Below are 57671 nucleotides of genomic sequence, written 5' to 3'. Positions count from 1 at the left end.
GCAAATGACTTAAAAGCACATTACGCTTCTATCCAAGCTGGTGACCCCAGTGGCGGAGCTTTAATCGTGAACAACAACATCATGCAGGGTAAACTTGCAATGAATGGTTATGTAAGCGCAGGAAACAAAATCACCAATAACACAATCACTTCGGGTGGTACAGCAGATGCAGCCGGAATACCTGGTGCAGATCGTCAGCCTGCTTTGATTGAAGTGATTTCTACAACTGTGCCTGCAGCAACTGTAGAAGTTTCAGGAAATACGCTGAACGATTTCAAAATGTTAGGTATCGCAGTGTTTTATTCTAGCAATGTTAGCGTAATCAACAATACATTAAATCCGCTTTCGGGAAGCTTAAATACTGTTGGTCTTTATTTTGATACAAAAACAACCAATTCAGGAACGCCAGGAGCTAAATCATTTTCAAACCTAATAGTAAAGCAGAATAAATTTAATGCGCCAGATAATCTAGATTTAATTAATAACAATAACGTAGGGATAAAATTTGCAAATTCTTATGCTGATGTTTCATTAGCTCCTTTAACGGGGGCTGTTATTGGTGGTCTTGGTGGAGATGCAAATACTTTTGACGATGAATTGAAATATTACATCTATTTGGACAACAGGCCTGCAGGTACCAAGACGATCACAAACAATGATCCGCTTTGGAGATCTGGCTATTATTACAGTGCAAGTATGGCAGATAGTGATATTTTACCATTTTCATCTAATATCGTAGCTGAATTTAATGTTTTTGGTTCGATAAATACAACAACGGATAGGACGCAGGTGTCTTTCGATAACGTGAAAACCAAAATTAACGATAAGGATGATGCGGTAGCTTTAGGTGAAGTATTTTTGAATTTGCCAGTAAGAAACGTTACTACAGGTCTTGGTTATGCTACCATTCAATCTGCTGTTGATGCTGCTACTGCGGGAGACGAAATTAAAGTTGACGCTGGTACTTATGCAGAAAAAATTATTGTAAACAAGAGATTAACCATTAAAGGCCCGAATGTTGGCGTAGCTGGAAGTGCAACAAGACAGGCGGAAGCCAAAATAGTTCCGCATATTACAGATTTGGGCAATACTTCAGCTAGTTTGGTTCAATTTATAGCAGGTTCTGATGGTAGTGTGTTCGATGGTTTTGAAGTAAACGGTAACAATAGTGCATTAACATCTGGCCAAGTAAGTAGAGGCGAAGACATAGACGCGCCACTTGGTGTTAGGATTATCAACACTGGTAAAATTACGATACAAAATAACGTTGTTAGAAATTTTATGTCTACAGCGCCAACTCCATTTGCTTACGGTATTTACTCATCTGCGCCTACAGTTAGCACGAATGCCTATTCTGAAATTGTGATCAAGGACAATTACGTAGGCAATGTTCAAACAACAGCAACAGCTGCCTATACTGGTATTTTGCTAGTAAATAGTTACTATGCACAAATTAGTGGTAATAAAGTGGAGGATGTTAGAACGGCTGTTCAATTGAACAACTTTGGTTTAGCAAACCCTACGCCTGCATTTGAGCCATTTATTGCTAATAACGAAATGATTGCCTCTCGAGGTGTATATTATAACGTATTCTACGGCGCTGCATCGCCTTGGAAAATTACCGGCAACAATATCAGTTCAGCGTCAATTGCCAATGGATCTGGCGCATGGTTTGCTGGTATTAGACTAGAGACGTTGCAGAGTAGTTTTACTGGAGGAGCTGAAATATCAAATAATATTATTGATGGAAAAAGTGCAGCTCGTTTAGTGGAAAATGCAGGTTTTGACGGTACTGGTTTATGGTTTAATAATGAGATTACTACTACAGGTGAGATCTTAGTAAAAGACAATAACATTGGTTTCGTTAATAACGCTATTTTGTACAATGCTGACAACTATAGCCTTACAAACAATGTAAAATATATTGGAGGTAATATCCACGATGTGGTTAATAACTACGTAAAGTATGCCACTGCTGGAACACCTGTCTTCTCAAATATCGATTTGGCGACTACCCAATTAGACGGTAAAACTGGAGGTCAATATACATCTGCTGAGTTGGCTACCATCTACACAACCAAAATTATAGATAAGGATGATAATGCAGCTTTTGGTAAAGTTACCTTGTTTTTTAATGTTAAAAATGTGACAAGAGGTACTGCATTTGCTGATATACAATCGGCTATTGATGATGCTGCAACTCAAAACGGTGATGTTGTAGACGTAAGTAACGGTACGTTAAATTTAACTACGGCGGTAGATATCAATAAAAGTATCACGCTGCAAGGAAATTTCAACACCTTAAATGCTAAGCCTATTATTACAGGAACTGGTAATGCTACAAATAGAGCATTATTTGAAATAAATGCGCCAAATGTGACCATAAGTAATTTTGAGTTCCGCATTGCGCAAACTGGTAATGCAATGATTGGGGTTGCTTCAATAGGTAACAACAATTACGACAACGTAACCATAGCTGATAATATATTTAGAGGAACAGGAACGCAAACCTCTTTAAAATATACTTGGACCAGTTTTGGTATTAGATTAGGTGCCGGAATGGGAACTGTGAACAATAAAGTAACAGTTGTTCGTAATGAAATTACTTATGCAAGCAGCTCGGCTCCGGAGCTTTTTGGTAGAGGTATTTATGCTTTTAACACTTATGGTAAAATTGGTGGCGATGCTTCCGATAAAAATACAATTACCGCAGTTTATGCATTACAAGGAGGTGAGCTTGGTGGTGGAGCCGGGAAGGATTTTGAGTTTTCGCATAACGATGTATTGTTAGGATTTGTCTCTGTTGTTGGTGCCGAAGTAGGTAACCATAAGTTAAGTCATAACAAAATTGGTAATGGAGTTGTTGATTTGGTACAGGCGGGCGGCATTGTTCGTATGTTAGAAGTAAAGGGTAGTAGAACTGCGGGGGCTAATATTGAAGTCGCAGAAAATACCATCAGCAAATTTGCTAACATTGGTGTTTTTGTTCAAAGGTCAAATAATGTAACGATTAAGAAGAATGTTTTTACGCCTTTTGCTGGAGCTAATGCTTTTAGTGCTATAGTGTTCTCGAGTAAAGAAGGAACTAGTGGTCCGCAAAGTGCTGCTATGTCAGAGAATTTAACTATTGTAGGTAACACTTTTAATGGTGTTGGCGGTGCAGGTGTTACGTTCGTTAATCATAACGGTTCGGCGTCAATAAAACCATTAACTAACGCTAAAATTGGCGGTTCTGATGCCGACAAAAATACCTTTGCTGCAACCCTAGGGACTTACATTGTTCTAGATGCAACGCCTTCAGGAGTTGGAGTTAATACAGCAACTTTAGAGATGGGAACGTTGTACGATATTCCACAAATTAGTTTTTCTGATAGGATTACAAATATTTTCCCTTTTAATGGCGATGTAGATGCGTCTTATAATGTTTTTGGTGCTGTTAATACAGGTACAGAAACTGATTTCGATAATTTACTTGCAGTTAAAACTAAAATAGCTGATGGTGTTGATGATCCTTTGACTGGCTATGTGAGTATTCAGCCACAGAAAGCTTTTATCGGTGCTACTGCTGTTTTCGGTAATGCTTTAACGGTAGTGCCAGAAGGTTTCACACTAGTGTTGAAAAATGACGATGCGGTATACCATAATCTTGGTGATCGCACCATTAGTAAGGCTTTTACTTTTGATATCGATAACAATACAACCGCAGAGATTATTTTTGGAAACTTAATTGTTGATGCGGTGGGCAAAGAGATAACTTTTACTGATAAAGGAAAAGCAAATGAAAATTTTACTTTAACAGAAGGTAAAATTAATGCGCCGCAAGGATTTACACTGGATGCTTCGAAAGCAATTAGTTTTAATCCTAGCAAGCCGAATAACTATGTTAACGGTATGGTTACGCTTAGAGGTGTAAGTGCTGGAGCATCAGAAACTATTTTATTGGGTAATGCCACTAGTTCTACAGCTGTTGCTTTAACTGACCCTGCTGGTAGTACGGCTTCTGATTTTCAGATTACTTACACAGGTTCTGCTCACCTTAACAATACTAACTTTAATTCTGCCAATATTGGATTGGTTTCTAGTAAAGAATTCTGGACAATAACCAAAGTAGGTGGTGATATAGCAGCTAAAGTTGGCTTAACTACTTTCGATTTTGCTACCTCTGGTTTCACTAGTTTTGCTCCTGCTGATGCAATGGTGGCAAGATATGATGGAGCCAATTGGGTAAGTGTTGGTATTACTGCCAACAACGTAAACGGTGCTGTTGGCACAATGACTTCTGCGAGTACTTCAGACTTCGGTTCTTTCACATTTGCAAAAGCACCTCTTCCGGTTCTTCCAATTACATTAATTTCATTCTCTGCACAAGCTACAAATGGTGGTGCTTTGGTAAAATGGAGTACGGCTAACGAAGAAAACAATGCAAAATTTGAGGTTGAGAAAAGTTTAGATGGCAAGAATTTCTTCGTAATCGATACTAAAGCTGGTAAAGGAAATTCTATTACTGTTTCAAACTACGAATTCTTAGATGCTACTTTCAAGCAATCTGCTTACTATCGTTTGGTAGATGTAAGTGCTAGCGGTAAAAGAAACCCGCATGCAAATCTTACAAAATTTGTAAAAGGATTAGATAACAACCTTTCTGTGGTTGCTTATCCAAACCCGGTAAATACTAAGCTTTTTGTTTCTGTAGGTTCTGCGAATAAGGAAAACGTTAAGGTTTCACTTGTTGATTTAACTGGTAAGACCCTTAAAACTAAAACTGCAGATAGCTCGCAACCAATTGAGCTAGATGTGGCTGGAGTTGCAACAGGTTCTTATATTCTTCAAGTAATTAAGGATAGCGGAAACGTATCTAAAAAGATTGTAAAACTTTAAATGCTATAAACTAAGTTGAGTTTGGTGGGGACACCAAACTCTAGCTTTTGGCTATAGGCGGGTGTCCCCACCCGCCTAATTATTATCTAAATGATTACTTAATTCATTTATAGAAGGGAGCTCAGTTTTGAGCTCCCTTTTTTATTTTTTTAAAAAATATTTTTTAAATTAACACTGTTAATTATATTTGTATCGTTAAAGCGCCATGGGAAGAAAAGAAAAAGACAAACAACAGGTAGAAGATATAAGGTTAAGGATTTTGGAAGCGGCTAAAAATCTCTTCTTAAAAGAAGGTTATGAAGCAACTTCCATTAGGAAAATTGCTGCCGAAATAAAGCTTAGCCCAACTACTATTTACCTTTACTATAAGGATAAGAATGATATTGCCTACACTTTGCATAAAGAAGGTTTTAAAATCTTAGGCCAGCAATTTATGGTTTTGCAACATGTAGAAAGTGGTTTTGAGCGGTTGAAAGCTATGGGTAAGATTTATATCAACTTCGCTATCCAGAATACTGATTTCTATCAGCTTATGTTTATCATGAAAGAACCGATGGAGTTTATAGCTGATAAAGATTTTTGCGAATGGGAAGAGGGTGAGTTTGCTTTTGGTGCATTGCAAAAAACCGTGTCAGATTGTAAAGCGGAAGGTCTTTTTAAAGATTTGAATGAAAATAGCGTAGCATTAAATGTTTGGGCTTTGGTTCACGGCTTATGTAGTTTGAAACTGCAAGGGCATTTAGACCATGTGGCAAGTGCGCATCTGTACGTTCCCGAAGACAGAAATATTTTAGATGAAGCTTTTGAAACATTTGTATTGATGCTCGAAAAAATGAAATGATATGTTAACACTGTTAATTAATAGACGATTTTTAGCTGTTTTTGTTGGAGTGATTTTACTCAGCTTATCGGTAGGTGCGCAGAATGTGTTGCAGTCTTATGTCGATACCGCATTTAAAAATAATATCGTTCTACAGCAAAAGAATGTGTCTTTGGAAAAGGCGCAATATGCCTTAAAAACTGCGAAAGGTTTGTTCTTGCCTACGGTAGCTTTGCAGGCTGCTTACCAAACAGCAGATGGTGGTCGTAATATTCCTTTGCCATTGGGCGATTTGATGAACCCCGTTTATAATACACTCAACCAAATCACTGGAACTAGCAACTTCCCGATGTTGGAAAACCAGACGATTAATTTCCTGCCCAAGAATTTCCACGATGCGAAGGTGCGAACTACCGTACCAATTATCAATACTGATATTATTTACAACAAGCGCATTGCAAACCAGCAATTGGTTTTAAAAGAGTTCGAAGTACAGATTTACAAACGTGATTTGGTAAAGGATATCAAAACTGCTTATTATAATTATTTGAGTGCGCTGGCTGCGGTTGACGTTTACCAGTCTGGTTTAGCTTTGGCAAAAGAAGGGCTTCGGGTTAACGAGAAACTATTAGAGAATGGTAAAGGTTTGCCTGCTTATGTGTTGCGTTCACAAAGTGAAGTTGAAAGTGTAAAAGCTACTTTGATAGATGCGGAGCAAAAGGTAAACAATGCCCGATTGTATTTCAATTTTCTTTTAAACAGAGATGCGAATGAGGCAATTGTGGTGGAAGCTAATGACAATAGCGCTCTAGCAAAAGTAGAAGGTTTGTTGGCAGGTTTGAACATCGCAAGCCAACGGGAAGAGTTGAAAGCTTTGAACGAGGTAGAGGGTATTAACAAAACTGTACAGAAAATGAACAGCCAATTTGCTGTGCCAAAATTAGGTGCGTTTTTAGATGTTGGTACGCAATCTGAGGGTTTTCATTTCAATTCGAACACCAGATATTACATGGTGGGTTTGCAGTTAGAAATCCCGATTTTTTCTGGAAATAGAAATAGTAACAAACAAAAGGAAAGTGGTTTAGAGCTGAAAAATGCACAGCTCAATTCGAACCTGGTAGCGCAGCAATTAACGTTATCTGCTAAGGTTTCGCAAAATAATTTACGTTCTACGTATCAAACCTATCAGTCGTCGCAAAAGCAATTAGAGGCAGCTTCTACTTATTTAAGGTTGATTGAAAGAGGTTATTTGGCTGGTGTCAATTCTTTTGTAGAAACTATCGATGCTCGAAATCAATATACATCGACCAAAATTTTAGTAAATATCAACTTTTACAAGGTGCTAACTGCTATGGCCAATATGGAGCGAGAAACGGCATCTTATAATATTAATTAACGAATACCAATAAGCATGAAAACGAAAATCTTACCTATTGCATTTGGCTCGGTTTTAACCTTGTTTTTTGCCTGTAAAGGTGGAACGCAAAGAGAGAAAGCCATCATTCAACAAGATACAATTCCGGTTAAAGTGGTTTCGCTTTTACAAGAAGACACCGATGCTGAAATTATCACTTCTGGTTATTTTACGACCAACGATGAAACATTACTGTCTTTCAAAAACGGAGGGGTAATTAATCGTATCTACGTTAAAGAAGGCGATAAAATAACCAAGGGACAGTTGTTGGCGTCGGTAAATCCTACGGAAATTGGTTCGCAGGTGGAGCAAGTGCAATTGTCTTTGCAAAAGGCGCAACGCGATTATGAACGTGCCAATAAACTTTTTAAGGATAGTGTGGCCACTTTGGAGCAACTGCAAAATGCAAAAACAGCTTTAGATGTAGCTAAACAGCAATTACAGTCGGCAAAGTTTAACGAAGGTTACACCGCAATTAGAGCAACGAGAAATGGTTTTGTGCTTAAAAAACTAGCTAACGATGGACAAATTGTTGGTCCAGGAATGCCTGTATTACAAATTAATGGCGCAAGCGAAGGCAACTGGATTGTGAAGGTTGGTTTAAGCGATAGGCAATGGTCGTCATTAAAAGTTGGCGACAGAGCAAGTATTACTTCGGAAGCTTTACCTAACCAGGTTTTGGAAGCGAAAGTAAGCCGTAAATCGGAAAGTGTTGACCCACAAAGTGGAACTTTTGGCGTAGAGTTGGCGCTTAGCAATCATAATGTTAAAGGTTTAGCTGCGGGTTTGTTTGGCAAGGCAAGTATTTTTCCTTCTAAAAAACAAAGTTCGTACAGTATTCCGTATGATGCTTTGTTGGATGGCGGAGAAAATGAAGGTTATGTTTTTGTAACGAATGATAATAAAACAGTGAAGAAAGTTAAAGTGCAGTTGGGGGTTGTACAAAAAGATAAGATTACTGTAACTGGCGGTTTGGAAAATGCCAGTTCCGTTATTGTTTCGGGCAGTGCGTATTTAACGGATGGTTCTAAGATTAGGGTGGTGAAATAAGACCTCTTATAGGATGCAAAGCCACTCGTTTAACATCATTCCGGTGAAAACGGTAAACCTAAAGCGTTAAATAAGACCTACTATCGCATTACGATACCCGCCTACGCGGGTATGACGAACAGCCGAAGGATAGTGCGAAAGACGTGTCGGTCTTGTAGAACCTGCTCCGATACTTCGGAGGGGTAGGGGGAGGATGTTTGAGCAGGAAAAGAAGGAAGTACTTTGTACAGGTTTTGGTTAATTAAACCTGATGGTAGCGGAAAGCCTTTTTGTTGCTATGCTTCGACGGGCTCAGCATGACAATGACAAAAAGATTGTAGCGAACAGCAGGACTGAGCAAACCGACAACGCAAGAAACCTGCTTTTCAAAAAAATAGAAAATGAATTGAGATAAGCTAATCCAGATTGGAAGCTTATCACCAACTAAAAACACTAGATGAAAATATCAGATTACGCAGTAAAAAATTATCAGTTTACCTTAATTATGGTGCTGATGGTGATGGCTTTGGGTATCACTACTGTTTTGAATATGCCGAGGGCAGAAGACCCGGAAATGAACCCGCCGAATTTTCCGGTGATTGTGGTTTATCCTGGGGCTAGTCCGAAGGATATGGAAGAGCTGGTGGTGAAGCCTTTGGAGAAGCGGATTTACGGTTTGGATAACATTAAAACCATTAAAACCAGCATTAGAGATGGCTTAATGGTGGCTGTTGTGGAGTACAAATACGGCGTAAATGTTGATGATAAATACCAGGAACTGGTGCGGGAAATTAACAGCGAGCGACCAAATTTACCGCAAGAAATTTATGCAATGGAGGTGCAAAAAATATCGCCTTCGGACGTGAATATTCTGCAGGTAGCGCTGGTTTCTGAGAATGCATCGAGAGATAAATTGAAGGCTACTGCCGAGGTGCTTCAAGACCAGTTGGAGAAAATTTCTTCGCTGAAAAACGTAAAGGTTGTGGGTTTGCCCGACCAATTGGTGAAGGTAGATTTGGATTTGGAAAAACTGGCGCAACTGCGGATACCTGTGACGCAAATTGCTAATGCGATACAGAGTGAAGTTGCTAATATTCCGGGTGGAAGTATTGATGCGGGAACGAAATCATTTAACATCAAAACCAGTGGCAATTACCAAAGTATAGATGAAATTAAGCAAACCATTGTAGCCAGTGCTGCGGGTAAAAATACCACTTTGGCAGATGTAGCGAAGGTTTATTTCGATTATTCGCAAGATAAGCACATTACTCGTTTAAATGGTTTTAGAACTGTTTTTGTGGTGGCTGCGCAAAAATCGGGAGGTAATATTACGCAAACACAAGAGGCTTATTTACCGGTGTTGGATAGTTTTAAAAAGACTTTGCCAAGTAATATAGACCAGCAGGTGATGTTTGACCAAGCCGATAACGTGAACAATCGGTTGGGTGGTTTGGGTATTGATTTTGGTATCGCAATTTGCTTGGTTCTGATTACGCTGTTGCCGTTAGGAACTCGGGCGTCGTTGGTGGTAATGGTTTCTATTCCGCTTTCGTTGGCTATTGGTATTATCCTGATAAATCTGTTGGGTTTTAGTTTAAACCAATTGAGTATTGTGGGTTTGGTGGTATCCTTGGGTTTATTGGTTGATGACAGCATTGTGGTAGTTGAAAATATAGAGCGCTGGATGCGTGACGGCCATAACCGATTAACCGCAACTTTGATGGCTACCAAGCAAATTGGACTGGCGGTAATGGGTTGTACGGCAACCTTGGTAATTGCTTTTATGCCATTAATGTTTATGCCGGAAGCTTCGGGCGAGTTCATTAGAAGTTTACCCGTGGCGGTAATTTGTTCGGTAATTGCATCTATGTTGGTGGCGTTAACGGTGGTTCCATTCTTATCTAGTAAGTTGTTAAAGCCACATAGTGATGTAAATGGTAACTTTTTCTTAAGAACGCTGCAAAAAATCATCCACGGTTCTTATGCTAAATTATTGGATAAAGCTTTACGCAAACCGTACCTAACTATCTTGATTGGTGTGGCAGTTTTTGCGGGTTCTTTGGCACTAATTCCTGTGATTGGTTTTAGTTTATTTCCATCATCAGAGAAACCGCAGTTTATTATTACGGTGTCTACGCCATTGCAATCTAACCTAAAATATACCGATGCGATTACGAAGCAGATAGAAAAGGAAATCAAGGAAATTCCGGAAGTAAAGTACTTTGCATCGAATGTGGGCAAGGGAAATCCGCGTATCTATTATAATTTATTGCAGACCAACGAACGTAGCGATTTTGCCGAGATTTTTGTGTTGTTGCATCCAGATGTAAGGGCAGATAAAAAAGTAGAACTGATTGAGAAATTGCGTGCTAAATGGTCGCCGTATTTAGGTGCCAAGGTAGAAGTGAAGGATTTTGAACAGGGCCAGCCGATAATTTCTCCAGTAGAAGTCCGTGTTTTTGGCGAGAATTTGGATACGTTGAGAGCTATTGCTGGTAAGGTAGAAAATCTGCTATTAAAAACTGAAGGAACAATTTACACTAATAATCCGCTCAAAAATTTAAAATCGGATGTCAGGGTTGTGATTAATAAAGAAAAAGCACTGTCTTTGGGTGTACCGATGGTAAATATAGACCGTACGGTAAGGATGGCGGTTGCTGGTTTTGAAGTGGGTAAGTATCTTAATCCGAAATCTAGTGGTGATGATTACAGTATTTTATTAACCACTAAACATTCATCTAACCCAGATTTAAGTGTTTTTGATAACCTGTACGTAAACAATGTGCAGGGAACTGCTATTCCTTTATCGCAAGTGGCAAGTTTGAAATTGGAAACTTCGGCAATTAGCATCAACCACTTTAATAAGGTGCGTACCATTTCGGTTAACTCCTTTGTACAAAAAGGTTATTTAAACGATAACGTGATTAAGGATGTTGAGGCGCAAATGAAAAAGACGGATTTGCCAGATGGCTATCATTTTGAAATGGGTGGGGAAGTAGAAAGCAGAAACCAATCTTTTGGTGGTTTTGGTAGCATTATTTTGGTGACAGTTTTTATGTTTATTGCTGTGCTGGTGCTAGAGTTTAAAACTTTCAAAAGTACGTTGATTGTGCTATCGGTAATTCCGTTGGGTATTGTTGGTGCGGTAATAGCTTTGTTGGTTACTGGGAATTCGCTGTCTTTTGTGGCTACTATTGGTATCGTGGCATTGGCGGGTATCGAGGTTAAAAACACCATCCTTTTAGTTGATTTTACGAACCAATTACGAGCAGAAGGAAAGGAACTAAACGCTGCAATTGAAGAAGCTGGCGAGGTGCGTTTCTTGCCAATTATCCTGACTACATTAACTGCTATTGGAGGTTTGTTGCCAATAGCATTGTCGAGCAATCCACTGATATCGCCTTTGGCAATTGTAATGATAGGTGGTTTAATCAGTTCTACTTTACTGTCTAGAATTGTAACACCAGTGGTTTATAAGTTGATGCCGCCGAAGGTAGATGTGGTAAATAAAGAGGAAGTTTAACAAGTTTATAGAATTTGCAAAGGCGTTCCGATAAAAATCGGGATGCTTTTTTATGGACAAGTTTTTGAAACCACTAAGCCGCCGCCATTTATAGGTAAACCTCCAATGACGATGTTTCTTAAAGACACGTTAACTAGCGTAATTCTATCGTTTTTTAATTTTCCTTCTGTCGATGAGTTGTCTGCAACAGGTTTGGTACTGCCAAAAGCCACAGCAATTAATCGCTTGCAATCTACACCTAGCGCTATTAGTTTCTGATAAACAGCTAACGAACGGCTCTCCGTTAATTTTTGCGCATTGCTTGTAGCATTGTTGGTGTGCGCTTCTATCCTGAACAAAGTAATGTAAGGCTTGTCTTCTAAATATTGCTTCACAATAAGTAAAGCCTCGTCACTTTCTTTGGTCAGCTCTGTAGATGTTACACCTTTGAAAGTAATGGTTTTGTTAACGATTAGCTCGCTACCACTAAGTTGATATGGCTTTTGTGCAAACGCTTGCGTAAAAAGTCCTAAAAGTAGTAAGGTAAATATTTGCTTCATAGTCGTTTTGGTTATCTGTCGCTGCGTTCTTCCATATTCAAATCCGTATCAAACGGACTTTTAGTAAACGGATAAATAGACTGTTTAATAAATCCCTTTGGATACGAAGCTTCGTGTACACCTGTACCAGCAGGCCATTTTTTATCTGGCAAATAGTAAGTGCCAAACATCATATCAATAAAAGGAAAAATTGATGCAAAGTTATGTCCGTAATATTTTGGGTCTTCGCAATGGTGCCAATGGTGGTATTGCGGCGTAGTAAAAATGTACTTGATAAAGCCGAAGTTGATACGCGTATTTGCATGTATAAGTACGGCATGCACCGCAATGAATACAATGTAAACATTAAACACAGTTGATGAAAATCCCAGGATATAAAGCGGAATAAAAGTCATCGCTCTGGTGAAAAAGATATCGATAAAGTGGGTTCTGCTGCCAGCTAACCAATCCATGTTTTGTGTGGAGTGATGGATAGAGTGAAAACGCCACAGGTAAACCCTGCTGTGGAAAGTGCGATGTGCCCAATACTGGAACAAATCTGTAGTGAAAAATGCCAAAAACAGCGCCAAAATAAAAGGCAGTCCTTGCACCCAAGCATGAAGGTTTTCTAAACCAATCCAGCCGAAAAATAATACAGCAGGTTTTTGGGTAACGATACCAAAAAACTGAATAAACAAATGGCTGATAACGAAATAGGTTAAATCGGTTCGCCATTCTTCGTGAAACTTAGTCTGCGATTTATTTCTTGGGAAGAAAAGCTCCAACGGAACAAAAATCGCCACCATCAAAAGCAAGTCTAAAATCATCCAATCTAAACCAAAATGCCAATCAGTTTTAACTACGTCCCTGCCGTTTAAGGTCAGTGCACCTAAAATAATGGCTAAACCGGTAATCGAGGTTCCAATCAAAGCCAGTTTTATTTTTTTGCTTAATAATAAACTCACGGCAGCGAAAAAGAAGGAAGCAATTACACCGAAAATCATTAAAGCTTCAGCAATACTTTTGGTGTAAACTTCTCTAAATTCTGGTGTAGTTAATTGTTCTGGATATCTGAAGCAGAAAACTGCAAGTAATACTAAAACTGCTAAGAAAATAGAAAGATAGCCGCTAATTTGTCCTTGCCCAACTTTGAGGCGCTTGTTTGTAGTCATTGAATTGCTGTTTCGAATATCAATGATAAGGAAAAAGCTGTGAAAGTTTCAAATATCTCTTCTTATAGTTTACGCTTAAAAGATGTATGGAGAGATAGAAGGCCATTTAATTCGGAAAGATTGCATATACTTCAATCGGCAAATATTCTTAGTTTTGTACTACTTGTATGCTAAAATACCTGCGCCTTTTATTGTTACCATTTAATGCGATTTACGCTTTGGTGGTATTTGTGCGCAATAAATTTTACGACTGGGATATTTTCAAATCCACTAGTTTCGATTTGCCGATTATCTGTGTGGGTAATTTGGCCGTTGGTGGCTCTGGTAAAACGCCAACTACAGAATATCTGGTAAGGCTGTTAGATGAATATAAAGTTGCTATTTTAAGCAGAGGTTACGGCAGAAAAACTAAAGGTTTTGTTTTGGCAGATGATACAGCAACTGCCGAAACCATTGGCGATGAACCTTTGCAATACTATCACAAATTCAAAAATATAACCGTTGCCGTTTGTGAAGATAGAGTTACGGGTATCAACCATTTGAAGGATAACCATGATGTGATTTTATTGGACGATGCTTACCAACACCGTAAAGTTAAATCCGGATTTAATGTGCTGCTTTTCGAGTTTGCAAAAATCCAAAGATTTCAGATGCTGATGCCAGCAGGTAATTTAAGAGAACCTTTTTCTGGTGTGAAAAGAGCGCAAGAGATTTTAATCACGAAATCTCCGCAAGAAATTTCTAACAATGTAAAACAGAAGATTTCGAGTAAACTCAATTTGAACGCCCAACAAGGTTTGGCTTTTGCATACATCAATTACCAAAAACTAAAGCATCTCTATACGGGAGAAGAAATTGATTTCACTGCAAATCAAGAAGTATTTCTGTTAACGGGTATTGCCAATCCAACTCCCTTAAAACAATATATAGAGCGTGAAAAAGTTAACATTCATTCCTTCGAATATCCAGACCATCATCGTTTTACGGAGAAAGAAATTGAAGCTCTGGTAAAGGCATTTGAGGCGCATCCTGCAAAAGAAAAAATCATCGTAACAACAGAAAAAGACGGACAACGTTTATTAGATAATAATTTAAGAGATTTACTGTTAAATTTGCCAATATATTACCTGCCAATCGCTAATGAAATTAATGCAGCGGATAAAAGTAGGTTTGACCAAAAAATATTAGACTATGTTGCACACACTCAACGAAGCAATTAAATATATTAAAAATAAAATTGGCGATTTTGCGCCAGAAGTAGGTATTGTTTTAGGAACTGGCTTGGGCGGTTTGGTAAACGAAATAGAGGTTGAACACAGCATCATGTATTCGAGTATTCCAAATTTCCCAATTTCTACCTTAGAGTTTCACTCTGGTAAACTAATTTTCGGAACTTTGCAAGGCAAAAAAGTGGTGGCTATGCAAGGTCGTCTGCACTTTTACGAAGGCTACAGCATGCAACAAATTACTTTCCCAATTAGGGCAATGAAGTTGTTGGGCATCAAATATCTTTTTGTTTCTAACGCTGCGGGTTCGCTTAATCCAGCTTTCAAAAAGGGCGATTTAATGGTAATTAACGATCACATCAATTTACAGCCTGAAAGTCCGCTAAGAGGATTGAATAACGAAGATTTCGGTCCTCGTTTTCCAGATATGAGCCAGCCTTATAACAGAGAATTAATCGCTAAAGGTTTAAAAATTGCACAAGACGAAAATATAACCTGCCATCAGGGCGTTTATGTATCGGTAACTGGACCGAACCTAGAAACCAAAGCCGAATACAAGTATTTGCGTATCATTGGTGGCGATGCAGTTGGGATGAGTACCGTACCCGAAGTTATTGTAGCTAACCACATGAGCATACCCGTTTTCGCAATTTCTGTACTAACAGATGAAGGTTTTCCGGAAGAACTGCAGCCTGTAAGTTTAGAAGAAATTATAGAAACTGCGGCTAAAGCAGAACCAAAAATGACTAAGATTTTAAGTCAGCTTATTTCAACTTTATAATGCAAAAAATATTTGTAGCTGTTCTTTTCTTTCTATTTTTAGGTTTTGCCAATGCTTTTAATGCAATTGCGCAAGATTTAAAAACAACTATTGCAGACAATAAAGAACTCGATTCGTTGCGTAAAAAGGAAGAGCAGTCTCGCGACTCGGTAGTTTTTACTGCTAAATATATCCGTTACACTACCCGGAAGCTTACTAAAGACAGCATACAAACATTACCTATTGACACTACTTTGGGCGGCATACAGAACTTTAGTCCAATAGCACAACCACGCAGACCAACAGTTGGAACTGGTCTGGTAGGTCTGGTAGCAGAATCGATGCTTTTCGAACCGATAAAGACAATTGGTTTCGAAACAGGTTTCCGCTCGTTAGACATGTACAAATTTACTCACGACGATATCAAGTTCTATAGAGCCAGATCGCCTTTTACCAGTCTGTCTTACATTAGTGCGGGCGATAATGTGCAATTACTGAAAATCATCCACTCTCAAAATATTAAACCTAACTGGAATTTTGGAGCTAATTTTAACCGTATTGGAGCCAACGGTTTTTACGGACACCAACGTGGTGATGTATTAAACGGAACTTTGTTTACATGGTATCAAACAAAAAACAAGCGTTACAATGTTTGGGTTGATGCTGTTTTTAATACCATGAAAGCGCAAGAAAATGGTTCTATTTTAAAAGATACCATCATTTTTGATCCAGGAGCCAACAACTTGGTGACTAAGAAATCCGAGCGAACGCGTTTAAAAACTGCTCGTCAACTTTATCGTGATAACTCGCTCATGATTAGACAAAGTTATTTTGTGGGGCGAATTGACAGTACAGCAAATAGCACTACTCAAAACATTTTGCCGACTAACAAGGTCACACACACATTTGCTTACACGAATAGTTCTTACAGCTTTAAAAAAGACGAGGAGGATACTTTTGGTGTATTCCCATCGGTAGCCGTTTCAGATTTGGTTTTTACCAACGATACGACCAACGTAAAGCATCTAAAAAATGAGTTTATTTACAGTTTTTTCTTGCGTGCAAAAGGCAGTTCTTTCATCAAAAATGAGTTGAAAATAGATGCAGGTATTAGAAACGACATCTATAGCTTTAAGCAGCAGGTTTTACAGGCAGACAAAAGCATTTTCTTCAATCGAAATTTTAGTGCGCAAAACACAACCTTGCTGGGTGCTTTAGGCTATCGTTTTAGCAATAAGGTAGATGTAAATCTTAATGTAGAACAAATTTTTCAGGGCTTAAACGCTGGCGATTATCTTTACGAAGCCACCAGTAATTTTGCACTCACCGAAAAAACGGGCAAGATTGTAATGACTGCCTACACGCAGAACAAATCTCCAGAAGAAATTTTTAATAGATATTTTGGTAATCATTACCAGTGGGACAGAAGACGTGATTTTTCTAGAACAAAAACTACCAATTTCACCTTTGCTTACCTCAACAATTTCCTGAAATTAGATGCTAGTGCATCTTATTATCTAGTTAGCAACTATCTTTATTTCGCGGCATCGCCAACCATAGATAGGGCAATTTTGCCACAACAGCACAGCGGCGAAATCAGTTTATTGCAATTAAAAGTTGGTAAGCAGTTAGATGCTGGAAGCTTTCACGCAACGCTTTTTGGAGTGTATCAAAAAACTAATGAGCAAGATTTGCTGCGTACGCCCGAGGTGTACGTGTTCGCTAGTTTGTATAAAGACCAAACGTTTTTTAGGTTCTTGAAAACACAGCTGGGCTTCGATATTTTCTATAATGATACTTATTTGGCTAAGTCTTATTCGCCCGCGGCCAGTCAGTTTTATAACGGTGATCCAATCAGGTTCAGTTCAAAACCAATTGTAGATGCTTGGATTAAAGTAGGCATGCGAAGAGCCAACCTATTTGCAAAATACCAATACGTAAATCAAGGGCTGTTCAGCGGTGGTTACTACACGGTTAATCGCTATCCAATGCCCGATCGCTTGTTAACGCTTGGTTTAACTTGGAATTTCTACGATTAATTTTTTTTTTGAAAAGCAAGTTTGTGGAACTTCGGTAAATGTAGTCGGGCTTTCCGTTTTAATCTTTTTGTTTTTAGCTAACCTGTCATCCCGAGTTTCGAGGGATCTAATTTATGCTGTTCTAGTTTAATAGATCCTTCTCCGCCAACTGGCGGATCAGGATGCCAGTAGTAAATAAACAAAAAGTATTACCACTGCAATCCCGTTTAAAATGCAAGTTGGGTAAACCTATTAACGAATATAGAAGCTACACGCCAAATTTCAGGAAGTTAAATAACAATTGTTCAGTTAAACAATTCTTACAATTTATCCAATTAACCTTTTTTAGACTGCATTGCCTTCACTACTTTAATGCCTTCTTGTTCCAAATAATCAAGATATTCTGGACTTTCACACGCATACAAAGCTAATTTGCCGTCTGCATTATGGTGTATGCCCCAGCCGTAGCGTTTTCCTAAAGCCGAGGCCCTCAAACAAGCCTGTCCTTTAGAAAAGAATGTTGTTCTTGCAGCTATCAGTTCTTCTTCTGTTAAATCATTGCGTTCTGCAAAAACGGAAAACAACACATCGTCTGAAGTATATTTGTACGGATTTTTGTTAATCATTTCAAATTGTAAACCAGCTACGGTTTTACAGCCTCCTTTTTCTGCAGGTATTTCTCCTTTGGTAGCAGGGCAATCATCCGCCACTGCGATAAAGGTGTCTTTGTAATTTGTAGTATGAACTTTCATTGAGGTTTAAACTAAACTACATCGCTTCTTTCAGCGCCTCTTGCAATTCTTCCAGCAAAATACGCTACAGGCAAATAAGCGCCTACCAAATCAACAATTGTAAACCAAACTGGCGACGGCACAATCATCACCATCCAAACACCACCAATTAAGAAAAACACACCAATAATAATTGCAGCAATCATTTTATGTGCGCCAAAGCGGGCAGCAATATAGGCGCCAACAAATGTACCTACGGCATGTGCCAAAAATGGAAGAATAAAATGTTTTGGCTGCATCAAGTGCATGCTGGCTTTTAAGCCTTCTTCGGTGGTAATATCTAATCCGGCTGGTGGCGGAATAATACTGCCACTTACCATAATAATAGCACCATTAACTAGGCTGCCAATAACAACACCTACAATAACAGCTATAACATCTTTCAAAATTGGATGCATGATGATATAATTTAATTTTTATTTTGACAAAGCCTTAATGGCTTCTGGTTTTGAAGTTACAAAATTGATGTGACCTAATTTATTGCTTTCGAAAACAAAATCTTTAAAGCTTTTGCTTTGGTAGTTTGCAAAATCGCCTACTATGGCTAAACACATTTTGTAATTGGAGAATTTTTGTAAAATCTCGCCAGCCATTTTTGTGCTTAAGTCGAAAAATGCTGGAGTAATATTCTTTTCATGTAAAATAACATTGTCAAAACCTTGGTAGTAAACATTTCCAATTAAATCTACACCATCTTCTATCTTGCTAATTACTAAGCTGTCGGCTATAATTTCTGCAGTGTTGTCGTTTACTTTTACAATCTCCATCCTCAAATTTAATAAATTGAGCTTTTCTTGTAAGACTTTAACAAATAAAAAAGCCAGTCGCTTTTTTAACGACTGGCATACAATGATTGTTGTAGGTTAATTAGAATGAATAACCGATGCTAAAACCCAATACTCTATTTCTCTGCTTAGAGTCTTGGCTATTAGCTCTAGCATCTTTAGGGATAAGATTTGCTAAACCTAAGCCGTAGTTGGCGCTAAGGGTAATCCCATTGTTCGCCCTAAATCCAAGACCGAAGTTAGCTCCGTAATCCATGCCGGCACTGCCAGTTAAAGGTTGCGCATCGTCCCCAAATTCGAATTTTGATTGTTCTTCATTGGGTGTAATGTTTTTAAATTTATTCTTTCCAGAAATACCAAATCCTAAATACGGACCGGCACTAACTTGCACTGCACCGGCGTTACCAGTCGGAATACTATATACTGCGTTAATTGGAACATCAATCCACATTGTGCTTTGCTGAGCTTCAACGCCACTTGTGCCGTCTACATCGGTAAATTTTGTTCCTTTATTCTGTAAACTTACACCTGGCTGTAGGGCAAAGTTTTTTGCTACTCCAAAATCACCGAATACAGTTACATTAAATCCAACGTTGTTCTCTTGATTTTTATTTAGTTCATCTATTAACTCTTTGTTTTCACTTCTGCCCGAGAAACGATACTTAGATAAATTTACTCCAGCTTTTACACCAATTCTTGCATCGCTACCGCCTATCGTTGTAGTTTGAGCAAATAAAGCAGAGCTAGAAAGTAGGAGAGCGGTTCCAAATAATAATATCTTTTTCATAACAATTCATTTTTGAGTTGAAGTTATTTTCAACACTTCCCGTGTTCCAAAAGCTGTGCCATTAGGCGTGCCAATACTGGAGGAAAATACTTAAAAACAAGGCTTAAATGAGTGTTATCACATATTTGTCTAGCTACACTAACTCACCTGTCTTAATGTAACAGGGTGTTTACAAAAGCATACAATGTTGTGTTCGATACTGGAAATTTACGCCTAACTTAACATGATTTTTCTTCCAATGTTTAGCTGTGCCAAAAAGTGTTCATCGTGAGAAACGATAATTAATGTTCCTTGATATTCATTAATTGCAGCGGTTAAAATTTCGATGTTCTGTATATCTAAATTGTTGGTAGGTTCGTCTAAAATAATCATGTCAGGAGCAATGCTTTTGATGGTTAGGCAGCACAACGCTAAACGCATTCTTTCACCACCGCTTAAACTGCTGCATGATTTATCCCAAGTATCTTTACTAAATAGGAAACGATTAAGTCTAATTTTAACTTCATGTTCTTGCAGCGCATGGTTGTTGTAGTATTGTGCTTGCTCGTACACAGACAAATTGTTATCTATTAAAGAGTAATCTTGATCAATATAAACAGCATTCGGTATGGCTCGATAAACATTGTCCGGAGAAAATTCCAAATCGCCGAGGATGATTTTAATTAAGGTGGTTTTACCTGAGCCGTTGGCTCCTTTTAACGCAATACGATCGCCGCTATTCACCTGAAAATTTAAATCTGTTGTCCAAAGGATCTTATTCCCGTAACTAAAATTCAGATTTATTGCCTTAAATAAAACTTTTCCTTGGTACAGTTTAGTGTTATCGAAACCAAATTTCATCTTGTCGATGTCCGCAACATTTGCTCGTAGCGATCGTAACTCGCTATTAATTCCTCCAATTTTTTCAGTATGAATGTCCTTTGTTTTTGCGGTGCTATTTTCGGCATTATTGCGTAATGTATTCATCATGATACGAGCTACGCCAGCTTTTTCCTGTTTCTTTTTACCACGGGCATCCTGCTTTTGTTGTCGTTCTAGCGTTTTGCGTTCCTTTTCTTTCGCTTTGCGTAGAGCTTTTTCCTTACTTTGAATATTGTTTGCTAATGCATTGTTTGCTATTTGCTTTTGTGATGCATAAAAATCGTAATTCCCTCCGTAAACATGAATTCCAGTTTTGGTTAACTCGCAGACTGTCTGTGTAAGATTAAGCAATTTCCTATCGTGACTAATGATCAGTAAAGTACTTTTGGTATGCTGTATAAACTGATATAATAATTCTCTTCCGGCAACATCTAGGTGGTTACTGGGTTCATCCATCAGTATAAATTCTGCTTGGTGAATTTGGATACCAGCCAAGAACACCTTGTTTTTTTGTCCGCCGCTTAAAGATGCCATTGGTTCTGAAAGCTCAAGATCTTCCAATTGCCAATATTTCAGTGCCTCTTTACAACGTTCCTCTAGTGTCCAATCGTCGTTGAGTATGGCAAAGTTATCTTCCGTAGCATTGCCTGCTAAGATTTGTTTTAATGCATTAAGTTTACTTTCAATTCCTAAAGCTTGTGCAATGCTCAAGTGGTTAAACTGACCAAAAACCTGCGGAATGTAGTATGGTGCACTTTCGATCTCTACTCTTCCAGCTGTGGGCTGCAATTCGTTGGCGACTATTTTTAGGAGTGTTGATTTTCCCGCACCATTGTTTCCAATTAGAGCAGTTTTATCGTGATTATTAATGGTTAAATTAATACCATCAAAAAGTAAATCCTTATTAGGATGTATGTAGCTAATATTTTGTAGGGTAAGCATAATTTCTTTCTTTAAAGATGAATGGATAGGCAAGGCAATTCGCTTTGCGGTCTTTAATGAATTGGAAAGAAATTTAATCTTACATGTGGTGGGGTTTTTGATTTTATTGCTGCAAATATAATGATTTTACTGCTTTTTGGCTAGTTTCAAATCAAAACCTAATCTGCCATGTTCGCTTTTTGATGTATTGACAGTACTAGCTGAGGCTATTGTTAAGAATAACACAGGGACTAGGATGATGGCTGCAAACCGTTTGGTAAAGAATTCTATTAAACCCGTTCGCCATAAAAAGTACATAATGATAAAGGAAAGCGCAATCCCAATAGTGCCGAAAAGTGCTAGGAATAGAACTGGAGATTGTAAATTCGCAATTGATTTTGATTCTACTGCAAGCAGAACTATACTTAAAACTAAAAGTATGTAAAAAATGATTAAAACTCTGGGCGGTGTTATTTTGCTCGGTTCTGTTTCTTTAGAACCTAGGGACAACAAATTGGTGGTAACATCGAAAATATCCAATAAGCTCATTGCTACGTTTTTTGAGGCCTCTTTTTAGCAGCAGGAAACAAAACATTGTTCAAAATCAATCGGTAACCCGGCGAAGTTGGGTGCAAACTCAAATCGGTTGGTGGATCGTTTACTTGGTGTTGGTAATCTTCTGGATCGTGACCACTGTAAAAACTAAACTGACCTTTGCCAATTTCCCCGTGCAGGTAACGTACCTCGGCACCAGCTTTGTTCTCGCCAAGCACTGTTATACTAGGTTTTATCAGGCTCTTACGAAATGCTGTCGTTTGCCCCATAAAGCCTTTTACCACTTTTTCGTGATTTTGGGTAAGCATAGTAGGTACTAAATCCCATTTGGCAGAGAAATCAAATAAGGTAAAGAAATCGTTGGATTTGTCGAAGCCTACACGGGTTTCAGTAACGTCTATGTCCGAAAATTCGTATCGGTAGGGGTTCATATCCAATTTAAAATTGGTGAAAGCTACCGCTTTGCTATAATCTAGCTTTGATTGTGCGTTGGCGTCCATGCCGTCGCCATCGAACATGCTTTCCAAAATATCTACGCCTTCGGCAGATAAAGCAATATCGAAACTGTCGGTGCCCGAGCACATAGCAAATAAAAATCCGCCGCCTACACAAAATTCTTTGATGCGCTTGGCAACTGCCAATTTCATCTCAGAAACTTTCTTGAAACCATTGCGTTTAGCGGCTGTTTCCTGATATTTTACGTCTTCTTGGTACCAAGTGGCATTTCTAAAAGCCGACCAAAATCGTCCGTACTGTCCTGTGAAGTCTTCGTGGTGAAGGTGCAACCAGTCGTAGGTGGTTAATTTATCCTTAAGTATTTCGTCATCATAAATTACATCGTATGGAATTTCGGCGTAGGTAAGTACAAGGGTTACGGCGTCGTCCCAAGGCAGTTTGCTTTTTGGCGAATAAACAGCAACTTTAGGTGCTTTTTCTAGCTTTACCATTTCCATATTTATCGCTGGATCGCTGATTTCGTTAAGGATGGCACTTACTTTTCCGTCGGCGAGTACTTCGTAAGAAACACCTCTAATTTTAAGTTCATCTTCGATGGCTTTGGCATGTTTTACCAAAAAGCTACCACCTCGGTAGTTCAATAGCCAATCTACTTCGGTTTGTTGTTTAATGCACCAATAGGCAATTCCGTAGGCTTTAAGATGGTTTTTCTGACCTTCGTCCATGTAAATTAGGATAGACGCTGCCTTTGTGGCAACTTGAAGTAGCAGAAATAAAACAAGAAGGATGTACTTTTTGCCTTGCATAGATACGAATGTAATAAAAATATAAACGTGTAAGTTAGTGAAGAATTATGGCTCTTGATTTAGATAGTCGTTAAATAAGAAAAGCAAGACAGATTTTTGCTTTTTAGATGATTGACGATAGTTGTCGAATATTTATTTTTTAGGTTTTTATCTTGGCCTAACTTTGCAAAAGCTTCAAAAAGCTTTATGGTTATTTTTTCGCCCGCTAAGAGAATAAGAGTAACGTAAAGGATGCAAAGTTGATGCACAGGTTTTTGTTAATTAAACCCGATTGAAGCGGAAATACTTTTTGTTTATTAATAGCTGTCATCCTTCTCCGCCAGTTGGCGGAGAAGGATCTGTTAAACTATAGCAGTATGGATATAGATCCCTCGAAACTCGGGATGACAAGAGGCCTAAAACAAAAAGATTGTAGCGAAAAGCGGGGCTACCGAACCGATGGACAATGATATTCATTTCCATATTATCTCATCATCCCATCAACGGATTATCACATTTAATTAATTTGTGTATTTTTGCTTCCTTATATAAAAAAGAAAATGGGTAAAGCGATTATAAAAACGGCAAAAGGCGATATGACCGTGGAGTTCTACGAAAAAGATGCTCCTAAAACTGTTGCTAACTTTAAGAAATTAGCTAAAGAAGGATTTTATGATGGTGTAGCTTTTCACCGTGTAATTCCTAATTTCGTTATCCAAGGTGGTTGTCCTAATTCTAAGGATGGTGCTTCTGGCATGGCGGGTACTGGCGGTCCTGGTTACAAAATTGACTGCGAGTTAGATGGCGATAATCAATATCACGATAGAGGTGTGCTTTCTATGGCGCATGCTGGTAGAAACACCGGCGGTTCTCAGTTTTTTGTTTGCCACAGTAGAGACAATACTGCTCACTTAGACCGTAACCACACTTGTTTCGGTAAAGTGGTAGAAAACGTTGACTTGGTTGATGATATCCGTCAAGGCGATAAAATTTTAACTGTAGAGGTAATTGAAGACTAAATGCGTTGAGCGTTTGGTAGTTGGCGTTTTTAACGCTTAATGCCTGCGCTAATCGCCTAACATAAAATTTATGAATTTAAGAGGAATTGTATCTGTTTCGGGCAGGCCAGGTTTGTTCAAATTAATTGGACAAAATAAAGCTGGCTATGTTTTAGAGAGTCTTGATGAGCAAAAATTAAAAATTATTGCTAATCTAACGAATACCAAATTGGCTTCTTTAGAAGATATCACTATTTACGGAGAAGACGAAGAATTGAAATTAACTGATGTTTTGGCAAATATTGCAGCTACTAAAACTGCAATTCCTGATGTTAAGGCTGACGGCAATACTTTAAGAAAATTCTTTATTGAAGTTGCTCCAAACCACGATCAAGATAAAGTTTATGCTTCTGATATGAAGAAGATTTTAGCTTGGTATAACTTCTTAAAAGATATGCCTTTGTTTACTGAAGCTGCTCCAGGTACAGAAGAAGATGCGCCTAAGGTAGAAGAAAAAACAGAAGCTAAGCCGAAAGCTGCTCCAAAAGCAAAAGCTGCTCCAAAAGCAAAAGCTGCGAAGGCACCAACCGCTAAAACGGCTGCACCTGCCAAAAAAGCAACTATGCCTACTAAAAGAGGAGCTTAATCGATTTAGTAATGCAAAAAAATGGCCTCGTAGTTTTGAAAAGCTACGGGGCTTTCTTATTTTTACCTTAACCAAAACCTAAAAAAGCATTGGTATGCTCAGCATTAAATTGATTTCTGTGAGGTATAAATAAAGCAAAACTAAAATATGAAGAAACTTCTTGTAGTTGGACTGTTGTCCATTTTTTTAAAAGTCTCTGCGCAGCAGAATTTCGTAAAGTATGTAAAGCCGCTCATTGGCACAGAAAAAATGGGGCACACTTATCCTGGAGCTACGGTTCCGTTTGGGGCGGTGCAATTGAGTCCCGAAACAGATACGGTGTCTTATGCGTTGAATGGCCGTTACAATGGAGAAGTCTACAAATATTGTGCTGGCTATAAATATGAAGATAAAACGATAACTGGCTTTAGCCACACGCATTTTAGTGGAACGGGGCACTCAGATCTGGGCGATATTTTGATGATGCCAACTGTTGGAAGGTTGAAGCTGAACCCCGGAACTGCAAGCCAGCCTGGATCTGGTTATCGTTCTAGTTTTTCGCATGCCAATGAAACCGCTGAAGCGGGATATTATAAGGTTAAACTTGATGACTATAATGTAATCGCGGAATTAACAGCTACTAATAGAGTTGGGATGCATCAGTATACATTTCCGCAATCTAACCAATCTCATATTGTTTTAGACCTCACCGCAGGTATCTATAATTACGAAGGCAAAAATACTTGGACTTATGTGCGTGTGGTGAACGATACGTTAATTACCGGATATAGGCAAACTAATGGCTGGGCTAGAACTCGTACTGTCTATTTTGCGATGAGTTTTTCGAAGCCGTTTAAATCTTACGGATCTAAATATGAAAATCAAAATGCGATTTATCGTGGTTTCTGGCGCAAATTCGATCAAACTAAAAATTTTCCAGAGTTAGCTGCCCGTGATATTAAAATGTATTTTGATTTTGATACCAAGGCAAATGAAAAGGTAATGGTAAAAGTTGCGCTATCGCCTGTTTCGCAAGCAAATGCTTTAGAAAATATGCGTTTAGAAATACCGCATTGGGATTTTGAAGCCGTAAAAAAACAAGCGCAAAATAATTGGAATAACGAATTAAGTAAAATTGTAGTGGATACCGATCAGGATAATATGATTAATTTTTACACTGCACTATACCATTCTTTTATAAACCCTACTACTTATATGGATACCAATGGGGAGTATAAGGGCTTAGATCAGGGTGTTCATAAAGCCAACGGATTTACCAATTATACAACCTTTTCTTTATGGGACACTTATAGGGCTTTGCATCCATTTTTTAATATTGTGCAACCCTCTAGAAACAATGATATGGTGAAGTCGATGTTAGCACATTTTGATCAGAATTCGCTTAAGATGTTGCCTATTTGGTCGCATTATGCAAATGATAATTGGTGTATGAGTGGGTATCATTCTGTTTCTGTAGTTGCGGATGCAATTGTAAAAGGTGTATTTAATGGTGATGCGGAAAAAGCGCTGCAGGCTTGTATCGTCACTTCAAATAAACGAAATTATGAGGGAATTGGCTATTATATAGATAAAGGTTACATCCCTGCTGAGCGAAGTGGTATATCCGTATCTAATACTTTAGAATATGCCTATGATGATTGGGCAATTGCACAATTGGCAAAGAAGTTAGGCAAAACTGCGATATATGAAGAATATTTAAAGCGGTCACAAAACTGGAGAAATAATTTCGATAAGCAATCTGGTTTTATGCGACCAAAGTCTGAAAATGGAAATTGGCTTGCTAAATTCGATCCTATGAGTACGCATGGTCAAGGCTTTATTGAAGGAAACTCCTGGAATTATAGTTTTTTCGTTCCCCACGATCCTAGTGCTTTGGCAGAGGCAATGGGAGGGAAATCAAAATTTGCAAAAAGACTGGACACTTTGTTTACAATGCACCTTCCTGATGAATTTTTCGCAGATACAGAAGATATCACTCGAGAAGGTATTATAGGTGGTTATGTGCATGGTAATGAACCAGCACATCATGTTCCGTATCTATATAACTGGGCTGGGCAACCTTGGAAAACCCAAGCTCAAGTCCGCAGAATATTAAGCATGCAATATAAGCCAACTCCAGACGGGTTGGGAGGTAATGATGATTGCGGACAGATGAGTGCCTGGTATATGTTTTCGGCGATGGGCTTTTACCCTGTAGCGCCTGGGTCAGGCGAATACGCAATTGGTAGCCCACTGGTAAATAAAGCGACCATAAATTTAGAAAACGGAAAAACATTCGTGGTGGAGGCAGTAGGTCAAGGACCGAAAAATGTTTATGTCAAAAAAATCACCCTTAATGGCAAAGATCTAAATGATTACACTTTAAAGCATTCAGATATTTTAAACGGTGGTAAGCTGGTGTTTTTTATGTCGGCAAAACCGAAAAAGATTTCATAGTTAGTAAGCGTATAAACTAACAAAGGCTGGTCAATGATCAGCCTTTGTTAGTTATAGAAAATATAAGAGTATTGCTGCAATGATAACTACGGCAATCATGATCGTTAAATACCGTTGTTCTTTAGAGGTATCGCTTCTAAATCTGTAGTTTCTTTTATAATCTCCTGGTAGTTTCATAATTCCTCCTTTTTATAAATGGATGATTTGTGTTGTTGTTTTCCATAATGTAATATAGCATTTTTCGTGCTATTCGTGATGGTAAGGTTCGTTTTTCAATATAGTAAAAGCTCTGTAAAGTTGCTCTACAAAAAACAAACGTACCATTTGGTGAGAAAATGTCATGTCTGACAGCGAAATGCTACTATTTGATCTTTTGTAAATGCTTTCGTCAAAGCCGTAAGGGCCGCCGATAATGAAGACCAAGTTTTGTACACTGCCCACCATTTGTTTGTTAATGTAGGCTGAAAACTGAACAGACGTATATTTCTTACCTTTCTCATCTAACAACACCACCACATCGCTATTGTTCAATTGCTTTAGTAACAATTCTGCTTCTTTGGTTTTTTGCTGTGCTTCGGTAAGGTTCTTAGTGTTTTTCACATCTGGAATAATTACCATGTTGAAGTTAATGTAATGCTTCAATCGTCCCAAATACTTATCAATGCCCTCAATTAAGTATTTATCCTCCGTTTTTCCGATAGCAATTAAGGTAATCTTCATCTAATGGTTGTGTTTTTTATCTTTACAGCTTAATTCTTCAAATATAATGTTAAATACCGAGCTAGATAGATTAAAACGATACGAACAGTCAGCACAAGAACAACAAACAGAAATCGCTGTGTTGAAGAAAAAAATAGATCAACTTTCTTTTGTGCGGGTAGCTTTGTTGCTGGTAGAAATTGGCTTTTTTGTTGGCTTGGTGAGTTCTGAAGGAACAACTGCCAATACTATTTGGTCTGTATTACTGGTGTTGCCAATCTTTACTTTTGCTGCGGTTGTTAGACGACAAAACAAATTAGAAAAGGAATACAAGTTCCATCAGAATTTGCTTTGGGTCTTTGAAAATGAGATTGCTTTGCTACAAGGTAAAGCTAATGGATACGATGATGGTACTGCCTTTGAAGATGAAAACCATCCTTACCTTTCTGATCTAGATATCTTCGGCAAATCATCGCTTTATGCTTTGATCAATAGAGGAGCTTCAAAAATTGGGGTAGAAGAATTGGCGAAACATCTAGCTACAGTTAGCAACCGCGAAACTATTGAAGAACGCCAAGAAGCCATTAAAGAATTAACAGAGCATATTGATACTACTTTTGCATTTAGAGCTAACTTAAAAGGTCACGAAGTAACAAGGATTGAAGAAATTAAACGAAAGTTAGGTAACCAATTGTTAAATCAGGTTGCTTTTACATCAAATAAATTGCTCAAATTTTATGTAAAGTTGGTGCCTTACTTAATGTTGGTTTTGTTTTTAACAGGGTTGATTTTTGGTGGTGCTTTTTGGAGTGTTTTTGGTTTGATAGCTTTTGCTAACGCGATGCTAACGTTCTTTTATTCAAAACAAATCACGACAGTTTACTATGGTTTTAGTGGAAGTTCTGGTTTGCTAAGCAGTTACGCTGATGCCATTGAATGGACAGAACAACGTGCTTGGAAAAGCAAATACATTAAAGATTTATTTAAATCGGAAGAAAAAGTTAGTGCGCACATTAAAGCGTTGGCGAAAATCATTGTCGAGTTTGATGCCAGATTGAATTTCCTTTTGTACGCTGTACTCAATTTCTTTTTACTGTGGGATTTGAAATGTTGCATTAAACTTGGTAATTGGAGTAGAACTGTAAGCGGTCAGGTTGCTCAAGGTGTAGATAGAATTGGTTATTTCGAAGAATTGATTTCTTTTGCCACGCTGAATTACAACCATCCGGATTGGGTGTTTCCAACCATTAAAAATGATTTTTCTTTGCAGGCTAATGAGTTGGGACATCCGTTAATTCCGACTAGTAAAAGAGTAGATAACAGTTATAAACTAAGAGAAACACCAACAGTAGATATCATCACAGGTTCTAATATGGCTGGCAAAAGTACATTTCTTCGTACGGTTGGTATTAACATGGTGTTGGCTTATGCGGGAGCTCCGGTTTGCGCAAAGCAGATGGATTTACCTATTTTCCGTTTGTTGACTTACATGCGTATCAAGGATAATTTGATTGAAAGTACTTCTACTTTTAAAGCAGAATTGAACCGTTTGAAAATGATATTAAGCGAAGTAGAATTACATCCAAATGCTTTCGTGTTAATTGATGAAATGTTGCGAGGAACTAATAGCAAAGACAAGTTTGACGGTTCTAAAGCCTTCATCGAAAAACTGATTAAAATCGGAACACCAACTTTATTCGCCACCCACGATTTACAATTGTCAGAGTTGGAACAAGTGCATCCAGCTTCGGTGCGTAATTTCCATTTTGATATACAGTTGGTTGGTAACGAAATGGAGTTTGATTATTTAATTAAGCAAGGCCCATGCACTAAGTTTAATGCAGCAATTTTGTTGAAGCAAATTGGATTAGGTTAGTTTGGTTCTACCACCTCAGTCACCTTAGCACAACTAAGTTTTATTTTATCAATATAGTTTTTTCTAAAGAGAACTTAGGTTTCTTAGGAGGTTCAATCAAAACAATAACTTAACTTTAATTTAATCCGAACAATCAGATTATTCACTTTATTTGATGAAATGCAAAGCAGCGATTTTGGTAAGGATTTTTTATGGGGTGTAGCCACAGCAGCTGCGCAAATAGAAGGTGCCGCCAATTCGTATGGTAAAGGTCCGAGCATTTGGGATACTTTCTCCAAACGTTCTGGTAAAACCAAAAAAGGGCACAACCCTAGTGAAGCTTGTGATTTCTATCATCGTTACCATGAAGATATTGCATTAGTAAAAACTTTAGGCTTTACCGTTTTTCGCTTTTCCATCGCTTGGTCCCGTATTTTTCCTTTGGGTAATGGAGACTTAAACAAGGAAGGTGTTAGATTTTATCACAGTGTGATAGACGAATGTTTGCAGCAAGGTTTAACACCGATGGTTACACTATATCATTGGGATTTGCCCGAGGCTTTGTCTAAAGAAGGCGGCTGGACTGCTTACGGCATCAATAGTGCTTTTAACGAATATGCACTTTTTTGTGCAAAAGAATACGGTAGCAAAGTAAAGCAATGGATTGTAATTAACGAGCCTTTTGGTTTTACTTCTTTGGGTTATATGTTGGGCGTTCATGCGCCTGGGCAAACGGGTGTGAGTAATTTCTTCGATGCAGCTTTACACACTGCCATCGCACAAGCTGATGGGGCAAAAATTCTGAGGTCAGAAGTTAAGGATGCCATTATTGGAACTGCTTTTTCATGTTCGGAAATTGTTCCGTATACGCAATCAGCACAAGATTTATTGGCAGCTAAAAGAGTTGATGCCTTAATGAACCGTTTCTTTTTAGAACCTGTTTTAGGTATGGGGTTTCCTACGGCAGATTGGGAAGTGTTAGAGAAATTTTCTATCAGCCACTCCACTTGGCGCCATCAAGAGCGAATGAAGTTTGATTTTGATTTCATCGGTGTGCAGAATTATTTTCCATTGGTGATAAAATACAATGCTTTTATTCCTGTGGTGCAAGCTTGGGAGGTAAAGGCGAAGAACAGAAAAATCTCTCATACAGCAATGGGTTGGGAAATTAATGCGGATAGTTTTTATCGTATCATTAAGCAGTTTGCCGCTTATCCTCAAGTGAAAAATATCATGGTTACTGAAAATGGTGCTGCATTTCATGATAAAGTAATTGATGGGAAGATTGATGACCCCGAAAGGACCGAATACTTTAAAGCTTACCTAGCCGCAATGCTAAAAGCTAAAAATGAAGGTATCAATATCACTGGTTACTTAGCTTGGACTTTAATGGATAACTTCGAATGGGCAGAGGGCTACCAAGCACGTTTTGGCATTGTACATAATGATTTCAAAACGCAACTGCGTACCGTCAAACAATCTGGTTATTGGTGGCAAGAATTTTTATCGAAGTAAATCTCTATATTTATAGGGATGAGCGATAAAATTATAGTCTACAGCACTTTTTATAACCCAATCGAAGCCAACATCGTCAAAGCGAAATTGGAAGATGCTGATATTCCCTGCTTTTTAACGGATGAAAATGTAGCAACAATAAATCCGCTTTTTAATCAGGCAATAGGCGGTGTTAAGCTTAATGTTTTTGAAAAGGATGTGGAACAAATTAACGCTTTATTGGCAGATGATGTAGAGCTTGAAGTTCCAGAAATGGATGTTGAACAAGATGCAGATAAAGTAGTTTGTGAAAATTGTGGTTCTACCAATGTAAGTTATGGTTTGGCTACTAAAAATAAGCATAGTTGGTGGGTGGCTGTGCTCTCTATTTTAATGACTATTTATCCTTTTAAAGCAAATAAGTGTTATCATTGTTATAAGTGTGGTCACGAATTTAACTAGATCTTATGGCAGATAATAAAATAGTAGTTTATAAAACCTTCGAAAATCCAATGGAGGCGAATATTGTTAAAGGTCGCTTGTTAGATGCAGGTTTTGAATGTTTTCTTTCAGGTGAAAATGCGGCATTGGTTTATCCGGTGTTTAATACTTCGATAAGTGGAGTACAGTTGCACGTTTTCGAAAAAGATGTTCATGCGATTGAGCAGTTTCTAACTGAAGATGAAGCTTTTGACGGACTTTAATACATTTATAAGTTATAATTAAGTTGGCGGGGACGCGAACTTAGGAAGGTGTGAAAATTCTTTCCCTCGTTGGCGTCCCCGCCAACGATTAGTATGCACTCTGATATATCAATAAATTTATTAGCTTTAAGTCTACCTATTCTAGTTCTTAATGCTAAAATCATATCATCCAGAGTTTCTTACAGCTACGATTTTAAATTGGCAACATTTGTTAAGCGATGAGTTTAAACAAATAGTTATAAATGCCATGAGGTGGTTAGCGGATGAAAATAGGTGCAGAATTTATGGTTTTGTAATAATGCCTAATCACATTCATTTGTTATGGAAAATTACAGACGGATTTGATAGGGCTAATGTTCAGGGTGCTTTGCTAAGCTTTACTGCTCACGAATTTAAAAAGAGGTTGGGTAACACACAGCTAAAGAATTATCAAGTCAATCTTGCCGATAGAGTATTTCAATTTTGGCAACGAGATTGTGTTGTTAAAGAATGTTGGGGTGAGGAATTTTTAGTGCAAAAATTAGAATATATTCATAACAATCCCTTACAGCCTCACTGGAGTTTAGCGGATTTGCCGGAAAATTATTATTGGTCATCAGCGTCGTTTTACGAGAATGGTGAAAGCTCGTTTGATTTTATAACTCATTATAAAGAATAATTTTATTAAAGTGTTTGCACGTTGGCGGGGACGCCAAACGTGAGCGGAAGGGACGTTTATCTGAAAGCAGCAATGCTCTTTAAAAATTGCAAAGCATTTAATTAAATAGACTTTCTCTCCCTTGTTGGCGTCCCCGCCAACGAGTAGCTTATGTTTTGAAGTTAATTGTTTGCACGTTGGCGGGGACGCCAACTTGAGCGAGAGATGTGTTTACTTGAAAGGGGCAAAGTTCTTTAATAGTTGCAAATTCCATAGTTAGATAGACTTGATGGCAATGGAAACCCCACAGCCGAAGCATAGCGTAGGCGAGGAGTTGAAATGAACAGCAAGACTTTCGGGAAAATAGTAGCAGTATAACTGCTCTTCTAATAAAGTGGTCAGGTATCAGTTATATCAAAATAAAAAATCCCAAAAGCTTTTAAACTAATTGGGATTTTATCTTTCTGTCTTTTTCAGATTTACGGACGATTAAGCCTGTGCAGCTTTCGTAGCAGCTTCTTTTCTAATGATATTTAATGCGCCACCAGCTTTGAACCACTCAATTTGTTGTTCGTTGTAGCTATGGTTTACCTCAAATTGCTCTGTAGATCCATCAGCGTGGTGTAATACCAAGGTTAATGGCTTATTAGGTGCAAATTCAGTTAAACCTAAGATATCGATGGTATCATCTTCCTGGATTTTATTGTAATCTTCTTTGTCTGCAAACGTTAAGCCCAACATGCCTTGTTTTTTCAAGTTGGTTTCGTGGATACGGGCAAAAGATTTTACCAAAACCGCACGAACGCCCAAGTGACGGGGCTCCATAGCTGCGTGCTCACGAGATGAACCTTCGCCGTAGTTTTCGTCGCCGACAACGATAGAACCAATGCCTTCTGCTTTGTATGCACGTTGCGTAGCTGGAACAGGTCCGTACTCGCCAGTCAATTGGTTCTTGATATCGTCAGTGTTGTCGTTGAAGTAATTTACCGCACCAATTAACATGTTGTTAGAGATATTATCTAAGTGGCCACGGAATTTTAACCACGGACCAGCCATAGAAATATGGTCGGTAGTACATTTGCCTTTAGCTTTGATTAATAGTTTCAAGCCTTTCAAATCTGTGCCTTCCCAAGGTGCAAATGGGTCTAACAATTGTAGACGGTGAGAGGTAGGAGAAACGGCAACTTCTACATTCGAACCGTCTTCTGCCGGAGCTTGAAAACCTGCATCTTCTACCGCATAACCTTTTTCAGGCAATTCCCAACCTGTTGGTTCGTCTAATTTTACTTGCTCGCCTTTGTCGTTCGTTAAAGTGTCTGTAAGTGGATTAAAACCTAAATCGCCAGCAATAGCAATTGCAGCTACAATTTCTGGAGAAGTTACAAATGCATAAGTGTTAGGGTTACCATCGGCACGCTTAGCAAAGTTACGGTTGAATGAGTGTACGATCGTGTTTTTCTCCGCTTTTTCGGCACCTGTTCTGTCCCACATACCAATACAAGGACCACAAGCGTTGGTAAAAATAGTTGCATCTAAATCAGTAAACGTACCCAACAAACCATCACGCTCTGCAGTGTAACGTACCTGCTCAGAACCTGGGTTAATACCGAATTCGGCTTTTTTGCCTAAGCCTTTATCGATAGCTTGTTTAGCAACCGATGCAGCACGAGATAAATCTTCGTAAGATGAGTTGGTGCAAGAACCAATTAAACCCCATTCTACTTTAGTTGGCCATCCATTAGCTGCGGCAACCTCTTTCATTTGCGAAATAGGCGTAGCCAAATCTGGTGTAAATGGACCATTCAAGTAAGGTTCTAATTCATCTAAGTTAATTTCAATTAATTGATCGAAATATTTCTCTGGTGATGCATAAACTTCCGCATCTCCGGTTAAATGTTCTTTCACTGCGTTTGCGGCATCAGCTACATCAGCACGATTGGTAGCACGTAAATAACGTTCCATACTTTCATCGTAACCGAAAGTAGAAGTGGTTGCGCCAATTTCAGCACCCATGTTACAGATGGTGCCTTTACCAGTACAACTTAGGTTAATGGCTCCGTCGCCAAAGTATTCTACAATAGCGCCAGTACCCCCTTTTACGGTTAAAATACCAGCAACTTTCAAGATCACATCTTTAGCAGAAGTCCATCCGTTTAATTTACCAGTTAATTTTACGCCAATCAGTTTCGGGAACTTAAGCTCCCAAGGCAAGCCAGCCATTACATCGCAGGCATCAGCACCGCCAACACCAATTGCAAGCATACCTAAGCCACCAGCATTTACGGTGTGGCTATCAGTACCAATCATCATTCCGCCAGGAAAAGCATAGTTTTCTAAGATTACTTGGTGGATGATACCTGCACCTGGTTTCCAGAAGCCAATACCATATTTATTCGAAACTGATGAAAGGAAGTCGAAAACTTCTGCACTTTCAGTTTTAGCATGAGGTAAATCAATTTCGGCACCTAATTTGGCTGTGATTAAGTGATCGCAATGTACAGAAGAAGGTACCGCAACTTTAGGTCGGCCAGCTTGCATAAACTGCAATAATGCCATTTGTGCAGTTGCATCTTGCATTGCTACTCTATCTGGAGCAAAGTCTACGTAGTCGGTACCACGAGTAAACGATTTATTTGGTTTTTTGCCATCCCAAAGGTGAGCATATAATATTTTTTCTGAAAGCGTTAAAGGTCTGCCAACTAATTCGCGAGCTACATCTACGCGTTCGCCAAAAGTTGCATAAACCTTTTTAATCATTTCTATATCAAAAGCCATAATTGTTCTTTATAATTATTGTTATTAACGATGCTATCTAAATTAAACAATTTTTAACAGACTTGTTTTTGAGTTTTGTCAATTTGTCTTATTTAAAAACATTCTATGCAATTGTTTGCATAAACAAAAAGGCCAGCCCGATACATCCGGCTGGCCTCTTCTTATTTTTAAATTTGTTTTTATTGTTTCGTAGAAATTGGCGTAAACTTGGTTAAGTTAATACCTTCTACTGCTGCTTTATATTCTTCGATGTTGGGAATACGACCTAAGATAGCAGAAAGAACTACCACTGGCGTAGATGCCAATAATGATTCTCCTTTTTTACCATCTCTATCTTCTACTACACGACCTTGGAATAAACGTGTAGAAGTTGCCATTACTGTATCGCCTTTAGCCGCTTTTTCTTGGTTACCCATACACAAGTTACAACCTGGACGCTCTAGGTACATGATGTTTTCGTATTCGGTACGAGCCACGCTTTTAGGTAGCGCATCGCTGAATTCGAAACCAGAGTATTTTTGTAAATATTCCCAGTCGCCTTCTGCTTTTAACTCATCAATGATATTGTAAGTTGGTGCAGCAACTACCAATGGCGCTTTAAATGATACAGTGCCAGTTTGTGTTTCTACGTTTTTCAACATTTGAGAAACAATCTTCAAGTCGTCTTTGTGTACCATACAAGAACCTACGAAACCAAGGTCTACTTTTTTATCGCCACCGTAGAAAGTTAAATCTCTAATGGTATCGTGTGTGTAGCGCTTAGAAACGTCAGCGTTGTTTACGTCTGGGTCGGCAATCATTGGCTCGTTAATGATATCCAAGTCAATTACTACCTCAGCATAATATTTAGCATTATCATCAGGCGTTAAAGCAGGTTTGATACCTGATTTAATTTCCTCGATACGTTTGTTTGCTTTGTTGATCAAACCTTGTAGCACTTGGTTATGGTTGTCCATTCCCTTGTCAATCATGATTTGGATACGGCTTTTCGCAATTTCTAACGAAGCAATTAAAGTGTCATCTTGCGAAATACAGATAGAAGCTTTAGCTTTCATTTCTGCAGTCCAATCGGTAAATGTGAAAGCTTGGTCAGCTAGCAAAGTACCAATGTGCACCTCAATGATACGACCTTGGAATACGTTTTCGCCATCAAACTGTTGTAACATCTGCAATTGCGTAGCGTGAACCACATCACGGAAATCCATGTGCTCTTTCATTGCGCCTTTGAAGGTTACTTTAACCGACTCTGGAATTGGCATCGAAGCCTCGCCAGTTGCTAAAGCTAAGGCTACTGTACCAGAATCTGCACCGAAAGCCACACCTTTAGACATACGTGTGTGCGAGTCGCCACCGATAATGATTGCCCATTCATCAATGGTAATATCATTCAATACCTTATGGATCACATCAGTCATTGAGTGATATTCTCCTTTAGGATCGCGAGCGGTAATTACCCCAAACTCGTTCATGAACTTCATTAGTTTCGGGATGTTGGCTTGTGCTTTTTTATCCCAAACAGATGCGGTGTGGCAACCCGATTGGTAAGCGCCATCAACAATTGGAGAGATAACTGTAGCAGCCATTGCCTCTAATTCTTGGGCAGTCATTAAGCCTGTGGTATCTTGCGAACCTACAATGTTTACTTCTACACGAACATCAGAACCTGCATGTAAAACCTTGCCTGGTGCTAAGCCTACTGCATTTTTATTGAAGATTTTTTCTACAGCAGTTAAGCCTTGACCTTCGATAGATACTTCTTTGGCTGGAGCAAATACTACCGGAGCTTCGATGCCTAAAGTTCTAGCGGCAAAAGTTTGGATTTTTTTACCAAAAACGATAGCGTAAGAACCACCAGCTTTGATAAACTCCATTTTTTGTGGCGTTAAGGCTTTCGAAATATCGATTAACTCTTGGTCGCCGTTGTATAATTTTTTAGTTCTGGTGTTGATGGTAAGAACCGTTCCTGTTGCTACAGCATATACTTCCTCTAAAATTGGTTCGTCATTTTCGTTACGTACAACATTACCTAATTCATCAGTTTTCTTTACCCAGTTTTTAAGGTCGATACCGATACCGCCAGTTACATCAACTGTAGTTAAGAAGATAGGAGAGATGCCGTTGGTACCGCCCACAATTGGGGCAATGTTTACGAAAGGAACATAAGGACTAGACTGTTTTCCTGTCCAAAGTGCTACGTTATTTACGCCCGACATACGTGAAGAACCTACACCCATTGTGCCTTTTTCAGCTACCAACATCACACTTTTGTCTGGATGTTGTGCCTGTAACTCCCTAATAGCTGCCTGAGCTTCTGGGGTGATCATGCACTTCCCATGCAATTCACGATCTGAACGTGAGTGTGCTTGGTTGCCTGGTGATAATAAATCTGTAGAAATATCGCCAATACCAGCAATAAAGGTTACCACTTTAATTTCTTCGGCAACAGCAGGTAACTCGGTAAAGAACTCTGCTTTAGCGTAACTCTCTAAAATTTCTTTGGCAATTTCATTACCGTTGTTGTAAGCGTCTTTCAAACGGTCCGTATCGGCATCGTATAAGAAAACTTGTGTTTTAAGTACATTCGCAGCTTTATGAGCTTTGTCTCCATTATCAGCTAATGCGATATCTAACAAAACTTTGATAGAAGGACCGCCCTTCATGTGCGACAATAGTTCGAAAGCAAAATCAGGAGTGATTTCTGCAACAACAACTTCGCCTGCAATAATTTCTTTTAAAAATTGTGCTTTTACACCAGCTGCAGCTGTAGTTCCCGGCAGGGTGTTGTATATAAAAAAGTTAACAGCGTCTGTTCTATTGATATTGTTAACACTTTTGATTTGGGTAATGATCTCGCTCAGTAATTCGGCGCTATCAATTGGTTTTGGATGAAGATCTTGAGTTTTTCTGTCTTCGATCTCTTGAATATAATCGTTGTAAATGCTCATCTTAGATGGTTTGCTTTCGTTAAAGGTTCAGGTTTATATAAACCTACTTTTACAAGAGCAGTGTTTGTGTATTAAAATTTGTGTTTGTTTATAATTAAAAAGGTTGATTTTTAATCAAAACAAAAATACAAAAATCAACCTTTAAAAGCAATTTAAACAGCTAATTAGATGGTTTTAAATTCCTTTTAAATAGAAATAAATGTGGAAAATTACATAACATAAACAGAAATAGGCATGAACGTAGATTGGAAGGTCTACTTCTTCCCTAAGTTCTTAATTTCCTTTTTGGTCATCTCTTTTTGGATCACTTCTGGAGTTATTGCCGAGCTATAATATTTTTGACTGGTTAAAATTCCATTCGCGTTTTCTGTGGTACAGAAATAAGGAGTGATAAAACCATAAAGACTTTCACTTTCTTTAGAATCTGAGCTTTTGTTGCCCCCAAAGTTTGAAGATTTTAAATAGGTAATCATCAGTGAAATACCGTAACGTTCGTTTGTGATATCGTTCATTCCTAATGGCGTGCCGGGAAACACAGTTTGTCCTTCTTTTACGAAAATGCCTTTTTTGAAACCTTTGTAATTAGCTAGTGTGCCATCTGCATGCTCTACAATTACGGTATTTACTTTGCTGGTGTATTTTAGATCTTTGGTGTCTTGATCATAAACGTCCGAAACACTAACTACAATCCCTTTTCTAATTGCAGTAACGGTGTCAGCTTCTTCTGTGTAAAATCTGTAGGATTTCCAGTCGGCTGGGGTAGAAGAACCAAAATAAGTTGCTCTTAAAAAAGTAGATTCTACTGCTCTGGTTTTCTTTCCCTTGCCGTAAGGCAGTGCATATAAAAAAAGCGGACTAAATTTTGGGTTCAGTTCACCTCTGATAAAACTAAAACTGTAAGACAAGCTGATACCTTGACTTTTATTGTCTGGGGTTAGCGTGAGAAAGTTTTCTCCGCTATTCCGTACTCTGTAAACAGGGTTTCCAACACTACTGTTAGTGAGTTCTCTGAAGTTGAGCACCACTGTATAAGTTCCGGGAGAAGTTTTTTCTGCGGTGAGAGTAACGCTTTTGTCGTCGTTCCTTTTTGTGCTAACGGTAAATTCTTTTTCTTGAGCATTTACTGAAAGTACAGTTGTGCCGATTAAAAGAGCCAATAGAAATTTAGATACTGTGGTCATTGTAAGATAATTTGATGGCTAATATAAAGTTTGTTTATAATTTCTGTGTTAAGGATGAGAATATTTGCCGAAATCCATAAACGTTGTGCTAAACTAATTTTGTTCATTTACGTAGGTTTTGCAAATTAAACCCGATTGTAGCGTACCGATTTTATCGGTATTAGCGGAAAGCGGGACTTTCGTGACAGAAATGAGGCGTACTCTGCTTTTCTAAATTTTTTACAATTTTTCGAAACGATATCCTTTTGAAAGTAGATGTTCAATCGCTTTTGGTAACGCATATTCCAGCCTTTTCCAAGCTTTTAAACTATCGTGAAAGACAATGATGGAGCCATTTCTGGTGTTTTTAATTACGTTTTCATAGCACTTTTCTGGAGATAGCTTGACGTCGAAATCGCCACTCAAGACATCCCACATGATAATTTGCAGTTCTCGGTTTTCAGTTTTCAGTTCCTTGCCAACTGTTGACTGCGAACTGTTAATTAATTGACTGATTTGACTTTTCTTAATCCTTCCGTAAGGTGGACGGAACAGGTTGGTTGCAGTCAATTCTTGGCATTTCCAGAAATTTTCTATGTAAGTTTCATCATCGGTTTTCCATCCTTTTAAGTGATTGTAGGTGTGGTTGCCCACGGCGTGCCCATCATTTTTAATACGTTCGAAGACTTGTGGATGTTTTTGTATATTATCGCCAATGCAGAAAAAAGTTGCTTTAACGCCGAAACTTTTTAGGGTATTTAGCACAAAATCTGTAACATTTGGTATTGGCCCATCGTCAAAGGTGAGATAAACGACTTTTTCTTTGGTATCTTTACGCTCTCTATTCCAAATTAAATAGGGATAAAACCATTTGAGAAAAAAGGGTGGCCTAACAGTATACATGCTGTAAAATTAAATATTTAAGCTTGTTTTAAAAATTTATGAAACCATCTGTAGTTTATGTTATAATTGTGAACTAATTTATGAGACAATTTTCCAAAATAAGCTTTGTGTTTTCTGCATTGTCTTTGTCTGTAGCAAGTTTTGCGGCAAATGCCCAAGAACTGATTACCATTCAGCAAGCGGTAGACAAAACGTTGCAAAACAATTTACAGGTAAAACAAGCGCAGTTTAGTGCCGCACTATCCGATGAAAACTACGGGCAATCAAAAAATGCATTGTTGCCGTCAATCAGCGGAAACATTAATGGAAATAGAAACTTCGGTAGAAGTATTGATCCATCTACCTACCAGTTTATTAGTCAACAGTTTAATTCTGCAACCGCAAGTCTTAATGGAAACGTGGATTTATTTGCTGGCGGTCAGAAAATTAATCAGATTAAACAAAATAAGTTGTTGTTAGATGCTGATAAGGCTAATGTAGAGAAAGTTAAAAACGATCTGATACTACAGGTAGTGACCTCTTACATGCAAATTTTGTTCAATAAAGATTTGTTAAAAGCGGCCGAAGCTCAATTGGTGGTAGCTAAACAAACGGCAAATCAGCAACAACAATTATTAGATGCTGGTAATAAAACCTTGGCAGATGTTTCTCAGGCTAAATCGCAAGTAGCAATTTCAGAATTGGAGGTAACCAATGCACAAAATAACCTAGCAATTTCTTATTTAACACTTAACCAGTTAATGGAGTTGCCATCTGATAATAAATTTGAAGTACAGGCTCCTTTGGTAGATGCAATAACTTACGCTAAAAATAATTACAGTGCCCCAGAGGTTGTTGCCACAGCACTTAGCGTTTTTCCTGATATCAAATTGGCATCGTTAAGAACGCAAGCTGCGCAACGAGGTATCGACATTGCCCGTGGAACTTATTATCCTCGTTTATCTTTTGGTGGCGGTTTAGGAACAAACTATTCTAGTATAAAACCAAAAGTAATCGAGGTAAATAATGGACTTAAAGAGGTTGTGATAGGGGAAGTGAGGGGTACGCGACAAGAAGTTATAACCGAAATTCCCGATATTTTAAGGACGTCATCAGTTTATACTTTTGGTTCACAAATTCAAGATAACTTTAACCAGTTTGTTGGTTTTAGTCTTTCTATTCCTGTATTTAATGGATTTACTGCTCGTTCAAATGTTAGAAGAGCGAGGATCAGCTACCAAAATGCGCAAGTAGATGAACAGCTTTCTAGGAATAATTTGAACAAAGTGATTTTTCAGGCGGTGGCAGATTTAAGAGCGGCTGAGAGTAGGTACGAATCGACCACAAATGCTTTTGCAGCGCAGAAAGATGCTTTTTTTGTAATTGAACAGCGTTACAATGTAGGTTTAGCAAACTCTGTTGAATTTAGTACAGCCCAAACTAACAGAAATAAGGCGGAGATAGATATGATACAGGCCAAGTACGACTTGTTATTCAAATCTAAAGTGATAGATTATTATTTAGGAAAACAAATCACGTTTTAAGAAAAGATAAATGACAGTTTTAGGTTGGCGGTTTCAACTTTACAACAACCAAATTAGAACCTTCAATAATTAACAATACAACAATACAAACATGAAGTTAAAACATATTTTAATAGGCTTAGGGGCAATTTTAGCTGTAGTCGTAATTTTAAGCCTTACCGGTGTAATTGGCAAAGAGAAGGTTGAAAAGGTTACTGTAGAAAAAGTTGGTGATAAAACCGTAATTGAAACGGTAACTGCGAGTGGTAAAATACAGCCAGAAACAGAAGTAAAGTTAAGTTCTGAAGTTTCTGGAGAGGTAACTGAGCTTTTGGTGAAAGAGGGTGACATTGTGAAGAAAGGTCAGTTATTGTGTAAAGTTCGTCCAGACATTTTGCAATCTAGTTATGAACGTGCTGTAGCATCTTATAATGCACAAAAGGCAAGTGTAGGCTCGTCTCAACAGCAATTGGTACAAGCACAAGCTAATTTTGTAAATGCAGAAGCAACTTATAAACGTAATGTAGAATTGTACAATAAAAAAGTAATTTCTGCAGCAGAATTTGATAATGCAAAAGCAACTTATTTAACTGCAAAATCTACTTTAGCTAGCGCAAAAGAAGGTGTGGTAGGTGCTAAGTTTAATTTAGAACAAACAGGTGCAAGTGTTAAAGAAGCAGGTGCTAACTTAGCTAGAACAACTATTTATGCTCCTGTTGATGGCGTAGTTTCTAAACTTTCAATTGAGCTTGGCGATCGTATTTTAGGAACGTCGCAAATGGCAGGTACAGAAATCATGCGTATTTCTAACCTAAGCAACATGGAAGTAAACGTTGATGTGAATGAAAACGATATCAATAGAGTGAGTTTAGGTGACAGCGCAACCGTAGAGGTAGATGCTTTTGCTGGTAAGAAATTTAGAGGAATAGTTACCGAGATTGCGAGTTCTTCTACCGCCGTTGGTACAACAACTACTTCAGTAGATCAGGTAACCAATTTCTCGGTAAAGGTGAGGTTATTGCAAGAATCATACAATAGGGTTAAAGGTGGGGCAAAAGATTTACCTTCTCCATTTAGACCAGGACTTTCTGCTACAGTTGATATCGAAAGTGAAACTGTAAAAGGACTAGCTATTCCAATTCAGTCTGTTTTTACTGAAAATAAAACAGATGGCGAGGGGAAAGGTAGCTCAGAGGATAGCGAGAAGCAAAAAAGCAAGTTGACAGATAAGCAAATTAAACAGTTTGTGTATTTGTTCGATGAGAAAGCTTCTACGGTTAAAAAGGCAGAAGTAACGACTGGGATCCAAAATGATCAATTTATTGTGGTAAAAACAGGATTAAAAGCTGGTCAGCAAATTGTTTCGGGACCTTATTCGGCTATCCAAAATAAATTGAAAGATGGCTTGAAGGTAGAGAAGACCACTAAAGACAAATTGTTTAGTACTGGAAGTAAAAAGTAGACGGTACAAATCATAATATTTAATTATTTTTGCGAAGGTTTAAAGAAGTGCAATTGCATTTTTTTAAACCTTTTGTTTTTACCCATGTTTAAAAAATAGTCGTACAAAATATAATATGAGCATACCTAAAATAGCGATGATTGGAGGAGGAAGTTGGGCAACAGCCATCATCAAAATGCTTTCTGATAACGCTCTCGATAATGATTCAGAGAAGGAAATTTTTTGGTGGATGAGAAACGAAGAAGCTATTGCCCATATCAGAAACTATAAGCATAACCCCAGTTATTTAAGTGCTGTAGAGATTAAACTGAAGCCAGAAAATGTGTCTTCAGATTTAGCTTATGTCATTTCTGAGGCTGATTATGTAATTTTAAACGTTCCTGCGGCATTTCTAAAGGATAGTTTGAAAGATATTACGCCAGCACAACTCAAAGGTAAAAAGGTGGTTTCGGCAATTAAAGGTATTGTTCCAGAGCACAACTTAATAATCGGTGATTTTTTGCATGAAATATACGACTTGCCTTACGAAGATATTTTGGTAATCAGTGGGCCTTGTCATGCTGAGGAAGTAGCTTTGGAGAAGCTGTCTTATTTAACGATTGCTTGTTCAGCTTTGACCTGTGCAGAAACATTCGCTGGCTACTTAAATACTCGATACATTAAAACCAATATTTCTGATGATATTTTTGGCACCGAATACGCTGCGGTTTTGAAAAACATCTACGCTGTTGCGAGTGGAATTTGCCATGGCGTTGGCTATGGCGATAACTTCCAAGCGGTATTAATTTCTAACGCCATTCGTGAAATTGAAAAATTTGTAGGCGTGGTACATCCAATAGAAAGAGATATTAAAGAATCTGCCTATCTAGGCGATTTAATGGTAACTGCCTATTCTCAGTTTAGTAGAAACAGAACTTTCGGTAACATGATAGGGAAGGGCTATACGGTGAGGTCTGCACAATTGGAAATGAACATGATTGCCGAGGGATATTACGCGGCAAGTTCAATGCATCATATTAACGAAAAATATCAAGTAGATATGCCTATTTGTGAAGCGGTTTATCAAATTTTGTACGAAAGAAAATCGCCCCACTCTGAAATGAAAATGTTAACCGAGAAGTTGAGTTAATTAAGAACTATCGCTTTTTTTAGATTAAAAATTAGCTTTTTGCCATCTCTCAGTACCGTGATATTTCTCGATTCCTTACCAGACAAAATACTGTTAAAGGTATAAGTACAAGCTTCAGTCTCTGTTAAATTTGATACATCTTGATTGTCAACCGTAATAATTTGATCGTTGATTTGCAATCCCGATCTATATGCGTCTGTATCTTTGAAAATTTTAGCAATAGTTGGTTTATTGTTGATTTATCTTAACCCAATGCCGTAAGTTTCAAGCGTAGCATTTTGATGCTCGATTTCCTTAATCATATAGATTTTGTTTTCTTTCCAATCTAAGATTAGCCTGTAATTTTTGAAAAATGAATTCCCGATGATAGCACTAGTCCCTTCGTTAAAAGTTACGATCTGATTTGCTATTTGAATATTGCCTATGTTAAATTTTGAGATCTTTTTATAAGTTGTAATAGCACTTTTACTCGTGCCGTAAATACCTGAACTAGAACTGCCGAAGGCTTCTGTTCCTTTTAAAAATTCAATTTCAGATTTATAAGTTTCAAAAGGAAAACTAAAGTCAGTTGTGGCGCCTGTATCAAACGTAGTGTTTATGGCTTGATTTCCAATTTTAACCATAACCTTTGGCGTTTTTTGCCCTTTTTTGGGAGTGAAATTCAATATGTTGGTATGCTTTGGTATATTGAAGTTTGAAATGTTGTTGCTAGCTGTAATGATATTGTTTCTATAATCGATTTGCCAAATTGCTTTCTCCATTTGGTTTGCACCAATAATTCCGTCAAAGTTCATGCACTTAAATTCAAACACTTTTTTCAAGTCAATAACTGTTGCCCCTATGTTTTCGAAATTCAAATTTCCAATTTTCATACTTGGAATTTTTATAAATGCTTGTTGCCTGCTATTGCCTTGCGAATCGGACGTTTTACCTACTGTTTCTGATTCTAATTTCAAAAGTATTAGTAATTCTGTCGAAATAACCGTTGGCGCACCAGTGTCGAATAAAAAATTATAGTTTTTCCCTCCAATCTCTACCTTAACAATTGGAAGGCCAAAGTCGAATGTAAATGGAACCTTCTCCACAAAAGATGTTTCTTTTAGTTTGCCGCCTTCTAAAATTTTACGAACTGGATTGCAAGAAAATAAAAATAGGATCAAACAAAATAGATAAAGCTGCTTTTTCATGAGTGTCAATTCTTGATGCTCGAAAGATACGAGATTAATGTTGTTAGAAAAGATCGTATTTAGAATTTACGCAGCATGAGTTCATCGTGAAAACCAAATCTATTTATTGTTTGTTCTCTATTCATTAAATTTTAAAAAGATGAAAAAGAGATATTTATTAGGCTTTGCTGTCGCAGTAGCGGTTAGTCTATTTTCAATCAGTGCTAGCGCTCAAGAGAAAAAAACAGAAGTAGGAAAAGCCATTCAAAAAACGGGTAAAGCTGTCGAGAAAGGTGCAAATGCAGTTGGTAATAAAACTGCAGAAGTTGCAGTTAAAGGCGGCGCCAAAGTTACCGATCAAACCTACAAAGGTAAAATGGCACCAGATGGTACTAATGTTTACATAGATGGTAAAAACCGAAAATATTATGTAAACAAAAAAGGAGCTAAGGTTTATTTAAAAGCAAGCGAGATTAAAAATAGGCCAGTTCAGTAGTTTACTTTTTCAATTTACAGCTCGCAATCAGGTGCCCAAACTGAAAACTTATTTAAAAATAGAAAGCCCCGAAAAATTTTCGGGGCTTTCTATTTTTATAATTGTAGACTGAAAACTAAGATCTGCGTCTTCTATCGCTAGAACGCTCTCCGCCGGTTCCGCCTTCGCGTCTGCCGCCACCTCTCTCTTCACGACTGCGACCAGAGAAATCTCTGAAACCACCTTCGCTATTTCCACCGCCAGAACGCTCACCACGCTCTCCGCGATCTCTTCTTCCGCTTCCAGAACGTTCTCCACCGCCTCTTCTGTCGCCACCATAACCGCCGCTACGACGTTCACTGCCACCAAAGCCACCTCTTCGCTCTCCGCCAAATCCACCGCGACCACCACGATCTCCGCCACGACCACTGCTGCGAGGAGCATCACCGCTCATTTCAATTCTAACCTCTCTACCGTTGTACTGAACGTCTTTAAAGTTAGCCATCAAAGTTTCAGCAGTTGCGCTTTCAACCTCTACGAAAGAGAAAACACCTTTTAAGTCTATCTTACCAACGGCTTTACCGCTAATACGGCCATGGTTACAAACAAAGCTTAACAAATCGCCTCTGGTAAACTCATCTACCGAACCAACGTTGATAAACAAACGAGCATAACCCGCTTCAGCACCTCTGCCTCCACGTTCGCCACGCTCTCCGCGTTCTCTTCTATCACCACGCTCACCACGTTCTCTGTCATCAGCGCTTAAATTAAGATCTGGTGCATTTTGGTAATATTCTAAGAAACGGTTAAACTCTAAAGAAGCAAATTTCTTAATTACTTCCTCTTTGCTCAAATCAGCAAATTCGTCGTTAATTCTCGACATATATTTGTCGATTTGCTCTTCGTTAACCTCTACGTTATGTACACGGTGAATTAAACCGAACAATTGTTTTTCACAAACATCAAAACCTGTAGGTAATTCTGCTTTTGTAAATTGTTTGCCAATAATTCTTTCAATCTGACGAATTTTGCCAGTTTCTTTAGCGTTAATGATACAGATAGAAACACCAGTTTTACCGGCACGACCAGTACGGCCAGAACGGTGGGTGTAACTTTCAATTTCATCAGGCAAAGCATAGTTAATTACGTGTGTTACGTTGTTTACGTCAATACCACGAGCAGCAACATCAGTAGCAATTAATAACTGCATGTTACGATCGCGGAAACGTTGCATCACCTTATCACGTTGTTGTTGAGATAAATCTCCGTGTAAAGCATCAGCATTGTAACCATCTTTAATTAAATGCTCGGCAACATCTTGCGTATCCATTTTCGTTTTACAGAAAACCACACCAAAAATATCTGGGTTGTAATCTACAATACGTTTTAGGGCAGCATATTTATCACGAGCTTTAACAATATAATATTCGTGCTCAATGTTTACGTTACCTGTGTTTTTGGTTCCCATGGTTAACTCTGTAGGGTTTTCCATGTAATTTTTAGCTATACGGCGCACCTCTGGTGGCATAGTAGCAGAAAATAACCAAGTTTTCTTTTCATCTGGTGTAGTAGAAAGGATGTCGTTGATGTCTTCTTGGAAGCCCATATTCAACATTTCATCCGCCTCATCTAATACTACATACTTCACGTTAGAAAAATCAATGGCTTTACGGCCAATAATATCTAACATACGGCCGGGCGTGGCCACTACAATTTGTACGCCGTTGCGTATTTCACGTAGTTGTTGCATAATATTTGCGCCACCGTAAACGGCTACAACGCTAGCATTAGGCGTGTTTTTTGAGAAATTTCTGATGTCGTTTGCAATCTGCAGACAAAGCTCACGTGTAGGGCACAAAATAAGTGCCTGTGGCTTATTGCTCTTAAAGTCAATTAATTCTAACAACGGCAAACCAAATGCGGCTGTTTTTCCTGTTCCTGTTTGGGCCAAACCAACAAAGTCGTTACTACCCTCTAACAGTACAGGAATGGCTTGCTCCTGAATAGGCGTAGGATTTTCGAAACCTAGCGCTTTAACGGCATTAACAACGTCATCACTTATCCCCAATTTACTAAATGGGTTTATCATTATAACATTTTTAAATTAAGCCGCAAAGGTACGGTTAATAATTGGTAATATATATAGTTGTAAATAAAATGTTTTAAGCTTAATAAATTGGAAATAAGAAAGTTATAGGTCGAGTACTTTGTTTAGTTGCTTCGTAGAGGTATTAGAAGCGCATTTTTAGTGTTTATCACTTCCGAAAGTCCCGCTTTCACTTCAATCTTTTTGTGTTTCTTCCTCCGTCATTCCGAACGTATGTGAGAAATCTCACAGATATAAGCTTCTAGCTACAGTTTTCTCAGTCGTTCCTCCTTCGAAATGACGAACAAAAAGTATTTCCGTTCAATCGGGGCTATTTAACAACCTTCATTGCTGTTAACTTTAATTGCTAGATGCCAAGAACAACGGAAAATTTACAAGGCAAGCAGCTTAAATGTTCTTACATGCCTTATATGGTCAATAAAATATGAAAGAAAATGAAAAAGCCAGTTCATTTTGCGAACTGGCTTTTAAATAAGTCTGAGGGAGAAATTACTGAATAAATTTCTGTGTAACCGTTTCTGTAGCGGTAGTTAATGAAGCAATATGCAAACCGTTACCTCCGTTAAAAGGAACAGAAACGTTAGAATATCCTTTGCTTAAGTTTAAAACTCGTTCCGTTACCTTACGGCCATTCAAATCATAAATTTTGAAAGTTGCGTTGCCTTCGTTAGCTGCAAAAACAGTTAATTTAACTGTACCATCTTGCTTGCTTGCAGCTACTTTTAAATTAGTGGCAGCTACATTAGATTTCACAGCCTCTACCTTAGAAAGTGCCGAAGTACCATTGTTGTCCACTTGCTTCAACTGGTAGTAGTTTACGCCAGGTAAAGCATTTTTATCAGTAAAACTGTAATTTTTAGCAATATCAGTTGTTCCGTTTCCTTTTACATCACCAATTTTAGTAAATGTTTTACCATCGCCAGAACGTAAAATATCGAAATAAGAATTATCTTTTTCAGATGCTGTAGACCAAGCTAAGTCAATGTTTTGCAGATTAGCTTTCGCAGTGAAAGAGCTTAATTCAACCGGAAGAACGGTAGTCTGGTCGTTGATCAAAAAGTTATCGAAAGTTATAGTCGCATTTTCGGACCCGGTATCATATCTGAAAAAAAACTGCTCTATATTTAATGCTGCGGATTGAACCCCTCTAGCTGCTAAAACTAGGGTGCCAGTAGGCGTACCAACCGCATCTGCATATAAATCCCATGTATCATTCGCTAATGTCTTCGTTTCTCCGTTAGGAGCAGAATAATTGATTGTTGCACCGCTATTGTTTATTACCCAAGTTACAACTCTTTCAGCGTTATAGAATGGACTTGAACCTGTGGGAGCGTTAGGTCCAGAAATATTAAAGCCTTGAGCAGCATCAAAGCCGATAACTAACCTACTATGGGTTGTAGATGCAAGTGTAGGGGCTCCCGAAGTGTTTGCAAAACCTGTGCCCACATAAAGCTGTGCTTGTGTTGAGTTTGTTGCTGCTATGTTGGTCACATTTAAATTGAAACTAATTTTCAATACAGTTGGTGGGCCAGGGAAAGAAACGTTTCTGCTAAAGTGCGAAGTACCTGAGCCCGTTTTTGCGAATTGCAAAGCTCCCCCGGCTGTAATGCTCGCAGCGTTTGCAGTTCCGCTCCCAATCGCTGTAAACTTATTTGTTTCGCCAGCGGTGTTAACGTAGTCATTTAAAACAGTAGAACTATTAAAATTCTGCGAAAATACCTGAGCATATCCGCTTGCAGCAAATCCACCGATAAATAATAAAGAAAGTATAAGTTTTTTCATAAAGAAGGGTTTAAAAGTTGTAAAAGAATATGTTAAAGGTAGTGATAAACTGAAAGTTAGCCAATTTATAACTAAATTTTAATCGAAATTTAACGCAGCCTATCCGCAGAGCGAATTAATTTTTCATCCTTTTTAATGCCTCTGATGGCCAAAAAGGTGAAGATAATTGATATAATTGGCAAATAAAGCCCTAGCTCTATGTCTAGTGTAGTTACGCCTTCCAAACCTCTAACCAATTGTCCCATCCAGAACGACAAAGCTAAGATGAGCACAATGTTGAATGAAGCAATTCGGATTTGAAGCTTCCTGTTACGGAAGTTAAAGATGTTGACCAAACTGATCAGTCCCGCCAAAATTGTACTAATTAAAAGCGAATAGTTAGTCGCTTGGTTTGCTACACCCTCAAGCTTCAAACCAGATGCAAATAAAGTGTAATAACCGCCACTTGCTGCAGCGCCTAAGCTAGGCACAAATACTAAGCATAAAATTGTAAAAGCAGCCAATAAAAGCCAAATAGACTGAATTCTTTGTATCATAATAGGCAAAAATACATTTATTGTTTTAATTGCATAATTGTTTTCTTGCTGTAAGGTTTAAAAGTTGTGAGTTAGTCCACTGTAAACTGCCAACTGTTTTGTTATTTTTGCAACATTGGAAACAAAGCGATATTTCGTAGAACTCGGCTATAACGGTACTAATTTTCACGGTTGGCAAACACAGCCCAACGGAATTACTGTACAAGAATGTTTAGACAAAGCATTAAGCACTTATTTTAGGCAAGAAGTAGTTTCTTTAGGCTGCGGTCGTACAGATGCTGGTGTACATGCTACTCAATTTTACGCTCATTTCGATTTAACCGAAGTTGGTGAAAAGCAAATTGCCAACGCAACTACAGGCTTAAATGCCCTATTGCCATATAGCATTGCCATTTACCGAATTTTTGAGGTAGCAACTGATGCCCATGCCCGTTTCGATGCAACAGCTCGAGAATATAAATATCATCTGCATTTTAAGAAAGATCCATTTAAATTGGATAGGTCTTGGCTGTACAAAGGCAATTTGGATGTAGAAAAAATGAATGAAGCGGCTCAAGTTTTGTTGACTTATCAGGATTTTTCATGCTTTAGCAAATCCAATACGCAAACATTTACGAACAACTGCAAAATCAGCTATGCTAAAATAGAACAGAACGACGATGGTTTGGTGTTTACCATCAAAGCAGACCGTTTTCTTCGCAATATGGTAAGGGCAATCATGGGGACTTTGGTATTGGTAGGAAAGGGCGATATCGAGGTGGAAGATGTAAAGCAAATTATAGAAAGTAAAAATAGGAGCAATGCAGGACAATCAGTTCCAGCTTGCGGCCTATATTTAGTGACGGTAGAATACCCATATATTGAAAATGATTGAAGTATTGAATGATGGTATGTGCCAAGGAAATATTCACTCATTCAAAATTTACTCGTTCAAAATTTGAAAAAGAATGTCAAAAGTAACAGGGGACGCATTTAATTTTGGCTTATTGAAACGGGTAATGGCCTACGTGAGGCCTTATCGAGCTATTTTTGTTTGGTCTGTTTTGTTAACCATATTATTGGCTGCTATTGCTCCCGTTCGTCCAATGCTGGTGGGATTTACTTTAGATCAGCACATTCTTAAAGGAGATTACCAAGGATTGCTAAACGTCACCGTTTTAATGTTGGTTTTGTTGGCGCTGCAAACCGCTTTTCAGTATGCGCATACGCTGCTCACTAATAAATTGGGGCAGTCGGCTATCAAAGATTTAAGGATCAACGTCTTCAATCATATCACCAAATTAAGGCTTAAATTTTTCGATAAAACTCCAATAGGGCAACTGATTACCCGTACCGTTTCCGATCTAGAGACCATTGCAGATATTTTCTCGGAGGGATTGATTGCCATGATTGGTGATATGCTACAGGTTATCGTTATTACGAGCATCATGTTCTACATGGATTGGAAGCTTACATTAGCTGTGCTTGTGCCAATGCCTTTCCTGATTATCGCTACTAGAATTTTCCAAAAGGCCATTAAGGTTGCTTTCCAAGAGGTACGTGCCGAAGTTTCTAATTTGAATACATTTTTACAGGAGCACATCAGCGGCATTGCTATCATCCAATATTTTGCGAGAGAAGATCAAGAATACAAGAAGTTTAAGAAAATAAATTCACGCTATCGCGATGCTAATATCCGTTCTAACTGGTATTATTCGATCTTTTTCCCTGTAGTAGAGCTTATTTCGGCCATGTCTTTAGGTTTGCTGATTTGGTACGGTTCAAAAACGATCCTCACCAATCCATCGATAGAGCCAGGCATTATCACCACTTTTATCATGTTTATCAATATGCTTTTTAGACCGATAAGGGAATTGGCTGATAAATTTAATACCCTGCAAATGGGAATGGTGGGTGCCGAACGTGTATTTAAAGTGCTGGATACGAACGAGCAAACTGAAGATAAAGGAACTTTAGCTCCGCCAAAATTGGAGGGTAACATTTCGTTCAAAAATGTTTGGTTCAGCTATGATCAAGATGGAGAAACAGATCCGAAATATGTACTGAAGGATATTTCTTTTGAAGTGAAATCTGGCCAAACCATTGCTTTGGTGGGCGCAACCGGAGCGGGCAAGTCCTCTACCATTAACATCCTTAATCGTTTTTACAAAATCCAAAGAGGAAACATTGCTGTAGATGGAAATTCAATTCAAGATTACGAATTAGCTTACTTAAGGAAAAACATTGCTACTGTACTGCAAGATGTATTTCTGATTTCAGATACGATTTATAACAATATTACCCTTAACAACCCCAAGATAAGTTTTGAAGAGGTGGTTGATGCTGCCAAGAAAGTTGGTGCCCATGAATTTATAGAACGTTTGCCAGGCGGCTATCATTACAATGTGATGGAAAGAGGAGCTACACTTTCTGCAGGACAGGCCCAACTGATTTCATTTATCAGGGCTTTGGTTTACAAGCCAGCTATTTTGGTGTTAGATGAGGCTACTTCATCGGTTGATACCGAAACAGAAATGCTCATACAAAATGCCATTGACAAGTTGATGGAGGGAAGGACAGCGATTGTCATTGCACATAGATTGTCTACCATCCAAAAGGCAGATTTGATTATCGTTCTCGAAAAAGGAGAAATTAAGGAAAAGGGAACGCATCAGCAACTGTTAAAACTTGATGGCTACTACAAACAACTTTACGATTTGCAGTTTTCTTCGGTAGGTATTGCCAAATAGGCTTACTTCTTGAAAATCTGTTCGATTTTATAAGTCATCACATCGGTGCCTACGGTTTCTATGCGTTCGTGTATAAGTTTAAATGTATTTGGGCGAACATAATCTATTCTCCAAGTGCTATCTGGCTGAGTAGCAAAAGTGATATTTTCTCCAGCGGCATCAACGTCAAAGCCAACTACTTCGGTTCCTCTAATCAGTTGAAGGTTACGATGAAAAATTGCGGTGTCTATCGCTAAATCAACCGTGTCTTTAACCAAGGTATCACGATTTTTAAACTCAAATTTTACGTAAGATTGAATTGGCCAACGGGTAAAATCGCTTCCAGTAAGGAATTGCTCTACAAATAATTTGCTATCTACTGGCTCCTTCTTACAAGCATAACCTATAACTCCAATGCTAACTAAAGCCAACAAAATAAACTTAATTCTACCCATCGTGTTATGATATATGCAAACTTAGATAAATTCGTTGTCAATATAAACAACGAATTATTGATCTTTCCTCAACAGCTAAAGATATTTTTTCCTAGAGGAGATATTCGAAACAAATTTGTTGTGCTATTTTATCAAATGCTAATCTTTTTTTTCCAATTGACATTAGTTTTTAAAATATTTTAAAATTAAGTTTCTATATTTCCAGCTTCAAACCAAACCACACAATGAAAAAAGTTGTATCAAACCTTACCTTTCAGGTTTTATTTGCCATTTCGCTCGGTATTTTAGTTGGGTTTCTGTATCCAGGATTTGCGCCGCATGCAGAACTAATTAGCAAGAGTTTTATCAACATGATCAGTATGTTGATTGCTCCTATCATCTTCTTTACCATTGTATTGGGTATTGCTCACATGGGCGATATGAAGAAAGTAGGTGTAGTAGGAGGAAAGGCACTACTTTATTTCGAGATTGTAACTACACTTGCTATTGTGATTGGTCTGTTCGTAGCTAATGTAATGAAACCAGGTGTAGGGGTTGAAGTTCCAGCTGGCGATGTCGCAAAAATTGCAACCTATACGGAACAAGCTGGATCAATTAACTGGTTAGAATTTATTGCACACATTTTTCCTAAAAATATATTCGAAGCATTCTCTAAAGGCGAAATCCTTCAGATTTTAGTTTTTGCCATTCTATTTGGTTATGGCTTAAGTAAAATGGGACAAGCTGGGCAATCGCTTTTAGTCACTTTTGACAAGATTTCGAAGGTGTTGTTTAACATGATGAAGGTAATTATGCGATTAGCTCCACTAGGTGCTTTTGGCGGAATGGCCTACAGCGTAGGCAAATTTGGGTTGCATTCGTTATTGCCAATGGCAAAGCTGATGGGTGCAGTTTACCTTACTTGCTTTCTTTTCATCTTTGTAGTGCTAAATGCTATTTGTCGCTATTATAAATTCAGTTTGTGGAAATATCTGAAGTTTATCCGCCAGGAAATTCTGATTGTGTTGGGTACTTCTTCGTCAGAATCGGTTTTACCAAGTATGATGAAAAAGATGGAAGATATTGGTTGCGAGAAATCTGTGGTTGGTTTGGTAATTCCAACCGGATATTCGTTTAACCTCGATGGAACGTCAATTTACCTCGCCATGGCAGTCATCTTCCTAACGCAGGTTTTTGGTATCGATCTCACACTGGGCGAGCAGGTTTCTATTATGTTGGTACTAATGGTAACCAGTAAAGGAGCTGCGGGCGTAACTGGTAGTGGTTTTATCGTACTTGCAAGTACTTTAACGGCCTTGAAAATTATGCCAGTAGAACATATCGCTATTCTTTTAGGTGTAGATAGGTTTATGAGTGAAGCTAGGGCCATTACAAATATGATAGGCAACGGTATTGCTGCTATTGTAATAGCTAAAAGCGAGAACGAATTTGATCAAGAAAAATATCTGCTGGCAACCAGTCCAGTCGCTATCGAAAACGCAGAAGAAGAAAATATCATGAAAGACGAGTAACTTATGTTCTTCCAAACATATTTAAAATTAAAGCCTCAAGGAAAATTGGGGCTTTAATTTTTTTTGGCTATATCTTGATAAATCAAACTTACCATCTTAGCTAATGCATCTTTAATCGCATCTCTGCCTTCATCTGTTTTGATATCGATTTCACAAAACGTAACTCCATTTACGTTGGCATGCAAAATCAAATAATAAATGCCTGCAATTTGTATTGCACACATTGCCCTAAAATTGATATCAGAACCTTCAAAATCGCTGTCCGTAATTTTAAAGAACTCCCTCCCTAAAGCTTCCCTTGCTTCAACTAGCTTCTTGAGGCTATCTTGATACTCTCCTACTTGCCAGCTTAAAATCTTCTGAAAATCTGGGGAACTGCTTACCTCGTCGTATAAGGTGTGTAAAACAGAAACAATCGTTTGTTCGCGGTGCTCTTCGGCTTGCGTAATAATGGCGCTCAACTTTGGTGCAACCTTGGTCATCCAAAAATCCCGCTGATACAAATACTCGTCAATAAGGTTATTTATATTGCCGAAATAATGTGCAACTAACTTACGGTCTACATTTGCTCTCCGTACTATATTATTAATTGTTAGTCCGGGGTAGCCTTTCTCCTTTAGTACCTCGCCTACAGCATCAATCATTTTTTGTTTGGTACGCTCCTTATTTCTTGTCGTGCCGCTTGCAGTTTGCTTTCTGTCTTCACTCATTTTTCGTTTACAAATTTATGGAATATAATGAGTTACGCTAAAATAAAATTAATTCCCAATATTAGGAATTAATAAATAATTTATATTTTTATCAAACCTAATGAAAAACAAATGTACGATGGCAAGGCAAGGCCGATAGGTGTAAATACACTTTTGTCGCAGCCAAAGCAATTATTTGCTGATGGCTTAATTTATATCAATACCGCTCAATGGGGATTCGCCTACACTGCATTTTCCACTTTGTGCCAGCAAAAGGAATTTAAATCGGTTGCGGTAATGTACAATATGGCGCTCTGTCATTATTCGGCAAAAGAATACACCAAAGCAACATCGGTTTTAACCGAAGCTTTAACACAAATTGCTACACCATCCATCTCACATCAATCCAATAGAAATTTACCTCAGGGATTATTGAACCAAGAGTATGAAAACAATCTATATCGCTCTGCGTTAAACGAAACAGCGGTTGAGTTAAACAACAATTTAGTGAAGTTGCGTATCCGTAGATTGTTGGTTGATGTACAGTTGGAGTTGAAAAACTGGCAGGAAATCATCAGACTTTCGGCTTTGCCAGATATGGAAAAATGTAAAAACGTACAGGAAGCTTTAAGGATATCAAAATCAAACACCTAAGAAAAATATGAATTTATACTACATAGAACAGGCTTATTTACAAGGCAAACCTGCTGAAGAGATTAAAGGAATGTACATCGCCGAAATTGATGCCGGAACAGAGGATGACCAGATTACAGTTTGGGAACAGGTTTGCGGTTTTGCAGACGCAGAAATGATTAGCTATTTGTTAGAACAAGGCTGGAGAGCAATGGGCGCTGAAAGTAGACATGGAGATACTCCTTTACATTTTCTTGCCATGCCAAAACGTACTTACGATTATTTTATTCCAGACGAGGCAATTTACAACTGTACAAAATTGTTGTTGGAAGCTAAGGTAAGTCCATTGCGTAAAAACAGCGAGGGCAATACAGCCTTAATGTACGGTGCCAGAATTGGATATTATAAAATGTTGGAAGCTTACCAAGAAGTGAGTGCAAAAATTGACTTTGCCGACCGTAAAGGCAACACCTTGCTACATATATGTTCGGAGTATGCAAAAGGAATATTTGATGACTATACTAATGCTTTGGAGAGACTGACCATCCATCAAAACAACCCAGATTTTGATGCGGAAAATCCACGACAAGCGCAAGAAAAGGCACAATTAGAATGGCGATTTAACATCAATAGGGAGCGTCTGAATTATTGCATCAGCTTTGCTTATACCGCTATGGAATACGGTATAGACCCGCTTCAGAAGAATAATGAACGTGAAAACGCTATTGAGGTGGCCATTCGTTATGGTGCTAAATCTATCGGCGCCATTTTAAAGGGCGTAAATTATGAGGATAAGGAAACTGTGCCACTTTACTTTGATGCTGGCGGAATGGATATTTATCAAGCTTGTGCCAAAAACGACCTCGAAGCTTTAACAGCGCTGATTAAATTGGGCGAAAATGTTAACGACGCTTACGATAAGGAAAACGACAAACATAACGGGATGACGCCATTGGCGATTGCCA

At 38.3% G+C, this 57671-nt stretch carries 46 protein-coding genes (2 of these 46 running past the window's edge); 25 read left to right on the top strand and 21 right to left on the bottom strand.

Features of this window, described 5'->3' with window-relative positions:
• The 5 genes from AC23ME_RS10570 to AC23ME_RS10550 all read left to right on the top strand — a co-directional run.
• On the top strand, positions 1 to 4878 hold the 3' portion of the coding sequence (locus tag AC23ME_RS10570; protein WP_487727722.1) for a T9SS type A sorting domain-containing protein. The gene continues 1560 nt to the left of window position 1, outside the view; the window shows 4878 of its 6438 coding nt (coding positions 1561-6438); its start codon lies beyond the left edge, outside the window; it ends in the stop codon at positions 4876 to 4878.
• A gap of 205 nt (positions 4879 to 5083) precedes the next feature.
• Positions 5084 to 5719 carry a TetR/AcrR family transcriptional regulator gene (locus AC23ME_RS10565; protein ID WP_487727721.1) on the top strand — a complete coding sequence of 212 codons (636 nt, stop codon included), beginning with the start codon at positions 5084 to 5086 and terminating at the stop codon, positions 5717 to 5719.
• A 1-nt stretch (position 5720) separates the two neighbouring features.
• Positions 5721 to 7094, top strand: a complete 1374-nt coding sequence (locus AC23ME_RS10560; RefSeq protein WP_487727720.1) for a TolC family protein — start codon at positions 5721 to 5723, stop codon at positions 7092 to 7094.
• A gap of 15 nt (positions 7095 to 7109) precedes the next feature.
• Positions 7110 to 8162, top strand: coding sequence for an efflux RND transporter periplasmic adaptor subunit (locus AC23ME_RS10555; RefSeq protein WP_487727719.1), 1053 nt, complete (start codon positions 7110 to 7112; stop codon positions 8160 to 8162).
• Positions 8163 to 8598: 436 nt separating this feature from the next.
• Positions 8599 to 11664 carry an efflux RND transporter permease subunit gene (locus tag AC23ME_RS10550; RefSeq protein ID WP_487727718.1) on the top strand — a complete coding sequence of 1022 codons (3066 nt, stop codon included), beginning with the start codon at positions 8599 to 8601 and terminating at the stop codon, positions 11662 to 11664.
• A gap of 50 nt (positions 11665 to 11714) precedes the next feature.
• Here the strand turns inward: AC23ME_RS10550 and AC23ME_RS10545 are convergent, their stop codons facing one another.
• Positions 11715 to 12203 carry an OmpA family protein gene (locus AC23ME_RS10545; protein WP_487727717.1) on the bottom strand — a complete coding sequence of 163 codons (489 nt, stop codon included), beginning with the start codon at positions 12201 to 12203 and terminating at the stop codon, positions 11715 to 11717.
• Positions 12204 to 12214: 11 nt separating this feature from the next.
• Positions 12215 to 13354, bottom strand: a complete 1140-nt coding sequence (locus AC23ME_RS10540) for a sterol desaturase family protein (protein WP_487727716.1) — start codon at positions 13352 to 13354, stop codon at positions 12215 to 12217.
• Positions 13355 to 13521: 167 nt separating this feature from the next.
• Between AC23ME_RS10540 and lpxK the strand changes: the two genes are divergently transcribed.
• From lpxK to AC23ME_RS10525, 3 genes are read left to right on the top strand one after another with little or no spacing between them, the layout of a single operon-like run.
• Positions 13522 to 14574 carry a tetraacyldisaccharide 4'-kinase gene (gene lpxK / locus AC23ME_RS10535; protein ID WP_487727715.1) on the top strand — a complete coding sequence of 351 codons (1053 nt, stop codon included), beginning with the start codon at positions 13522 to 13524 and terminating at the stop codon, positions 14572 to 14574.
• Complete coding sequence (locus AC23ME_RS10530; protein WP_487727714.1) at positions 14546 to 15361, top strand: purine-nucleoside phosphorylase; 816 nt, start codon at positions 14546 to 14548, stop codon at positions 15359 to 15361. The genes lpxK and AC23ME_RS10530 overlap by 29 nt, the downstream gene beginning before the upstream one ends.
• Positions 15361 to 17379, top strand: coding sequence for a putative porin (locus tag AC23ME_RS10525; protein WP_487727713.1), 2019 nt, complete (start codon positions 15361 to 15363; stop codon positions 17377 to 17379). The genes AC23ME_RS10530 and AC23ME_RS10525 overlap by 1 nt, the downstream gene beginning before the upstream one ends.
• Before the next feature lie 314 nt (positions 17380 to 17693).
• Here AC23ME_RS10525 and AC23ME_RS10520 read toward each other — a convergent pair whose 3' ends face one another.
• The 7 genes from AC23ME_RS10520 to AC23ME_RS10490 form a co-directional block, all read right to left on the bottom strand.
• Positions 17694 to 18110 (bottom strand): DUF6157 family protein, encoded by a 417-nt coding sequence (locus tag AC23ME_RS10520; protein WP_487727712.1) that lies wholly within the window; start codon positions 18108 to 18110, stop codon positions 17694 to 17696.
• Between the two features lie 11 nt (positions 18111 to 18121).
• Positions 18122 to 18547 carry a hypothetical protein gene (locus tag AC23ME_RS10515; RefSeq protein ID WP_487727711.1) on the bottom strand — a complete coding sequence of 142 codons (426 nt, stop codon included), beginning with the start codon at positions 18545 to 18547 and terminating at the stop codon, positions 18122 to 18124.
• A gap of 18 nt (positions 18548 to 18565) precedes the next feature.
• Complete coding sequence (locus AC23ME_RS10510; protein ID WP_487727710.1) at positions 18566 to 18916, bottom strand: DUF4180 domain-containing protein; 351 nt, start codon at positions 18914 to 18916, stop codon at positions 18566 to 18568.
• Positions 18917 to 19016: 100 nt separating this feature from the next.
• Positions 19017 to 19721, bottom strand: a complete 705-nt coding sequence (locus AC23ME_RS10505) for a porin family protein (RefSeq protein ID WP_487727709.1) — start codon at positions 19719 to 19721, stop codon at positions 19017 to 19019.
• Between the two features lie 213 nt (positions 19722 to 19934).
• Entirely contained in the window at positions 19935 to 21524 is a 1590-nt protein-coding gene (locus tag AC23ME_RS10500) for an ABC-F family ATP-binding cassette domain-containing protein (protein WP_487727708.1), read from the bottom strand.
• Positions 21525 to 21650: 126 nt separating this feature from the next.
• Positions 21651 to 22052, bottom strand: a complete 402-nt coding sequence (locus AC23ME_RS10495) for a hypothetical protein (RefSeq protein ID WP_487727707.1) — start codon at positions 22050 to 22052, stop codon at positions 21651 to 21653.
• Between the two features lie 2 nt (positions 22053 to 22054).
• Positions 22055 to 23239 (bottom strand): asparagine synthetase B, encoded by a 1185-nt coding sequence (locus AC23ME_RS10490; RefSeq protein ID WP_487727751.1) that lies wholly within the window; start codon positions 23237 to 23239, stop codon positions 22055 to 22057.
• Positions 23240 to 23859: 620 nt separating this feature from the next.
• Here AC23ME_RS10490 and AC23ME_RS10485 point away from each other — a divergent pair.
• The 3 genes from AC23ME_RS10485 to AC23ME_RS10475 all read left to right on the top strand — a co-directional run bounded on the left by AC23ME_RS10485 (position 23860) and on the right by AC23ME_RS10475 (position 27379).
• Positions 23860 to 24318, top strand: coding sequence for a peptidylprolyl isomerase (locus tag AC23ME_RS10485; protein WP_487727706.1), 459 nt, complete (start codon positions 23860 to 23862; stop codon positions 24316 to 24318).
• A gap of 70 nt (positions 24319 to 24388) precedes the next feature.
• On the top strand, positions 24389 to 24943 hold the full coding sequence (locus AC23ME_RS10480) for a DUF5606 family protein (RefSeq protein WP_487727705.1): 555 nt from the start codon (positions 24389 to 24391) through the stop codon (positions 24941 to 24943).
• A gap of 147 nt (positions 24944 to 25090) precedes the next feature.
• Positions 25091 to 27379, top strand: coding sequence for a GH92 family glycosyl hydrolase (locus AC23ME_RS10475; protein ID WP_487727704.1), 2289 nt, complete (start codon positions 25091 to 25093; stop codon positions 27377 to 27379).
• Between the two features lie 246 nt (positions 27380 to 27625).
• Here the strand turns inward: AC23ME_RS10475 and rlmH are convergent, their stop codons facing one another.
• The gene (gene rlmH / locus AC23ME_RS10470; RefSeq protein WP_487727703.1) at positions 27626 to 28099 is read right to left on the bottom strand and encodes a 23S rRNA (pseudouridine(1915)-N(3))-methyltransferase RlmH; all 474 of its coding nucleotides are present in this window, start codon (positions 28097 to 28099) and stop codon (positions 27626 to 27628) included.
• Positions 28100 to 28145: 46 nt separating this feature from the next.
• On the opposite strand from rlmH, the gene AC23ME_RS10465 reads away from it, so the two are divergent.
• From AC23ME_RS10465 to AC23ME_RS10445, 5 genes are all read left to right on the top strand, one after another.
• Positions 28146 to 29954 carry a MutS-related protein gene (locus AC23ME_RS10465; RefSeq protein WP_487727702.1) on the top strand — a complete coding sequence of 603 codons (1809 nt, stop codon included), beginning with the start codon at positions 28146 to 28148 and terminating at the stop codon, positions 29952 to 29954.
• A 159-nt stretch (positions 29955 to 30113) separates the two neighbouring features.
• Positions 30114 to 31448, top strand: a complete 1335-nt coding sequence (locus AC23ME_RS10460; RefSeq protein ID WP_487727701.1) for a GH1 family beta-glucosidase — start codon at positions 30114 to 30116, stop codon at positions 31446 to 31448.
• Between the two features lie 18 nt (positions 31449 to 31466).
• Positions 31467 to 31889, top strand: a complete 423-nt coding sequence (locus tag AC23ME_RS10455; protein ID WP_487727700.1) for a putative signal transducing protein — start codon at positions 31467 to 31469, stop codon at positions 31887 to 31889.
• 5 nt (positions 31890 to 31894) lie between these two features.
• Entirely contained in the window at positions 31895 to 32131 is a 237-nt protein-coding gene (locus AC23ME_RS10450) for a putative signal transducing protein (RefSeq protein WP_487727699.1), read from the top strand.
• A gap of 151 nt (positions 32132 to 32282) precedes the next feature.
• Positions 32283 to 32789 carry a transposase gene (locus AC23ME_RS10445; RefSeq protein ID WP_487727698.1) on the top strand — a complete coding sequence of 169 codons (507 nt, stop codon included), beginning with the start codon at positions 32283 to 32285 and terminating at the stop codon, positions 32787 to 32789.
• A 468-nt stretch (positions 32790 to 33257) separates the two neighbouring features.
• Here the strand turns inward: AC23ME_RS10445 and AC23ME_RS10440 are convergent, their stop codons facing one another.
• The 4 genes from AC23ME_RS10440 to AC23ME_RS10425 all read right to left on the bottom strand — a co-directional run bounded on the left by AC23ME_RS10440 (position 33258) and on the right by AC23ME_RS10425 (position 40551).
• Positions 33258 to 35543: an aconitate hydratase gene (locus AC23ME_RS10440; protein ID WP_487727697.1), complete on the bottom strand. Its 2286-nt coding sequence runs from the start codon at positions 35541 to 35543 to the stop codon at positions 33258 to 33260.
• A gap of 179 nt (positions 35544 to 35722) precedes the next feature.
• Entirely contained in the window at positions 35723 to 38488 is a 2766-nt protein-coding gene (locus AC23ME_RS10435; protein WP_487727696.1) for a bifunctional aconitate hydratase 2/2-methylisocitrate dehydratase, read from the bottom strand.
• Positions 38489 to 38742: 254 nt separating this feature from the next.
• Positions 38743 to 39669 carry a hypothetical protein gene (locus AC23ME_RS10430; RefSeq protein WP_487727695.1) on the bottom strand — a complete coding sequence of 309 codons (927 nt, stop codon included), beginning with the start codon at positions 39667 to 39669 and terminating at the stop codon, positions 38743 to 38745.
• 219 nt (positions 39670 to 39888) lie between these two features.
• The gene (locus AC23ME_RS10425; protein WP_487727694.1) at positions 39889 to 40551 is read right to left on the bottom strand and encodes a polysaccharide deacetylase family protein; all 663 of its coding nucleotides are present in this window, start codon (positions 40549 to 40551) and stop codon (positions 39889 to 39891) included.
• A gap of 80 nt (positions 40552 to 40631) precedes the next feature.
• Here AC23ME_RS10425 and AC23ME_RS10420 point away from each other — a divergent pair, with 80 nt between their 5' ends.
• From AC23ME_RS10420 to AC23ME_RS10410, 3 genes are all read left to right on the top strand, one after another.
• Positions 40632 to 42074: a TolC family protein gene (locus AC23ME_RS10420; protein ID WP_487727693.1), complete on the top strand. Its 1443-nt coding sequence runs from the start codon at positions 40632 to 40634 to the stop codon at positions 42072 to 42074.
• Between the two features lie 91 nt (positions 42075 to 42165).
• A complete protein-coding gene (locus tag AC23ME_RS10415) occupies positions 42166 to 43515 on the top strand; it encodes an efflux RND transporter periplasmic adaptor subunit (RefSeq protein WP_487727692.1) in 1350 nt (449 codons plus the stop codon).
• A 115-nt stretch (positions 43516 to 43630) separates the two neighbouring features.
• A complete protein-coding gene (locus AC23ME_RS10410) occupies positions 43631 to 44644 on the top strand; it encodes an NAD(P)H-dependent glycerol-3-phosphate dehydrogenase (RefSeq protein ID WP_487727691.1) in 1014 nt (337 codons plus the stop codon).
• Here the strand turns inward: AC23ME_RS10410 and AC23ME_RS10405 are convergent.
• Complete coding sequence (locus tag AC23ME_RS10405) at positions 44641 to 44865, bottom strand: PDZ domain-containing protein (protein WP_487727750.1); 225 nt, start codon at positions 44863 to 44865, stop codon at positions 44641 to 44643. The genes AC23ME_RS10410 and AC23ME_RS10405 overlap by 4 nt on opposite strands.
• Before the next feature lie 18 nt (positions 44866 to 44883).
• Positions 44884 to 45831, bottom strand: a complete 948-nt coding sequence (locus tag AC23ME_RS10400; protein WP_487727690.1) for a retropepsin-like aspartic protease — start codon at positions 45829 to 45831, stop codon at positions 44884 to 44886.
• A gap of 139 nt (positions 45832 to 45970) precedes the next feature.
• Here AC23ME_RS10400 and AC23ME_RS10395 point away from each other — a divergent pair, with 139 nt between their 5' ends.
• The gene (locus tag AC23ME_RS10395) at positions 45971 to 46306 is read left to right on the top strand and encodes a hypothetical protein (protein ID WP_487727689.1); all 336 of its coding nucleotides are present in this window, start codon (positions 45971 to 45973) and stop codon (positions 46304 to 46306) included.
• Positions 46307 to 46421: 115 nt separating this feature from the next.
• Here the strand turns inward: AC23ME_RS10395 and AC23ME_RS10390 are convergent, their stop codons facing one another.
• The 3 genes from AC23ME_RS10390 to AC23ME_RS10380 all read right to left on the bottom strand — a co-directional run bounded on the left by AC23ME_RS10390 (position 46422) and on the right by AC23ME_RS10380 (position 50710).
• Positions 46422 to 48374: a DEAD/DEAH box helicase gene (locus AC23ME_RS10390; protein WP_487727688.1), complete on the bottom strand. Its 1953-nt coding sequence runs from the start codon at positions 48372 to 48374 to the stop codon at positions 46422 to 46424.
• Positions 48375 to 48881: 507 nt separating this feature from the next.
• Positions 48882 to 50174 (bottom strand): T9SS type A sorting domain-containing protein, encoded by a 1293-nt coding sequence (locus AC23ME_RS10385; RefSeq protein ID WP_487727687.1) that lies wholly within the window; start codon positions 50172 to 50174, stop codon positions 48882 to 48884.
• A gap of 89 nt (positions 50175 to 50263) precedes the next feature.
• Positions 50264 to 50710 carry a DUF4293 domain-containing protein gene (locus tag AC23ME_RS10380; RefSeq protein ID WP_487727686.1) on the bottom strand — a complete coding sequence of 149 codons (447 nt, stop codon included), beginning with the start codon at positions 50708 to 50710 and terminating at the stop codon, positions 50264 to 50266.
• 115 nt (positions 50711 to 50825) lie between these two features.
• On the opposite strand from AC23ME_RS10380, the gene truA reads away from it, so the two are divergent.
• The gene (gene truA, locus AC23ME_RS10375) at positions 50826 to 51584 is read left to right on the top strand and encodes a tRNA pseudouridine(38-40) synthase TruA (RefSeq protein WP_487727685.1); all 759 of its coding nucleotides are present in this window, start codon (positions 50826 to 50828) and stop codon (positions 51582 to 51584) included.
• 73 nt (positions 51585 to 51657) lie between these two features.
• A complete protein-coding gene (locus tag AC23ME_RS10370; protein ID WP_487727684.1) occupies positions 51658 to 53439 on the top strand; it encodes an ABC transporter ATP-binding protein in 1782 nt (593 codons plus the stop codon).
• A 2-nt stretch (positions 53440 to 53441) separates the two neighbouring features.
• Here the strand turns inward: AC23ME_RS10370 and AC23ME_RS10365 are convergent, their stop codons facing one another.
• On the bottom strand, positions 53442 to 53873 hold the full coding sequence (locus AC23ME_RS10365; RefSeq protein WP_487727683.1) for a hypothetical protein: 432 nt from the start codon (positions 53871 to 53873) through the stop codon (positions 53442 to 53444).
• Between the two features lie 224 nt (positions 53874 to 54097).
• On the opposite strand from AC23ME_RS10365, the gene dctA reads away from it, so the two are divergent.
• On the top strand, positions 54098 to 55384 hold the full coding sequence (dctA, locus tag AC23ME_RS10360) for a C4-dicarboxylate transporter DctA (RefSeq protein ID WP_487727682.1): 1287 nt from the start codon (positions 54098 to 54100) through the stop codon (positions 55382 to 55384).
• A gap of 53 nt (positions 55385 to 55437) precedes the next feature.
• Here dctA and AC23ME_RS10355 read toward each other — a convergent pair whose 3' ends face one another.
• Entirely contained in the window at positions 55438 to 56094 is a 657-nt protein-coding gene (locus tag AC23ME_RS10355) for a TetR/AcrR family transcriptional regulator (protein WP_487727681.1), read from the bottom strand.
• Positions 56095 to 56205: 111 nt separating this feature from the next.
• Here AC23ME_RS10355 and AC23ME_RS10350 point away from each other — a divergent pair, with 111 nt between their 5' ends.
• Both AC23ME_RS10350 and AC23ME_RS10345 read left to right on the top strand, forming a co-directional pair.
• A complete protein-coding gene (locus AC23ME_RS10350; RefSeq protein WP_487727680.1) occupies positions 56206 to 56727 on the top strand; it encodes a hypothetical protein in 522 nt (173 codons plus the stop codon).
• 7 nt (positions 56728 to 56734) lie between these two features.
• Positions 56735 to 57671, top strand: the 5' portion of a protein-coding gene (locus AC23ME_RS10345; protein WP_487727679.1) for an ankyrin repeat domain-containing protein. Its footprint extends 647 nt past the window's final position; only the first 937 of its 1584 coding nucleotides appear in the window; its start codon is at positions 56735 to 56737; the stop codon falls past the right edge of the window.

It is taken from the genome of Pedobacter sp. T50_32, from assembly GCF_057652195.1.
The sequence above is the reverse complement of the archived record's forward strand: the minus strand, read 5'-3'. Positions and strand labels throughout refer to the sequence as shown.

What these genes read in the sequence shown, in the direction of transcription:
- AC23ME_RS10565 (WP_487727721.1), top strand. Translation starts at nt 5,084, where the DNA reads ATGGGAAGAAAAGAAAAAGACAAACAACAGGTAGAAGATATAAGGTTA.
- AC23ME_RS10560 (WP_487727720.1), top strand. Translation starts at nt 5,721, where the DNA reads ATGTTAACACTGTTAATTAATAGACGATTTTTAGCTGTTTTTGTTGGA.
- AC23ME_RS10555 (WP_487727719.1), top strand. Translation starts at nt 7,110, where the DNA reads ATGAAAACGAAAATCTTACCTATTGCATTTGGCTCGGTTTTAACCTTG.
- AC23ME_RS10550 (WP_487727718.1), top strand. Translation starts at nt 8,599, where the DNA reads ATGAAAATATCAGATTACGCAGTAAAAAATTATCAGTTTACCTTAATT.
- AC23ME_RS10545 (WP_487727717.1), bottom strand. Translation starts at nt 12,203, where the DNA reads ATGAAGCAAATATTTACCTTACTACTTTTAGGACTTTTTACGCAAGCG.
- AC23ME_RS10540 (WP_487727716.1), bottom strand. Translation starts at nt 13,354, where the DNA reads ATGACTACAAACAAGCGCCTCAAAGTTGGGCAAGGACAAATTAGCGGC.
- lpxK (WP_487727715.1), top strand. Translation starts at nt 13,522, where the DNA reads ATGCTAAAATACCTGCGCCTTTTATTGTTACCATTTAATGCGATTTAC.
- AC23ME_RS10530 (WP_487727714.1), top strand. Translation starts at nt 14,546, where the DNA reads ATGTTGCACACACTCAACGAAGCAATTAAATATATTAAAAATAAAATT.
- AC23ME_RS10525 (WP_487727713.1), top strand. Translation starts at nt 15,361, where the DNA reads ATGCAAAAAATATTTGTAGCTGTTCTTTTCTTTCTATTTTTAGGTTTT.
- AC23ME_RS10520 (WP_487727712.1), bottom strand. Translation starts at nt 18,110, where the DNA reads ATGAAAGTTCATACTACAAATTACAAAGACACCTTTATCGCAGTGGCG.
- AC23ME_RS10515 (WP_487727711.1), bottom strand. Translation starts at nt 18,547, where the DNA reads ATGCATCCAATTTTGAAAGATGTTATAGCTGTTATTGTAGGTGTTGTT.
- AC23ME_RS10510 (WP_487727710.1), bottom strand. Translation starts at nt 18,916, where the DNA reads ATGGAGATTGTAAAAGTAAACGACAACACTGCAGAAATTATAGCCGAC.
- AC23ME_RS10505 (WP_487727709.1), bottom strand. Translation starts at nt 19,721, where the DNA reads ATGAAAAAGATATTATTATTTGGAACCGCTCTCCTACTTTCTAGCTCT.
- AC23ME_RS10500 (WP_487727708.1), bottom strand. Translation starts at nt 21,524, where the DNA reads ATGCTTACCCTACAAAATATTAGCTACATACATCCTAATAAGGATTTA.
- AC23ME_RS10495 (WP_487727707.1), bottom strand. Translation starts at nt 22,052, where the DNA reads ATGAGCTTATTGGATATTTTCGATGTTACCACCAATTTGTTGTCCCTA.
- AC23ME_RS10490 (WP_487727751.1), bottom strand. Translation starts at nt 23,239, where the DNA reads ATGGACGAAGGTCAGAAAAACCATCTTAAAGCCTACGGAATTGCCTAT.
- AC23ME_RS10485 (WP_487727706.1), top strand. Translation starts at nt 23,860, where the DNA reads ATGGGTAAAGCGATTATAAAAACGGCAAAAGGCGATATGACCGTGGAG.
- AC23ME_RS10480 (WP_487727705.1), top strand. Translation starts at nt 24,389, where the DNA reads ATGAATTTAAGAGGAATTGTATCTGTTTCGGGCAGGCCAGGTTTGTTC.
- AC23ME_RS10475 (WP_487727704.1), top strand. Translation starts at nt 25,091, where the DNA reads ATGAAGAAACTTCTTGTAGTTGGACTGTTGTCCATTTTTTTAAAAGTC.
- rlmH (WP_487727703.1), bottom strand. Translation starts at nt 28,099, where the DNA reads ATGAAGATTACCTTAATTGCTATCGGAAAAACGGAGGATAAATACTTA.
- AC23ME_RS10465 (WP_487727702.1), top strand. Translation starts at nt 28,146, where the DNA reads ATGTTAAATACCGAGCTAGATAGATTAAAACGATACGAACAGTCAGCA.
- AC23ME_RS10460 (WP_487727701.1), top strand. Translation starts at nt 30,114, where the DNA reads ATGCAAAGCAGCGATTTTGGTAAGGATTTTTTATGGGGTGTAGCCACA.
- AC23ME_RS10455 (WP_487727700.1), top strand. Translation starts at nt 31,467, where the DNA reads ATGAGCGATAAAATTATAGTCTACAGCACTTTTTATAACCCAATCGAA.
- AC23ME_RS10450 (WP_487727699.1), top strand. Translation starts at nt 31,895, where the DNA reads ATGGCAGATAATAAAATAGTAGTTTATAAAACCTTCGAAAATCCAATG.
- AC23ME_RS10445 (WP_487727698.1), top strand. Translation starts at nt 32,283, where the DNA reads ATGCTAAAATCATATCATCCAGAGTTTCTTACAGCTACGATTTTAAAT.
- AC23ME_RS10440 (WP_487727697.1), bottom strand. Translation starts at nt 35,543, where the DNA reads ATGGCTTTTGATATAGAAATGATTAAAAAGGTTTATGCAACTTTTGGC.
- AC23ME_RS10435 (WP_487727696.1), bottom strand. Translation starts at nt 38,488, where the DNA reads ATGAGCATTTACAACGATTATATTCAAGAGATCGAAGACAGAAAAACT.
- AC23ME_RS10430 (WP_487727695.1), bottom strand. Translation starts at nt 39,669, where the DNA reads ATGACCACAGTATCTAAATTTCTATTGGCTCTTTTAATCGGCACAACT.
- AC23ME_RS10425 (WP_487727694.1), bottom strand. Translation starts at nt 40,551, where the DNA reads ATGTATACTGTTAGGCCACCCTTTTTTCTCAAATGGTTTTATCCCTAT.
- AC23ME_RS10420 (WP_487727693.1), top strand. Translation starts at nt 40,632, where the DNA reads ATGAGACAATTTTCCAAAATAAGCTTTGTGTTTTCTGCATTGTCTTTG.
- AC23ME_RS10415 (WP_487727692.1), top strand. Translation starts at nt 42,166, where the DNA reads ATGAAGTTAAAACATATTTTAATAGGCTTAGGGGCAATTTTAGCTGTA.
- AC23ME_RS10410 (WP_487727691.1), top strand. Translation starts at nt 43,631, where the DNA reads ATGAGCATACCTAAAATAGCGATGATTGGAGGAGGAAGTTGGGCAACA.
- AC23ME_RS10400 (WP_487727690.1), bottom strand. Translation starts at nt 45,831, where the DNA reads ATGAAAAAGCAGCTTTATCTATTTTGTTTGATCCTATTTTTATTTTCT.
- AC23ME_RS10395 (WP_487727689.1), top strand. Translation starts at nt 45,971, where the DNA reads ATGAAAAAGAGATATTTATTAGGCTTTGCTGTCGCAGTAGCGGTTAGT.
- AC23ME_RS10390 (WP_487727688.1), bottom strand. Translation starts at nt 48,374, where the DNA reads ATGATAAACCCATTTAGTAAATTGGGGATAAGTGATGACGTTGTTAAT.
- AC23ME_RS10385 (WP_487727687.1), bottom strand. Translation starts at nt 50,174, where the DNA reads ATGAAAAAACTTATACTTTCTTTATTATTTATCGGTGGATTTGCTGCA.
- AC23ME_RS10380 (WP_487727686.1), bottom strand. Translation starts at nt 50,710, where the DNA reads ATGATACAAAGAATTCAGTCTATTTGGCTTTTATTGGCTGCTTTTACA.
- AC23ME_RS10370 (WP_487727684.1), top strand. Translation starts at nt 51,658, where the DNA reads ATGTCAAAAGTAACAGGGGACGCATTTAATTTTGGCTTATTGAAACGG.
- AC23ME_RS10365 (WP_487727683.1), bottom strand. Translation starts at nt 53,873, where the DNA reads ATGGGTAGAATTAAGTTTATTTTGTTGGCTTTAGTTAGCATTGGAGTT.
- dctA (WP_487727682.1), top strand. Translation starts at nt 54,098, where the DNA reads ATGAAAAAAGTTGTATCAAACCTTACCTTTCAGGTTTTATTTGCCATT.
- AC23ME_RS10355 (WP_487727681.1), bottom strand. Translation starts at nt 56,094, where the DNA reads ATGAGTGAAGACAGAAAGCAAACTGCAAGCGGCACGACAAGAAATAAG.
- AC23ME_RS10350 (WP_487727680.1), top strand. Translation starts at nt 56,206, where the DNA reads ATGTACGATGGCAAGGCAAGGCCGATAGGTGTAAATACACTTTTGTCG.